The organism is Paenibacillus sp. 01L418, assembly GCF_056400045.1.
On record NZ_JBFTSN010000027.1, the window covers coordinates 1 to 57,671 of the forward strand.

The 57,671-nt window shown below is 43.5% G+C and carries 61 protein-coding genes and 1 tRNA gene (1 of these 62 running past the window's edge); 15 read left to right on the plus strand and 47 right to left on the minus strand.

Translation table 11 applies throughout. The features are described from left to right. The 11 genes from AC1DSE_RS06120 to AC1DSE_RS06170 all read right to left on the minus strand — a co-directional run. A partial coding sequence (locus AC1DSE_RS06120) for a hypothetical protein (RefSeq protein WP_477527498.1) occupies positions 1 to 558 on the minus strand: 558 nt, incomplete at its 3' end. A gap of 277 nt (positions 559 to 835) precedes the next feature. Beyond that, complete coding sequence (locus AC1DSE_RS06125) at positions 836 to 1,369, minus strand: YceI family protein (RefSeq protein ID WP_477511786.1); 534 nt, start codon at positions 1,367 to 1,369, stop codon at positions 836 to 838. A 109-nt stretch (positions 1,370 to 1,478) separates the two neighbouring features. Further along, positions 1,479 to 2,426, minus strand: coding sequence for a helix-turn-helix transcriptional regulator (locus AC1DSE_RS06130; RefSeq protein ID WP_477511787.1), 948 nt, complete (start codon positions 2,424 to 2,426; stop codon positions 1,479 to 1,481). 326 nt (positions 2,427 to 2,752) lie between these two features. Next, positions 2,753 to 3,940, minus strand: a complete 1,188-nt coding sequence (gene deoB, locus AC1DSE_RS06135) for a phosphopentomutase (protein WP_477511788.1) — start codon at positions 3,938 to 3,940, stop codon at positions 2,753 to 2,755. A 32-nt stretch (positions 3,941 to 3,972) separates the two neighbouring features. Then, positions 3,973 to 5,154, minus strand: a complete 1,182-nt coding sequence (locus tag AC1DSE_RS06140) for a NupC/NupG family nucleoside CNT transporter (protein WP_339205764.1) — start codon at positions 5,152 to 5,154, stop codon at positions 3,973 to 3,975. Positions 5,155 to 5,176: 22 nt separating this feature from the next. Next, entirely contained in the window at positions 5,177 to 6,364 is a 1,188-nt protein-coding gene (locus AC1DSE_RS06145; protein WP_477527499.1) for a purine/pyrimidine permease, read from the minus strand. A 33-nt stretch (positions 6,365 to 6,397) separates the two neighbouring features. Further along, positions 6,398 to 7,114 (minus strand): purine-nucleoside phosphorylase, encoded by a 717-nt coding sequence (gene deoD / locus AC1DSE_RS06150; protein WP_477511790.1) that lies wholly within the window; start codon positions 7,112 to 7,114, stop codon positions 6,398 to 6,400. A gap of 212 nt (positions 7,115 to 7,326) precedes the next feature. Continuing rightward, entirely contained in the window at positions 7,327 to 8,763 is a 1,437-nt protein-coding gene (locus AC1DSE_RS06155) for a helix-turn-helix domain-containing protein (RefSeq protein WP_477511791.1), read from the minus strand. 237 nt (positions 8,764 to 9,000) lie between these two features. Continuing rightward, complete coding sequence (rlmH, locus tag AC1DSE_RS06160) at positions 9,001 to 9,480, minus strand: 23S rRNA (pseudouridine(1915)-N(3))-methyltransferase RlmH (protein WP_339205773.1); 480 nt, start codon at positions 9,478 to 9,480, stop codon at positions 9,001 to 9,003. Positions 9,481 to 9,482: 2 nt separating this feature from the next. Continuing rightward, positions 9,483 to 9,650, minus strand: a complete 168-nt coding sequence (locus AC1DSE_RS06165; protein WP_477511815.1) for a CxxH/CxxC protein — start codon at positions 9,648 to 9,650, stop codon at positions 9,483 to 9,485. 268 nt (positions 9,651 to 9,918) lie between these two features. Further along, the gene (locus tag AC1DSE_RS06170) at positions 9,919 to 11,298 is read right to left on the minus strand and encodes a S1C family serine protease (protein ID WP_477511792.1); all 1,380 of its coding nucleotides are present in this window, start codon (positions 11,296 to 11,298) and stop codon (positions 9,919 to 9,921) included. Between the two features lie 159 nt (positions 11,299 to 11,457). Here AC1DSE_RS06170 and AC1DSE_RS06175 point away from each other — a divergent pair, with 159 nt between their 5' ends. Then, positions 11,458 to 11,679 (plus strand): hypothetical protein, encoded by a 222-nt coding sequence (locus AC1DSE_RS06175; RefSeq protein WP_054025729.1) that lies wholly within the window; start codon positions 11,458 to 11,460, stop codon positions 11,677 to 11,679. Here AC1DSE_RS06175 and AC1DSE_RS06180 read toward each other — a convergent pair. From AC1DSE_RS06180 to AC1DSE_RS06245, 14 genes are all read right to left on the minus strand, one after another. Next, entirely contained in the window at positions 11,648 to 12,454 is an 807-nt protein-coding gene (locus tag AC1DSE_RS06180) for an MBL fold metallo-hydrolase (protein ID WP_076266550.1), read from the minus strand. The genes AC1DSE_RS06175 and AC1DSE_RS06180 overlap by 32 nt on opposite strands. Positions 12,455 to 12,487: 33 nt before the next feature. Next, complete coding sequence (gene yycI / locus AC1DSE_RS06185) at positions 12,488 to 13,243, minus strand: two-component system regulatory protein YycI (protein WP_076266551.1); 756 nt, start codon at positions 13,241 to 13,243, stop codon at positions 12,488 to 12,490. Between the two features lie 32 nt (positions 13,244 to 13,275). Continuing rightward, positions 13,276 to 14,733 carry a YycH family regulatory protein gene (locus tag AC1DSE_RS06190; protein ID WP_477511793.1) on the minus strand — a complete coding sequence of 486 codons (1,458 nt, stop codon included), beginning with the start codon at positions 14,731 to 14,733 and terminating at the stop codon, positions 13,276 to 13,278. Then, complete coding sequence (gene walK, locus AC1DSE_RS06195) at positions 14,730 to 16,580, minus strand: cell wall metabolism sensor histidine kinase WalK (protein ID WP_076266553.1); 1,851 nt, start codon at positions 16,578 to 16,580, stop codon at positions 14,730 to 14,732. The genes AC1DSE_RS06190 and walK overlap by 4 nt, the downstream gene beginning before the upstream one ends. Beyond that, positions 16,577 to 17,332 carry a response regulator YycF gene (yycF, locus tag AC1DSE_RS06200; protein WP_441878116.1) on the minus strand — a complete coding sequence of 252 codons (756 nt, stop codon included), beginning with the start codon at positions 17,330 to 17,332 and terminating at the stop codon, positions 16,577 to 16,579. Before yycF ends, walK begins: the two co-directional genes overlap by 4 nt. A gap of 228 nt (positions 17,333 to 17,560) precedes the next feature. Then, positions 17,561 to 19,135: a LysM peptidoglycan-binding domain-containing M23 family metallopeptidase gene (locus AC1DSE_RS06205; RefSeq protein ID WP_477527500.1), complete on the minus strand. Its 1,575-nt coding sequence runs from the start codon at positions 19,133 to 19,135 to the stop codon at positions 17,561 to 17,563. Positions 19,136 to 19,275: 140 nt separating this feature from the next. Then, a complete protein-coding gene (locus AC1DSE_RS06210) occupies positions 19,276 to 19,950 on the minus strand; it encodes a hypothetical protein (RefSeq protein WP_339205786.1) in 675 nt (224 codons plus the stop codon). A gap of 215 nt (positions 19,951 to 20,165) precedes the next feature. Further along, positions 20,166 to 21,452 (minus strand): adenylosuccinate synthase, encoded by a 1,287-nt coding sequence (locus AC1DSE_RS06215; RefSeq protein WP_076266557.1) that lies wholly within the window; start codon positions 21,450 to 21,452, stop codon positions 20,166 to 20,168. A 190-nt stretch (positions 21,453 to 21,642) separates the two neighbouring features. Continuing rightward, positions 21,643 to 23,004, minus strand: coding sequence for a replicative DNA helicase (gene dnaB / locus AC1DSE_RS06220; RefSeq protein ID WP_076266558.1), 1,362 nt, complete (start codon positions 23,002 to 23,004; stop codon positions 21,643 to 21,645). 165 nt (positions 23,005 to 23,169) lie between these two features. Further along, positions 23,170 to 23,613 (minus strand): 50S ribosomal protein L9, encoded by a 444-nt coding sequence (rplI, locus tag AC1DSE_RS06225; RefSeq protein WP_076266559.1) that lies wholly within the window; start codon positions 23,611 to 23,613, stop codon positions 23,170 to 23,172. Beyond that, positions 23,610 to 25,571: a DHH family phosphoesterase gene (locus AC1DSE_RS06230; RefSeq protein WP_076266560.1), complete on the minus strand. Its 1,962-nt coding sequence runs from the start codon at positions 25,569 to 25,571 to the stop codon at positions 23,610 to 23,612. Before AC1DSE_RS06230 ends, rplI begins: the two co-directional genes overlap by 4 nt. A gap of 18 nt (positions 25,572 to 25,589) precedes the next feature. Further along, positions 25,590 to 26,495 (minus strand): DUF2232 domain-containing protein, encoded by a 906-nt coding sequence (locus tag AC1DSE_RS06235; RefSeq protein ID WP_076266561.1) that lies wholly within the window; start codon positions 26,493 to 26,495, stop codon positions 25,590 to 25,592. 242 nt (positions 26,496 to 26,737) lie between these two features. After that, positions 26,738 to 27,166: a CBS domain-containing protein gene (locus tag AC1DSE_RS06240; protein WP_076266562.1), complete on the minus strand. Its 429-nt coding sequence runs from the start codon at positions 27,164 to 27,166 to the stop codon at positions 26,738 to 26,740. 81 nt (positions 27,167 to 27,247) lie between these two features. Then, entirely contained in the window at positions 27,248 to 28,309 is a 1,062-nt protein-coding gene (locus tag AC1DSE_RS06245; protein WP_477511794.1) for an LCP family protein, read from the minus strand. A gap of 206 nt (positions 28,310 to 28,515) precedes the next feature. Between AC1DSE_RS06245 and AC1DSE_RS06250 the strand changes: the two genes are divergently transcribed. The 3 genes from AC1DSE_RS06250 to AC1DSE_RS06260 all read left to right on the plus strand — a co-directional run bounded on the left by AC1DSE_RS06250 (position 28,516) and on the right by AC1DSE_RS06260 (position 31,063). Next, complete coding sequence (locus AC1DSE_RS06250; protein ID WP_339205793.1) at positions 28,516 to 28,872, plus strand: DUF4870 domain-containing protein; 357 nt, start codon at positions 28,516 to 28,518, stop codon at positions 28,870 to 28,872. Between the two features lie 314 nt (positions 28,873 to 29,186). Then, positions 29,187 to 30,506 carry a hemolysin family protein gene (locus tag AC1DSE_RS06255; RefSeq protein WP_076266563.1) on the plus strand — a complete coding sequence of 440 codons (1,320 nt, stop codon included), beginning with the start codon at positions 29,187 to 29,189 and terminating at the stop codon, positions 30,504 to 30,506. A gap of 104 nt (positions 30,507 to 30,610) precedes the next feature. Next, positions 30,611 to 31,063, plus strand: a complete 453-nt coding sequence (locus AC1DSE_RS06260; protein ID WP_477511795.1) for a CBO0543 family protein — start codon at positions 30,611 to 30,613, stop codon at positions 31,061 to 31,063. Here AC1DSE_RS06260 and AC1DSE_RS06265 read toward each other — a convergent pair. Beyond that, complete coding sequence (locus AC1DSE_RS06265; protein ID WP_477511796.1) at positions 31,058 to 32,215, minus strand: AI-2E family transporter; 1,158 nt, start codon at positions 32,213 to 32,215, stop codon at positions 31,058 to 31,060. The genes AC1DSE_RS06260 and AC1DSE_RS06265 overlap by 6 nt on opposite strands. Before the next feature lie 165 nt (positions 32,216 to 32,380). Here AC1DSE_RS06265 and AC1DSE_RS06270 point away from each other — a divergent pair, with 165 nt between their 5' ends. From AC1DSE_RS06270 to AC1DSE_RS06305, 8 genes are all read left to right on the plus strand, one after another. Beyond that, positions 32,381 to 33,049, plus strand: a complete 669-nt coding sequence (locus AC1DSE_RS06270) for a PspA/IM30 family protein (protein ID WP_076266566.1) — start codon at positions 32,381 to 32,383, stop codon at positions 33,047 to 33,049. Between the two features lie 114 nt (positions 33,050 to 33,163). Continuing rightward, entirely contained in the window at positions 33,164 to 33,565 is a 402-nt protein-coding gene (locus tag AC1DSE_RS06275) for a DUF350 domain-containing protein (RefSeq protein WP_441878096.1), read from the plus strand. A gap of 22 nt (positions 33,566 to 33,587) precedes the next feature. Continuing rightward, positions 33,588 to 34,094, plus strand: coding sequence for a DUF4178 domain-containing protein (locus tag AC1DSE_RS06280; protein WP_477511797.1), 507 nt, complete (start codon positions 33,588 to 33,590; stop codon positions 34,092 to 34,094). Positions 34,095 to 34,104: 10 nt separating this feature from the next. Then, positions 34,105 to 34,575, plus strand: a complete 471-nt coding sequence (locus AC1DSE_RS06285; RefSeq protein ID WP_477527501.1) for a DUF4247 domain-containing protein — start codon at positions 34,105 to 34,107, stop codon at positions 34,573 to 34,575. Positions 34,576 to 34,735: 160 nt separating this feature from the next. Then, a complete protein-coding gene (locus AC1DSE_RS06290; RefSeq protein WP_477511799.1) occupies positions 34,736 to 35,365 on the plus strand; it encodes a TetR/AcrR family transcriptional regulator in 630 nt (209 codons plus the stop codon). Then, entirely contained in the window at positions 35,362 to 36,216 is an 855-nt protein-coding gene (locus AC1DSE_RS06295) for an ABC transporter ATP-binding protein (protein ID WP_477511800.1), read from the plus strand. Before AC1DSE_RS06290 ends, AC1DSE_RS06295 begins: the two co-directional genes overlap by 4 nt. Beyond that, on the plus strand, positions 36,213 to 36,920 hold the full coding sequence (locus AC1DSE_RS06300) for a fluoroquinolone export ABC transporter permease subunit (RefSeq protein WP_477511801.1): 708 nt from the start codon (positions 36,213 to 36,215) through the stop codon (positions 36,918 to 36,920). The genes AC1DSE_RS06295 and AC1DSE_RS06300 overlap by 4 nt, the downstream gene beginning before the upstream one ends. Continuing rightward, entirely contained in the window at positions 36,917 to 37,648 is a 732-nt protein-coding gene (locus AC1DSE_RS06305; protein WP_477511802.1) for a hypothetical protein, read from the plus strand. Before AC1DSE_RS06300 ends, AC1DSE_RS06305 begins: the two co-directional genes overlap by 4 nt. A 26-nt stretch (positions 37,649 to 37,674) precedes the next feature. On the opposite strand, the gene mnhG is transcribed toward AC1DSE_RS06305, so the two are convergent. The 6 genes from mnhG to AC1DSE_RS06335 are packed head-to-tail and all read right to left on the minus strand — an operon-like array spanning position 37,675 to position 43,475. Continuing rightward, positions 37,675 to 38,037, minus strand: coding sequence for a monovalent cation/H(+) antiporter subunit G (gene mnhG / locus AC1DSE_RS06310; RefSeq protein WP_076266573.1), 363 nt, complete (start codon positions 38,035 to 38,037; stop codon positions 37,675 to 37,677). Further along, complete coding sequence (locus tag AC1DSE_RS06315; protein ID WP_477511803.1) at positions 38,021 to 38,305, minus strand: Na(+)/H(+) antiporter subunit F1; 285 nt, start codon at positions 38,303 to 38,305, stop codon at positions 38,021 to 38,023. The genes mnhG and AC1DSE_RS06315 overlap by 17 nt, the downstream gene beginning before the upstream one ends. After that, positions 38,305 to 38,781 (minus strand): Na+/H+ antiporter subunit E, encoded by a 477-nt coding sequence (locus tag AC1DSE_RS06320; protein ID WP_477511804.1) that lies wholly within the window; start codon positions 38,779 to 38,781, stop codon positions 38,305 to 38,307. Before AC1DSE_RS06320 ends, AC1DSE_RS06315 begins: the two co-directional genes overlap by 1 nt. 5 nt (positions 38,782 to 38,786) lie before the next feature. After that, complete coding sequence (locus tag AC1DSE_RS06325; RefSeq protein WP_477511805.1) at positions 38,787 to 40,265, minus strand: Na+/H+ antiporter subunit D; 1,479 nt, start codon at positions 40,263 to 40,265, stop codon at positions 38,787 to 38,789. Then, complete coding sequence (locus AC1DSE_RS06330; protein ID WP_054025754.1) at positions 40,258 to 40,596, minus strand: Na(+)/H(+) antiporter subunit C; 339 nt, start codon at positions 40,594 to 40,596, stop codon at positions 40,258 to 40,260. The genes AC1DSE_RS06325 and AC1DSE_RS06330 overlap by 8 nt, the downstream gene beginning before the upstream one ends. 2 nt (positions 40,597 to 40,598) lie before the next feature. Continuing rightward, complete coding sequence (locus tag AC1DSE_RS06335) at positions 40,599 to 43,475, minus strand: Na+/H+ antiporter subunit A (protein WP_477527502.1); 2,877 nt, start codon at positions 43,473 to 43,475, stop codon at positions 40,599 to 40,601. A 260-nt stretch (positions 43,476 to 43,735) separates the two neighbouring features. Between AC1DSE_RS06335 and AC1DSE_RS06340 the strand changes: the two genes are divergently transcribed. Then, positions 43,736 to 43,990, plus strand: coding sequence for a hypothetical protein (locus AC1DSE_RS06340; RefSeq protein ID WP_477511807.1), 255 nt, complete (start codon positions 43,736 to 43,738; stop codon positions 43,988 to 43,990). Between the two features lie 23 nt (positions 43,991 to 44,013). Here the strand turns inward: AC1DSE_RS06340 and rpsR are convergent, their stop codons facing one another. From rpsR to rpsF, 3 genes are all read right to left on the minus strand, one after another. Further along, a complete protein-coding gene (gene rpsR / locus AC1DSE_RS06345; protein WP_054025756.1) occupies positions 44,014 to 44,298 on the minus strand; it encodes a 30S ribosomal protein S18 in 285 nt (94 codons plus the stop codon). A gap of 99 nt (positions 44,299 to 44,397) precedes the next feature. Next, positions 44,398 to 44,919, minus strand: a complete 522-nt coding sequence (ssb, locus tag AC1DSE_RS06350; RefSeq protein WP_054025757.1) for a single-stranded DNA-binding protein — start codon at positions 44,917 to 44,919, stop codon at positions 44,398 to 44,400. A gap of 36 nt (positions 44,920 to 44,955) precedes the next feature. Further along, positions 44,956 to 45,240, minus strand: coding sequence for a 30S ribosomal protein S6 (rpsF, locus tag AC1DSE_RS06355; protein ID WP_054025758.1), 285 nt, complete (start codon positions 45,238 to 45,240; stop codon positions 44,956 to 44,958). A 272-nt stretch (positions 45,241 to 45,512) separates the two neighbouring features. Here rpsF and AC1DSE_RS06360 point away from each other — a divergent pair, with 272 nt between their 5' ends. Beyond that, positions 45,513 to 45,695, plus strand: a complete 183-nt coding sequence (locus AC1DSE_RS06360) for a YjzC family protein (protein ID WP_076266580.1) — start codon at positions 45,513 to 45,515, stop codon at positions 45,693 to 45,695. A 482-nt stretch (positions 45,696 to 46,177) separates the two neighbouring features. Here AC1DSE_RS06360 and AC1DSE_RS06365 read toward each other — a convergent pair. The 4 genes from AC1DSE_RS06365 to AC1DSE_RS06380 all read right to left on the minus strand — a co-directional run bounded on the left by AC1DSE_RS06365 (position 46,178) and on the right by AC1DSE_RS06380 (position 47,712). Continuing rightward, a tRNA-Ser gene (locus AC1DSE_RS06365) sits at positions 46,178 to 46,268 on the minus strand. A gap of 80 nt (positions 46,269 to 46,348) precedes the next feature. Then, entirely contained in the window at positions 46,349 to 46,561 is a 213-nt protein-coding gene (locus AC1DSE_RS06370; protein ID WP_054025760.1) for a DUF951 domain-containing protein, read from the minus strand. Further along, on the minus strand, positions 46,551 to 47,426 hold the full coding sequence (locus tag AC1DSE_RS06375) for a mechanosensitive ion channel family protein (protein ID WP_076266582.1): 876 nt from the start codon (positions 47,424 to 47,426) through the stop codon (positions 46,551 to 46,553). Before AC1DSE_RS06375 ends, AC1DSE_RS06370 begins: the two co-directional genes overlap by 11 nt. 31 nt (positions 47,427 to 47,457) lie before the next feature. Beyond that, positions 47,458 to 47,712 carry a putative Se/S carrier protein gene (locus AC1DSE_RS06380; protein ID WP_076266583.1) on the minus strand — a complete coding sequence of 85 codons (255 nt, stop codon included), beginning with the start codon at positions 47,710 to 47,712 and terminating at the stop codon, positions 47,458 to 47,460. A 112-nt stretch (positions 47,713 to 47,824) separates the two neighbouring features. On the opposite strand from AC1DSE_RS06380, the gene yyaC reads away from it, so the two are divergent. Further along, the gene (gene yyaC / locus AC1DSE_RS06385; RefSeq protein ID WP_339205822.1) at positions 47,825 to 48,433 is read left to right on the plus strand and encodes a spore protease YyaC; all 609 of its coding nucleotides are present in this window, start codon (positions 47,825 to 47,827) and stop codon (positions 48,431 to 48,433) included. Positions 48,434 to 48,448: 15 nt separating this feature from the next. Here the strand turns inward: yyaC and AC1DSE_RS06390 are convergent, their stop codons facing one another. The 8 genes from AC1DSE_RS06390 to mnmE form a co-directional block, all read right to left on the minus strand. Then, complete coding sequence (locus tag AC1DSE_RS06390) at positions 48,449 to 48,931, minus strand: DUF4446 family protein (protein WP_477511808.1); 483 nt, start codon at positions 48,929 to 48,931, stop codon at positions 48,449 to 48,451. A gap of 27 nt (positions 48,932 to 48,958) precedes the next feature. Beyond that, positions 48,959 to 50,131 (minus strand): aminotransferase class V-fold PLP-dependent enzyme, encoded by a 1,173-nt coding sequence (locus AC1DSE_RS06395; protein WP_477511809.1) that lies wholly within the window; start codon positions 50,129 to 50,131, stop codon positions 48,959 to 48,961. A gap of 104 nt (positions 50,132 to 50,235) precedes the next feature. Continuing rightward, entirely contained in the window at positions 50,236 to 51,087 is an 852-nt protein-coding gene (locus tag AC1DSE_RS06400; RefSeq protein WP_441878064.1) for a ParB/RepB/Spo0J family partition protein, read from the minus strand. Further along, positions 51,068 to 51,841, minus strand: a complete 774-nt coding sequence (locus AC1DSE_RS06405) for a ParA family protein (RefSeq protein WP_076266588.1) — start codon at positions 51,839 to 51,841, stop codon at positions 51,068 to 51,070. The genes AC1DSE_RS06400 and AC1DSE_RS06405 overlap by 20 nt, the downstream gene beginning before the upstream one ends. 207 nt (positions 51,842 to 52,048) lie before the next feature. Further along, the gene (gene noc / locus AC1DSE_RS06410; RefSeq protein ID WP_076266589.1) at positions 52,049 to 52,867 is read right to left on the minus strand and encodes a nucleoid occlusion protein; all 819 of its coding nucleotides are present in this window, start codon (positions 52,865 to 52,867) and stop codon (positions 52,049 to 52,051) included. A 585-nt stretch (positions 52,868 to 53,452) separates the two neighbouring features. Continuing rightward, a complete protein-coding gene (gene rsmG, locus AC1DSE_RS06415) occupies positions 53,453 to 54,175 on the minus strand; it encodes a 16S rRNA (guanine(527)-N(7))-methyltransferase RsmG (RefSeq protein WP_477511810.1) in 723 nt (240 codons plus the stop codon). 1 nt (position 54,176) lies between these two features. Beyond that, the gene (gene mnmG / locus AC1DSE_RS06420; RefSeq protein ID WP_076266591.1) at positions 54,177 to 56,066 is read right to left on the minus strand and encodes a tRNA uridine-5-carboxymethylaminomethyl(34) synthesis enzyme MnmG; all 1,890 of its coding nucleotides are present in this window, start codon (positions 56,064 to 56,066) and stop codon (positions 54,177 to 54,179) included. Between the two features lie 417 nt (positions 56,067 to 56,483). Next, a protein-coding gene (mnmE, locus tag AC1DSE_RS06425) for a tRNA uridine-5-carboxymethylaminomethyl(34) synthesis GTPase MnmE (protein ID WP_339205832.1) crosses the window boundary here: on the minus strand, positions 56,484 to 57,671 show its 3' portion. 192 nt of this gene lie beyond the right edge of the window; 1,188 of the gene's 1,380 nt are visible here — the last part of the coding sequence; its start codon lies off the right edge, out of view — the gene reads right to left on this strand; the stop codon is at positions 56,484 to 56,486.

Here is a 57,671-nt window from a genome sequence, read left to right on the forward strand (position 1 = left end):
CCCAAATTGTTTTCTGAGAGATTCTTCGTGCGGTATCCACTCCGAATCACTCCATAAAGACATTTTTACGAGTTCTGACAGCTTATCTACGGCTTGTACTGGACTCGTAATGCTAATGAAGTCGTCAAAATCCTCATTACAGATATCCAACGCTATCCGCAGGTAGTCATCATTAATACGCTCTTCTTTGAGTTGTTCATATTCATCCCTCATCCACTGTTCACAAAAGATTTTTTCGGCCCTAATATCTCCATTCTCGAAAAACGACAACTCAAATAATTCCTCATTCATATATCCGGCGGTCATCACTGGCTCTTCGATAAGCCGGGACAACGTTTTTCCAACCTCCTTCACCGTACCCCATACAAAATAATCGTGCAGTACGCTGATCCAGTTTGCGTTGCTTTTGCTTATGTACATGACGACTTTGATCTCTTGAGCCTCATTATTTGGCTCGCCTAATACTGTGGCATGCCCTTCACTTAGCTCTCTTAATGCATCGACAGTCTTTTCAAGGTTTTTCGACTTAATATGCAAATTCGCAAATGATCTTCCCACGAGATCGCCTCCTCTAATTGCTTTCTTACTCAGTCTGATTCTTGTTTATATCTTATAGATTGGTTCTATATATGTATCTTATTTCCATTATAGTGATCGCATGTCCTGAGTCTACCTACTTTTCACCTGAATTTTGGAAATAAAGTTTCCTACAATACTCTCCAACTTTCCACAACAAAGTTTTTCGCCGTCACATATGGCATGGTTCTCCGCTTTGTCTGTAACGGCCAGCTTTTGAACAAAGACCATCCCGATAAAAGGATGATCTTTTGGATCCCTAATTTACTTTAATTGCCTCAATATAAAGTTCGATTATCACTTCATTTCCGACAATAATTCCACCCGTTTCAAGAGGCGAGTTGAATTTCAAACCAAATTCATTACGATCAATACTGGCTGTTGAATGAAAGCCTACACGTTCCCGGCCGCGAGGGTCTTTGTTTAGTCCTTCAAAAACGGTATGAAAAGTGACAGGTTTGGTTACTCCATGCAGAGTTAGATTGCCCGTAAGTTCATACTGCCTTTCGCCAGCATAGACGCAGTTGGTGCTTTGAAACGCAATAGTTGGATACTTGTCAGCATGAAGAAAATCGTCGCTCCTCAAATGTTCATCTCGTTGTGCTTGACGAGTTGTAATGCTATTTGCTTCTATGGAAGCCTGGATACCCATGGTTGTTAACTCGTTGGGATCAAAACTTATAATCGCTTGGAAACGCTCAAATACTCCTTTAATTTTATTAATCATTAAATGCGTCACCGAAAATTCGACGGAGCTGTGGTCCGGATCCACTTCCCATTTGATATTACTCATGAATAAATTCCACCTCTATAAAAAGATTATGAGAAAGGTCACCCTATCTCCAAAACACTGCGCTATTCTCATACACCTAATATACAAAAACGCTACTGACAACGTAATGTCAGTAGCGTTTAAGCATTTTTTCGGCTTCCTCGTAAATCCGATTTCGGAATGATTCAGGCTCTACTACCCTCACGTTCCCTCCCCAGCTCAGAACCCATTGCATCAAATCGTCCAGATGACGAACGCGTAATACTACATCCAATCCATCTTGATTCTCTTCCATACCCTCAATAAATCGATTATTCGATTCCTTCACTTTATCTACGACATTATGATTAAATCGGAGGTGCACTCGCAGATGTCGATCATCTGTAGGGTGATACTCCCTTAAGTTAAAATGGGCAGGCGGTTCGAATCGATCTTCCAGATCGACAAGTTCGGTTATTCGGGATAAACGGAAATGGCGAATGTCTTGGCGTAAGTCGCAATGCGCCACGAGCATCCATAACCCTTCAACGAGTACGAGGCCATAGGGAGCGACAGTACGATCGCTATGGCGATTCCCCGTGGAATCCGTAGTTCCTTTCGAATAATGAAATCTGATCTTTCGCCCATCTAATATCGCTCGGCGAATCTTATCGAGGTTTTCCTTTTCATTTGACGGAGCTGCCTGTTTGCCTGGAGCGAGCAATCGCAGCGCCCTGCGTATACGGGAGGTCTCATTGCGTACACCGTCTGATAGAATGGCCTCGATTTTCCTCTTAGCGGCTTTAGCTCTGTCACGATAATCATCATCAAATCGTTGCTCGATAAAGTCCGTTCCTATAAGCAAGGTCACGGCTTCCCCTATCGTGAAACTGATCGGCGGTAGAAAATATCCCTCCATTAAGGAATACCCTGTGCCTGTAGTGCCTATAATCGGCACGCCCGCTTCGCTGAGCGCCTGAATATCACGATAGATCGTCCGCACGCTAATTTCAAATAGGGCCGCCAAATCTTCGGCACGTACCACTTGTCTACCTTGCAGCTCCAGCACGATGGCTAATAAACGATCTGTTTTGTTCATTGACTGCCCCCTTGAAACGTAGTGCTGTACAACAGATACTTACCCCTACTTATGGTACGGTTCAGCATATCACAAGTAAGGCGAAAATATTAGGAGTTCATCGCCACTTATAACTCCAAATCTCGAACTTATTACTCATTCAAATTTTATCATTAACGTTACTGTTAAGAGTGATGGGCTATTCCTTATAAATATAATCGCTTAAAAAGCCAAAAGCCTGCCATTTTGGCAGGCTTCTTTCATTATGACGTTACTTTCTCTAGGTTCACAAACATTAATGACCCTCGTTTTCTCAACCAGCCAGTACATTGGCTATTCAATCAAGTTTATTTAAGCTTCTGTAAGAGGCTCTGTCCAAACTGCGGCATTTTCACATCAAAGTTATCTGCAACCGTTGCCCCAATATCCGAAAATGTCTTACTTACGGGTAGCTCACTTTGCTCAGTGAAACTCTTGCTGTAGATGAGTAAAGGAACATATTCACGGGTATGATCTGTACCCACATGAACAGGATCATTGCCATGGTCTGCTGTAATCATGAGAAGATCATCTTCGCTCAGCTCGGCAAGAACTTCATTTAATCGATCATCAAATTGTTCTAGCGCTTTCCCATACCCGATCGGGTCTCTACGATGTCCATAAAGTGCATCAAAGTCAACAAGATTCAGAAAACTAAGTCCTGTAAAATCAGTATGAATGGTCTCCATGAGTTTATCCATGCCATCCATGTTTGATACTGTGCGTAAAGACTTGGTGACACCTTCACCATCATATATATCTGAGATTTTGCCAATCGCTAATACATCGAACCCAGCATCCTTGAGCTCATTCATCACGGTTCTTCCATAAGGCTTCAAGGCATAATCATGACGGTTCGATGTTCTCTTGAATTTTCCAGACTCTCCGAGGAATGGCCTGTCGATCACTCTGCCTAACATGTATTCCTCACGTAGCGTAATCTCTCTGGCTATCTCACAGATTTGATAAAGCTCTTCCAAAGGAACAACTTCTTCATGAGCGGCAATCTGAATCACTGAATCTGCTGAAGTATAGACAATGAGTGCACCAGTGTTCATATGCTCTTGCCCTAGTTCATCGAGAATAGCTGTACCGCTAGCTGGCTTATTCCCAATAACCTTTCGACCCGTTTTTTGCTCTAATTCGTTAATTAATTCATTTGGAAATCCTTCAGGAAACACTTTGAAAGGAACATCGATTTTAATGCCCATAATCTCCCAGTGTCCAGTCATCGTATCCTTCCCATTCGACGCCTCCTGCATTTTGGTGAAATAAGCTAAAGGCTGCTCTACTTTGGGCACTCCGGGTATTTGGTCAATATGGCTTAACCCTAACTTAGATAAAACAGGAACATGCAGCCCATTCATTTTTTCTGCAATATGCCGTAATGTATGTGATCCTGTATCCCCAAACTTTTCAGCATCCGGAGCTTCACCGATGCCTACAGAATCCATAACGATGACGAAAATCCGCTTAAACCGAGGTGTTTGTTTCATGTTAATGCTCCTTCTATTTTAGCTGTACTCAACTAAAATATGATTCCGATAACGATGGCTGATAAAACGCTTACAAGTGTCGCGCCATATAACAACTTTAATCCAAATCGAGCAACCACATTCCCTTGTTTTTCATTCAAACCTTTTACGGCACCCACGATTGTACCAATGGACCCAAAGTTAGCAAATGAGATTAGAAATACAGAGACGATGGCTGTCGTACGATCACTAAAGCCGTCTTGAATTTTTACAAAATCAAGCATAGCCACAAATTCATTCGCCACTAATTTGGTCGCCATGATACTGCCTGCACTAACAGCCTCAGACCATGGCACACCCATAACAAAGGCAACCGGTGCAAAGACATAACCTAATGCTTCTTGGAACGAGATACCGAATATTCCAGCGAAAACGCCGTTAATTAAAGCAATTAACCCAACGAAACCAACCAACATAACCCCAACCACGACGGCTACCTTAAAGCCATCCATGATATACTCGCCCAGCATTTCGAAAAACGTTTGTTTTTCTTGTTCCTGAACTTCAACAATATCCTCTTCAGGTTTAACCTCATATGGGTTGATGATGGATGCAATAATAAAACCGCCAAATAGGTTTAGTATTAATGCAGCTACAACATATCTAGGCTCCAGCATCGTCATATAAGAACCAACGATTGACATGGATACCGTCGACATTGCTGATGCACATAATGTGTACAGACGCTGCTTAGACAATAATCCGAGTTGGTTTTTCACCGAAATAAACACTTCATTTTGTCCGACAATGGCAGCCGCAACCGCATTATAGGATTCCAATTTCCCCATACCATTTATTTTACTTAGGACCAGACCAATATACTTTATAATAAACGGCAGTATTTTATAATGTTGCAGAATCCCGATAATCGCTGACATAAATACGATAGGCATCAATACAAAGAGGAAAAACGTGTGTGCCCCTTCATTTGCCATTCCACCAAAAATAAAGTTAATCCCTTCATTTGCATATCCCAGTAATTTATCAAAACTATTGGCAAAGCCCTTAATTAACAATTCCCCTATACTCGTTTTTAGTAGAAGTATTCCTAAAACAATCTGAACAACAATCATGACAATAATTGGTCGATATTTAATCTTTTTCTTATCATTACTTGCAAGCCATGCCAGTATTAGTACAAGAATTAGACCAGCAACAGAGATGAGATAATGCATCTTTACCCCTCCAAATTTTTGTTTATTGTTTTACTTTACTCCGCTGTTTTTCCCTCCACATGAACCCCTGTTCCAAAATAATCGCTAACAGGCTTCCGCATATTAACCCATTATTTAAAATGGCGATCACGATCGGAGATAAATGGATTGTGGCTGATGAAGGGATAAACATTAAACCCACACCCACTAGCAGGGAAACTCCACTAACAATAAATATGACATTCATAATTGGCGGAAACAAGGATAAAACGATCACTAAGCTGCACCCTATTAAGAACGGCCTACGCTCTCTCATACCTGTCTGTTCAACATATCCCGCTGCTCCCGAAATAGGCACCGAGCCAATCGCTCCTAAAGAGCCGCCAATAAAATGTGTAACCCCGGAAATAATTCCAGCACGCCAATAACGGCGATGATCCGTGGATTGCTTTTGCTCTATCACGGTTTCCATCAACCGGATGGATGCAATCGCATTGGTTATTAACAGCAGTGTTAATAACAACGCTGTAGTGATGGTCCCACCGTCAAATCGCGGCCATCCAAATGGCAACATTTCGGGTAAATTAACTAGGTTTTTTGCTTGTGAAAAAACCGGTATATTACCAAAAACTATAAATAATAGCCAACCTAACAATATACTAATGATCACCGAAAATTGTCGAAGTAACGCGATGCGGCAGCTCCCTAACCAAAAGGTAATGCAAACCACAATCACACTAAGCAAAAACACTTTAACATCTAACGTCGTATGGCTAGATGTAATTCCCATCATCCCTTTCATAAAAGAACCGCTTAATTGAAAGATCAATAACAGTAAATATATAAAAGTGATGGTTGGTGTAAATAATCGGGCTATTTTATCCATTAGCTTAAAGGCTGAAATTAGGATGAATAAGACACCGCTAATGATCATTCCTCCACTTAAAGCTTGCAGAGCATCAATGTTAGAAGAATATAGTACCCCCACTAAACTCGCGTAAATGGTAAAAATGCTCCACCATAACCCTGCCGGACCTTCATGAATAGGAAGTTTATGACCAATCAGGCCTTGTAAAAAGCCCGCTATCCCCAAAGTAATAATTGTACTCTGGATGAGTCCAGCAGTCTCAATGGGTGTTAAGTTATATAAATCTGCGATAGCAATTGGTGCAGCAATTGCGCCTGCGATCATAAAAATCATCCACTGCAATCCGGACAGAATTACTCTCATTTCTTTCTCACTCTCTTTTCCTAACCCTTAAACCTATAAACTAGTGTCATCAATGATTGTATTAAGAGCTATTTCTACCATTTCATAAAAGGACTGTTCACTTTCTTGATGAGTTAAGTGCTCCTGCGTTAATAATTGACTGCCCACGGTCAGAATCGACAGTGCTTTTACACCATATTTAGCAGCCAAAGTATAGAGCGAGGTGCTTTCCATTTCTACTGCTAATACGCCAAAGTCCATAAATTTGTGAAGTCGATCCAACGTTTCACGATAAAATTCATCAGAATTATAAATGTTGCCAACAAAGACTTTCGCTTGCTTACCTTGTGTGTGCTGATATGCTTTCATTAACAATGAGAAATCTGCCGTAGGCGCATAGTTGCAGCCATGGAAAATTTTCTCCGTCAGATTGCTGTCTGAAGACACGGCTTGGGCTAATACAATATCACGGATATTTACTTCTTCTTGCATCGCGCCACATGTGCCAATGCGAATCAATTTCTTCACTTCGTAATCGATGATCAGTTCCGTTGCATATATGCTCATTGATGGGTTACCCATCCCTGTCCCCTGAACCGACACCGGCACACCGTTGTATAACCCAGTGTATCCATACATACCTCTTACTTCGTTATAGCAATAGGCTTCCTCTAAAAAATTCTCTGCTACAAATTTTGCACGCAAAGGATCTCCTGGAAGCAAAACACGTTCTGCTATTTCTCCTTTTTTTGCACCTAAATGCCTGCTCATATGGTTTCCTCCAATAATCTGAATACTGCACTCAGATTTTCCGAAATCGCTTCCATTTACCGACGGGAAAATAGATGCTTTAGTATTTTCCAAACGAATTTCCTTAAGGAAGGTCAGCCTTAATCGTTTAGAACCTGCTTTGAGCATAAGGTTTTTTATCATCGCAAACTAGACCAAAATCTTACGTAGGGTACGGAAAATAATTGGTCAAATTATAAAAGTAATTCTTTACGAATATTGTCCAGATCTCTTTTAGATGGAATCGTAGAAATCGTAACAACAGGTACTGTCTTTAATGCAACCGGGAAATTACTAATGACGAAATCGATTTGATGCTGCTGCACCATTTCGTCGGTTAGTCCTTTCATAATGGAAGTATTAACGATCAACTGATCCCCAATTTCCTTTTTAATCAAATCCGCTATGTAATGGCGAATTGAAAATTCTTCACCGATCACTAAAAAGGCCTTTTTTCTTTTATAACGTAAGCTTGAACGAACAATTAAGGTTAGTTTTGTTAAATGGAAATCATTATACAAGACAGAGGGATAAGCTTCATTCCACGTTTTCATGCAGTCTTGCAATTGTTGATATATCTGCTGGCACTCTTTTTGAACATATGTCGATAAATTGCTTTTTGAAATCATCATCCATTCAGGAATGGCATTATCCATTAAAAGCTTGTCAATGAAGTCATATACCTCCAATGTAAATCGTTCTTCCATATCCATATTCGGATATACCTTTGCCAGTAATGTAAAAAGCAGATTACCCATTTGATACTCTTCTTTATCCTTGTATAATTCGAATTCTTTTATCGGTGTCATTTCCGATCCTTCGTAATAATGGTATTGGCTGAGTCTCACTCTTGATTGCATAAAGAATAGTTCACTTTCAGGAAATTCTATAGAAAGCTGTTCTTCTAGACTCTTCGCAAGAGCTTTCACCGGCAAATAAAACATCCCTTTTTCCCAGGGATATCTGACCTCGTCGACTTTTACACATTTCCCTCTCGTAACTCTATCGACTACAATCGCCAGCAAAAAGGATAATTTCCTTTTGGAATTGATAAAATAAACTATATTTTTCTCATTCTCTATATTTGTGATTAACTCATTAATATAAGCAAAGTTAATATTCTCAAAGGGCCATCCTGTAAAGTCATAGGCATCACAATATAGCTTCAAATAAAAATACCGTATATTCATTTCATTCCCTTTGATCTTAGGGCTGGAATAAGTAATGTGCAGCTTATACGGTTTCAGATCATTATTATTTAAATTTACAATCAACTTCTTCAAAGACGAGGTGCTCATAAACATTTCACCAGCAAGCTCCTCAACTGAGAATCGTCCGTCAGTGGTAAACAATAGATTCATCAGCCGATAAAAGGTGGTTTGTCTGAGCATAAAAGAAACCACTTCACTAATCGTCTTCCCTCGTCCATCACGTCGAAGAAATACTCCCTTTCCTCTAGTCACCTCAATGGTGATATCAGGTGGCAGCTGCTTGCTTATCTCTTCAACCATCTTACGTATGGTTTTATCTGAGATTCCTAAACTCTTCTCAACTTCGGCTAAGGTAAACCACCTTTGTTCCGTATCAAGCAGTGTTAATAATTGGCTAGCTAATTTATATTCCTTATCCATACTCCCACCCTATTTCAATTTAATTTGAATGTTATAGGATAAAACAAGGACAATTTCGCTTGCCCTTTTTGTCGTTCTTTTCCCGTAATTCCAACAAGCCCCTCTAACGAAAAATCGATTCTCCCAGAAGGAAGAATCGGCTTTTTGATCTGTTTAAATAATATCTATGTTAAGTCTCACCCTAACTCAATTGTGCTATTCAGTATCAAATAAGAGTTTTGTTCAAAATAATTCGGTTTACTTATGATACGGTTCTCCCCGATTTATCTTCACTCCGCGATAAATCTGCTCAATCAGCACCAGACGCATCAGCTGGTGCGGCAAGGTCATGCGCCCAAAGCTCAGCTTCTGCTGGGCGCGCTTCATCACAGCGGGAGACAATCCCGTACTCCCGCCAATAACAAAAGCCACGTGGCTGCGCCCATACGTGGCTAATTTATCGAGCTGGCCCGCGAGATCCTCGCTTGACCAGAGCTCGCCATCCAGCGCGAGCGCGACAACATGCGCATCAGGCTTCAGCTGCGCTAGAAGCCTCTCGCCCTCTCGCTCGCGCACAATCGCTTCCTCCGCCGCACTCATCGTCTCCGGCGCCTTCTCATCGGGCACTTCCGTGAGCGTAAGCTTCACGTAAGGCCCTAACCGCTTGGCATATTCCGCTATGCCAAGCACTAAGTACTTTTCCTTCAGCTTACCAACAGCAGCTATCTGTATATGCATTTCTACACCACCAAAAAAGTAGCTGGCTCTTCACAAAAATCACATTTGCGCGGTGGATCCCAATCTGCAAATTGTGTTTCCTTCAGATCTACTACGTCTGGTGCATCCTCATACTCATCTACAAAACGGTCCAATGATTTCTCAATATGCTCTTTACATACACAATACATCGTCTGCACGCTTCCTATCCCTAGTTGATGGTCGTCCTTATTGTCTATACACAGCATATCAGAAAACGCCTCTCCATGTGAAGACGACAATTTCCGTATTATCCCCGCACGATCCCTTTCCCAGTATGCTCCCCGCATTCACGCACAAAAAAACCGCAGCATACAAATGGGCTACCATTTGCATACCGCGGCTTCTTCAAGCTAATCCTAAAATTCCAGCTCAATAAGCTTCAACTAACCAAGCTTAATCCAGCTTTTGCACTCGAACTTATTCCTCATCTGTCTTCTCAGCCAGCTTAAACTTCGTAACCTTCAGCTTCCCATCACGGTAAAAGCTAATCTCAATCTCGTCACCAATTTTCTTCTGTTGGTACAAATATTTGCGAAGATCCATCGTACTGCTGATCGGATGACGATCCAGCTTAACGATCACGTCATTGAACAGCAAACCTGCATCCTTAGCAGGGCCAACCGCTTCAAGCACGATTACACCGTCGTAAACCTCGTCTGGCAGCGTAAGCTTCTGTCCGCCCTCAAGAATCTGATCATCGCCTGGGTCAGCCTCTTCTTCGTCATGAGGAACATCGCCCTCCGGCAAAATCCCGCCTTCGCCAGGATTGCTGTACGCATCCTCAAAGTCCTGCTGCTCCCAATATTGCTCCAAATCCATCGTATATACGCCAAGATATGGACGCGGCACATGGCCCAGCTTAATTAAGCTTTCAACAATCGGCATAGCCAGATTGATTGGGATAGCAAAGCCAATGCCCTCTACGCCAAGATCAGCTATTTTCATACTGTTGATGCCAACTACACGTCCATTCAAATCGATAAGCGGTCCGCCGCTGTTTCCTTGGTTTATGGATGCATCAATTTGAATAACCTCTTGTTCCCAGTCGTATACTCCATCTTGATTAAGTGATACCGGCACAATTTGTCTTGTCTTGCTCACGCTGCCCGTTGTCACAGACTCTCCGAGTCCGAGCGGGTTGCCGATCGCAATAATATATTCAGCAGGGCGAAGCGCAGACGAATCGCCAATTTCTGCAACGACTTCGATTCCTTTTGCGTCAATTTCCAGCACTGCAAGATCCGTAATTTGATCTTTACCGACAATACGTGCCTCACGCGCTTCTCCATTCATCAGTACAACCTTTACCGCTTGTGCCTGATCAATGACGTGGTAATTCGTAATAATAATCGCTTTGCCATCCTTCTTGCTAATGATGACACCTGAGCCCACACCCGCTTCACGAAGTGTACCTTTGCCTTCTTCTTTTTCCGGCTGCGATTTGTCTTTTCCAATTCCAAGAGAGAACATTTGCTGATTAATGACGCTTACGACGGCCGGTCTTACTTTCGCTGAAGCCTGTATAGGACGCTCAAGCGGATCAATCACTTGTATACCACCCGTTACCGGTGCAGCACCGCCGCCGCTGGTCGTACCACTGCCTCCGCCGCCAAACACAGCACCGAACAACAACGTTGCAGCTACCGCGCTCGTGATAGAAGATACAAATGCAATACGAACGTTGGACCACTTGCGTCCACCGCTCTTATATCGAAATGCAAAGTCTCCTTTCTTACTCTCGCGAGCAGCACGCTTGGATACTTTGGTTGAATAAAAATCGTCGTCGAATAAGCTCATTACTATCGCCCCTCTCAATGCCTCGGACATCAAGACTATTTTTTTGAATCTAGGAATGTTTTCGGAAGAAATGACTAAAATAATAATAGAATCATGCGATGCTTATCAGAAGTTTTTTGTTGCGCTTCAAAAGTCGTTCCACTAAAGGAGAAATGATATATGAAAGCCAAAACGCCTGTCGCTTGGGAACATGTTCAGCTTGCTGCAAAGCTAGCAGATTTAAAGGATGATCACTACCGTACCGTTCTCACCTTAAGTGCGATGCTAGAATTGTTTATAGATAAGGGCATACTTACTAGAGAAGAGCTAAGTGCTAAAGCGGATGCGCTTGATGCACAGCTGGAATCCCTTATTTCTGCTTCACTACATCCCATGACGTAGGTCGGTCGTGATAGGTTGCGCGTAGAGGGTGTTCTTCTTTCTTATAAAATATTCCATGGTCCTCTAATATAGTATTCACGGTCAGCATTGCCAAATCCATTAAATTATGGTCAAGGCTCAAATGAGCCAAATAAACGCGTTTTGTTCGATCTGTCATGAGCTCTAGCAGCGCTTCGCCTGCAGCCACATTGGATAAATGGCCAACGTCGCTCAATATCCGGCGCTTCGTATTCCACGGGTAACGCCCCATACGAAGCATTTCCGTATCGTGATTGGCCTCAAGTACAAGCACATCGGAATCAATAATTTGACGTTTGACCTTTTCACTTACATACCCAAGGTCAGTAGCTAGGCTCAGCTTCTCGCCATTCTCTACAAAGCAATAGCCTACAGGCTCTGCCGCATCATGCGAGATCGGATACGATTGAATGGCCATTGAACCGAGGTTCACCTCTTCACCTGTCTCCATAAACACTCGCTTCTCTGGAGCAATCGTGCCAACATGCCTCTCCATTGCAGCCCACGTTGCCTCATTGGCATAAATGGGCAAATCATATTTCCTTGCAAAAGCACCCAATCCCTTAATATGATCGGAATGCTCATGTGTGACGAACAGCCCGTCCAATTGATGACCCATTACTCCGCGCTCGCGCATGAGTTCATCCAGTTTCTTCGCGCTCATACCGGCATCTACAATGACCATCTTGTCATTTCCCTGCACGATGGTTGCATTGCCAGTCGAACCGCTTCCTAGTACTGTAAATCGAAGTCCCATAATTGCTTTTTCCTGTCCCTTCTCCTGCTCCCGTTAACGTAAACCGTTCGCTGCCGCTTCCCCTTGCTCATCATCCGTTGCAACCTCGCCGCTGATGGCATGCACATAAAACTGATGACCGTCCTCCAGCATAACACGCCATGAGGGCACCGATACTTGACGCTCCGAATCAAAGATTTGTCCTTTATAGCCAAGCTGGATATCGGTAATGACCGCACCATCGGGTAAATAAGTTTCAATCAAGCTCGCTACCACCTTGGCAGCTGGCAGCACCTGCTTGGCTTCACCTGATCCGAGCAGCTCTACGCGATCCTGCAAAAAAGAAGTAATCTTCTGATCTTTAATATAAAGCTTCAGCTTCACATCAAACATCGGACGTCCTTCTACTACTCGATAAAAAACAGACTCGCCTACGCTGCTGTTCAGCAAATCAAAAGCATATTGATCAAGCTCAGGAATACGATCTCCCAGTGTCTTTATTAATTCTTTTTTGGAATAGATGATCGTACTATCCACCGGTTCTTTCAATATGACTGGCTCCGCATTTTTGCGGCTGTCAGAGTGGAGCAAATAAGTTAAGTCCTTGAGCTCAGGTGTTTCCAGCGACAGATTGGCTTCTAACGAAATACGCTTCTGCTGCATGAGCAGTAACTTATCCTGCGGCAGCTCCGCCGTATTTACATTAATGTTCAACTGTTCCCTGATATCCAGCCATAGCTGATAACCAAGTAATACATTGAGCAGCAAAAACGAAATAATAAGCACGTTTTTCGCTCGTCCCCAATCCAATCGCTTTCACCTCCTGCTTTCGTATCCTATTTCTATGGTCCATTAAGCGAACGAATCTGGCTCGCACCCACTGATAAGCTTACCGCTCCTGCAGCATTAGCTGCTGTTGCTGTCGTATCATTTGGCTTATCTGAATTGCCATCAGCCTCACCTTGCACAGCGTCCTCATCCTTCTGCTCAGGCGGCGTATATCCGCTTCGATACGCCTCTACCAATATTTCTTCCGTACCGTCTTTCAAGCGAACAGCCCATACCGGTATGAACCGAAGTCTGTTCTCATCGATCGGAGCTGCTTGCAGCGCTGGGAACAATGCTGTCACTTCGCTGCGTCTATCGTAATTACTGAGCGTTTTCTCCAGCTCTTCCCCGCCTGACAACCAGCGAACATTCCTCGATTCCGACTGCGCTCCAAGCGTAATAAGTGTTCTCGAATATTCGGTTACGACACCTTGCTGAAGCCTTAATCTCATGTACCCATAGCGGAACGGCTTCGTATCCATAACAGGATACTGCTCGACATATTGCTTAAATCTAATATCCTTGCCTTCGCTGCCTGGCATAGCATTCACAAAACGATGTGTGCCGTCCCATCCGCCATGCTGATTGACAAAATCTACTGAGGCATACACATTGTCGCTAAGCAAGTTTTCCGTAATTTGCGGAGCGCTTGGATCTGTATAGCTGATCCACTTGCCGTTCTGTTCTACCTGCAATCCCCGCTTGCCGTCTGTATAGATTTGCGAACCGCCTCGGTCTTCAATTGCTCTTGTTGTGCTTTGATCGAAAAATAAGCTTCGTTTCATCAAATCCGGCGAATACGTCTCGTAAGGAAATACGATTTCCGTTGACTGAATCGGTGCAACTGGAATATAAAGGCCGTCTGCTGTCATGGTGTACTTAGGCTGGAACTGCCCGAACCCCACATAGTCCTGCACATCGCGTACTGTCAGATCCGCACGAACGGACTCGTAAACCATCTCGCCATCAGCGCTAAAAAAGAACGTTCGAATTTCCTCGGTGCCCGACGTCTTGAAGATCCAGATGCGGTCAATCGTTTCGTTCAAGAACAGCAAATCACCTTCCAGCTTAAGCAGCTTCTGCAGCAGCTCTACTGGAATGCCGTTATCAAAGCGAAGCTCGATACCGATATCATTTTTGCGAATTTCTTCCCAGTTGAGCACATCCGAAGGGCTTCGCTGGAACCCTTTAAATTCTCTACCCTGAATGCGCTGGTTAAGAATCATCTCGTAGAACTGTGTCCCCGGATAGATGATGGTATGCTTATTGCCGCCTAAGTGGATAACTAACGCTTCTGGAAAAATAACACTCTCTACGCTTGTCGGTTTTCCTATTGGCTCCGAATTAACATAATCCTGATCGCTTCTTACCGTAGCGCCAAGACCAGGCATGCTGTATGCAAGCAAATAGCTTTGAAGGAGACTAAGCACGACTAGCAGGATAAGCGTTGTTGTCTTTATTTTTTCTTTCATGCCAGCTCGCCCCCTTCCTGTAGAAGTGGAAGAGTAAATGTAACCGTAGTTCCTTCATTTAGCTCGGAATCAAGTGAAATCGTACCGCTATGTGCCTTCACAATTTCCCGGGCAATCGAAAGCCCAAGGCCTGTTCCGCCCATATTGCGTGAGCGAGCTTTATCTACACGATAGAAGCGGTCAAAAATACGATTCAAATCCTTTTTCGGAATTCCAATGCCAGTATCCTTCACACTAATTGAAAGTGATGCCGAATCGGCCGGCTTCTTCGCCGTTAATTCAATCGTTCCACCGTCCAGCGTATATTTGATTGCATTGGAGAATAAATTATCAAGCACCTGATCAATCTGATCGCGATCCAGCCAAGCGGACTCCAGCCCTTGATCAACGCTCACTGCGGCTTTAATCGACTTCTGCCTAAGCTGAAATGAGAAACGATCTGCCACTTCATCAAGCATGTCATGAACATTTGTCTGTCTGCGGCGCAGCGGCGCTTGGTTTGAATCGAGCCGCGACAAATGCAGCAGATCTGTGACGAGCCGAATCATCCGCTCCGTTTCATTGCGAATAACGCCAACAAACCGCTCGGATAACTCCCGTTCATCCAGTGCACCGTCATTAAGTGCTTCTGCATAACTCTTAATTGTAGTAAGCGGTGTACGCAGCTCATGCGATACATTCGCGACAAACTGACGCCGCGATTGCTCAAGTTTCTCTTGTTCTGTCACATCCTGCAAGACAGCAATCGTTCCGGTAATGCCCTTATCCCGACGATGAATAGGCGTAAATGTTACTTTAAGCAGCCCCTCATCATTATCGTTCATCTCCTGCCCATCCTCATCACGTTCAATAAGCAGTGTCTGACCGCGCCCTTGCTGCAGCTCTTCGAGCCGTTCCTCGGATAGATCGAACAGCTCGGACAACTCAAGTCCTTCACAGGAGCGTACGTCGAGCAATTCTAGTGCTCTCCTATTCCATACGATGACCTTGCCGTTCTCATCCGCTGCAACAACGCCATCGCTCATGTTGGAGAGAACGGAATTCAGCTTCTCATTTTCCTCTTCATTTACCGATAGAGCTTCTTTAAGCCGAATCGTCATATCGTTGAAGGCAACGCTCAAGCTGCCAATCTCATCATCGCCAAGCACGGGCACCTGCAGATCGAATTTCCCTTGTGAAATCGCCTCTGCTTGCCTCGTCAGACCTTGAATCGGGCTCGTAATGGTATGAGCAAGCAATATGCCAAGCACACCAGTGAGACCAAGCGCAATAAGTGTCCCTGAGAAAAATATCTGATTGACCCTGTTGACGGTCTCATACAGCTCGTTCATCGACGCAACGACATATACAACCCCAACCACCTTGTTGTCATTAATCGTCACTGGCTGGGCAATCATCTTTTTGCGTGTATTATCATCATCTATAATTTCTTGCTCATTGTCTGTAATGTTCTGAAGTGCCCGGCTTACAGCAAGCGACTTGTTCTTCTGGCCAATATAGGTCTCGTTGCTTTGAACGGACGTCGCTACCATCTTCCCGTTCGAATCAAGCACCTGCACCTCGGCGCCGCTAATGCTGAACAGATTGCGAACGACCAAACTAAGATCCTCTGTCGTGCTTTCCGCAGAATCACCCTCAGTATCTGGTTTAGCCGCTAAGCTCGGAGCTGCAAACTTAGATAAGATATCCGCTTGCTCCTTCAAATTTTTCGTGAAGCTGTCAATTAAGGAGTTTTTGACCGTACTTATAAAATAAACACCGATCAACTGCATAGCCACCAATATAAGCAGCAAATAGATGATGACCAGCTTTACTTGGATTGTGCGAAAAAAACTTTTGCCCTTCATCCTGGGCCGAAGCCTCCGGACTTGGAGTTGCGCATCATATAGCCAAGACCGCGCCGTGTCATAATGTACTCAGGGCGACTTGGATCATCCTCTATCTTCTCGCGCAATCTTCTAATCGTAACATCAACCGTTCGCACGTCTCCGAAATACTCAAATCCCCATACTGCTTGAAGCAAATGCTCCCGCGTCATCACCTTGCCGCTGTTGCGGGCCATATAATAAACGAGCTCATACTCACGATGAGTCAGATCAAGCGGTACGCCGTCCTTATAAACGACATACATATCAGTATCCACAAATAGGTTGAACAGCTTAAAGCCCTGCTGCTCCTGCTCGGCGGAATGATCGGCAGTGCCAGCATGATCACCGCTTGCAGCTTCTTCTGTCTTTTGCTGCCTGCGCAGATGCGCCTTCACTCGCGCGAGCAATTCCCTTGTGCTAAATGGTTTTGTCACATAATCATCAGCGCCCAGCTCAAGCCCAAGCACCTTATCAATTTCCGTATCCTTGGCCGTCAGCATTATGATTGGCATTTGCAGCTTGGCGCGAACCTCGCGGCATACATCCATACCGTCCTTTACAGGCAGCATCAGGTCCAGCAAAATAAGATCAGGAAGCTCCTCGAACGCAAGCCGTACCGCCTCACCGCCATCGAAAGCGCAAATAACCTGATGCCCTTCCTTCTCCAAATTAAACTTTATAATATCTGCAATCGGCTGTTCGTCATCGACCACTAATATTTTTCCGTGCATCGCTACACCCGCCCGTCGCTTGTCCTTTTTATTACCTTCTATTTTAACACTGTTATCCCTTGCTTCACAATGAAACTTCCCTCATGTTGAAAGGTTTTTCCTCAGTCCGCCATCACTGCATGAATAAGTTAAATACTCCATGTCCATACACAACATTTATATACGCAAAAAAAAGAAACACTTCGCTTATAGCAAAAGTGTTTCTCTCTAGTAAATTATGGGTATATGTTATAAGTACTTTAATGGATTTTGCAAAACGCCGTCCTTGTGTACTTCAAAATGCAAATGAACGCCAGTAGAGTTTCCTGTACTGCCCATGATAGCAATCTTTTCACCCTTCTCAACAATATCCCCTACTTTGGTATTGTAAGAGCTAAGGTGACCGTATACGGTTTTGTAGCCGTTCTTATGATTGATAATAACCGTTTTGCCTAGACCTGGCTTCGTTCCAACAAACTCAACTTTTCCTGTATCGGATGCAAGAATGTTCTTGTTGCCAGTAAGGTCAATACCGTTATGCATGCGTCCCCAGCGTTTCCCGAACTTACTAGTCATTCTAGATCCGGAGACAGGCATTGCAAAACGTCCTGATCCTTCTCCCAAAACAACCTTCGTTCCTCGTTCAACAATTTTTGGAGTCGCTTCTTTAATTACTTCTTTCGTGAGAAGCTCTTCGGATACGACGTAACCGTTTTGCTTCACGATAMGATAAGTCATACGTTTAGAGCCAGCCGTACCATTTGCTATCGTCTTCGACTCGCCTACACGCATGCTCGCATTTTTCATAATTTCAACGGGTGGTTCAATCGTTTCTACTTCAACTAAATTCTCGGTTGTCTTTACTGTGAGCTCCGGTTGGAGCACCGTTAGATCAAGAACATCACCAATCGTTATCTTATCATCTTTAATCCATGCGTTATTCTTATAAATAACCTCTGGGGAAATATCAAATTTCTGTGCGATACAGCCGACGCAATCGCCTGCTTGTACCGTATATTTAGTTGGTTGAATACTGCCTTGAACGAGCATCTTATAAATAGCTTCTGCTTCCATGATCTGTTCTGGATCGGTATCGATTGATTCCATCATTACCGCTTCAATGAATTCAACTTCTGTCACTTCACGCCCAGGCTGCTTAGAGGCTGCCTTCGAATCAAGCGCTGGCGGCTTTGCATCTTTTGCATTGAACGAAAGCGACTTCACTTCCTTTGCTTCCTTCTTCGCTGCGGCAAGCTTCGGTGCAAACTTGCTTTGCACGCGCAATAAAACTTCATCTGCTGTCTGTTGGTCTTTTACAATGCCGATGACTTTTCCATCAACCTTCACTTCGACACCAACCGCATGAGAGGTAAACAACCCTTCAAGCTTGTCCAGCGTACCAGCAGTTTCTGGAGTTCCTTTGAATGCATGATCAGGCTCATAGGTAATTGTTCCTGTATCAAGCACCATGTTAATGCCCGGGTTAGCTTGCTGAACTTCTTCGGTTTCCAGCAAAACTAGCTGCTCTACTTCTTGTGGATCACTTACGGTTCCAACGGCTGTTCCATTCATATATACGTTATAAAATTCGACTGTGTTTGCTTGAACATATTGGATTCCGCTAAATCCGGCTACTGTGAGGAGTACGAGCGCCCCGCCCGCTAACTGAACCGGCTTTTTTCGCCAAAACGGCTTGTTTGCCTGATCACTTGCGGATTGTTGCTGTGTCTTGCCATCCAGTTGTTGCGATCGGTCATGCCGAAAGTACTGAATCGCTTGATTCCATACTTTCTGAATCCGACCCTTGTCCCTGAAAACGGTCATGATTGTCTCCTTTTCGCGCTAATGCAACTTTTTTTCCGATTTCCGACATAAAAAAAGACGAATTATCCTGTCGGATCGTTCGCCTAATACTGTAACATATGCCCAACAATTGGAGCAACCTTTACACCCTATTCACAATATTAATATTTTTTCAGAATCTCCATCATTTGCCCATATTCGGTCTTGTCGAGGTGCTGTGCCATTATTTGTTGAATCTCTGTCAACTCTTGTTCTGTCAGCCCGTTTTCGATATATTGAGAGATTGTTTGCCACGATTCTTGCGGTAATTTTGTCATAAGCAGACTGAATAATTTTTCCTTATCCTCATCGCTCATTTGATCCTTTACCTCAGTCAAATCATCCGTTGTCATCGCTGTCTCGGTATCATCAACACCAGCTGTTCCCTCTTCAACACTGCCATCTTCAGGTTTTGCGCCACTTCCTGCTTCGGTGCCCCCGCCAATGCCCATATCGGTAAGCGGAGCATCCGTTGCTTGTCCAAAGGCGTCGATGGCTGCCGGTGGATCAGCCTGCTCATTTTCACCTGCATCTGTTGCTGGAGTATCCTCACCATCAACTATAGTCTTCTTCTCTTCTTTATCTGCAATATCCGTCGTTACTAGCGGATCTGCTCCCCATAGTTTGCCCCATACGCCTGACATTGCCATCGGCGGCACTTCAAGCGGTAAATTGAATTGTTTTAATATCGTTTCCACATAGCTGGTTACAATATATCCCGTCGTCCAAATGGATAAGAAACTTACGATTAATCCTGCTGCTACAATTTTCGCCAGCCATTCTACTTTTTTCAACATTGCCGCACCAATCCCTTCGTCCAGCAGCTGACAAATTGTTATTTAGCAGCTGCAATTGCCATAATCTGTTATATACCATTATGGTCAACATTAGGGACAACCATTCTTCTAAACTCTATTAATTTCCTATAAAATGAGTGTTTTAAAGCGAGTATTCATCATTTTTATATACAAAAAAAAGGATGGCCCGCAGGCCACCCTTTGTAAAAAACATTTTATTCGTAAATCGGACGAACCGGATTTGTTTGCTCGCGGTTACGGCCAACGGAGAAGATCGCAATTGGAATACCTGTAAGCTCGGATACACGGTTCAAGTAATTGCGTGTATTCACTGGAAGATCCTCAAGTGTTTTCGCGCCAGAGATATCCTCTGACCAACCTGGGTGCTCCTCGTAAATCGCTTCGCACTCTGATACCATTTTGAGGCTTGCTGGGTAAGTATCAATCACTTCGCCGCGCAATTTGTAGCCTGTGCAAATTTTAACTGTTTCAAGGCCTGTAAGAACGTCTAGCGAGTTCAGAGAAAGACCTGTAATACCGCTAACGCGGCGTGCATGGCGAACAACTACCGTATCGAACCAGCCAACGCGGCGTGGACGACCTGTTACTGTACCGTATTCATGGCCTTTGTCACGAATCATTTGACCGATTTCGTTGTCTTGCTCTGTTGGGAAAGGACCATCGCCTACACGAGTTGTGTATGCTTTTGCAACACCAATAACTTGCTGGATTTTTGACGGACCAACGCCAGAACCGATACAAACTCCGCCAGCTGATGGGTTGGATGATGTTACGTACGGATAAGTTCCTTGGTCAATATCGAGCATAACGCCTTGAGCGCCTTCGAACAAAACCTTCTGACCAGCATCGATAGCATCGTTTAGAATAACAGAAGTATCTGTTACATATTTGCGAAGCACTTCTGCATACCCAAGATAGTCCGCAACGATGGAATCCGCATTAAGATGCGCTCCGCCATATACTTGCTCAATCAATTGGTTTTTCTCGATGATAATACTGCGAACTCTGGATTCAAATTCCTCAGCATCCATCAAATCAGCAATACGAATGCCATTGCGTGCCGCTTTATCCATGTAGCAAGGGCCGATCCCTTTGCGAGTTGTGCCGATTTTATTATCGCCTTTACGATCCTCTTCAAGACCGTCAAGTACAAGGTGATAAGGCATAATGACATGAGCGCGATCGCTAATTTTCAAATTATCAGTAGAGAAGCCATTTTCGTGAATATAGTTAATTTCGTCAATCAGAGCTTCCGGATTAATAACCATTCCGTTACCGATGACGCAAGTTTTATCATGATTGAAAATACCCGATGGAATCATCGTCAATTTATATTTTTTGTTATCAATAAGGATGGTGTGTCCGGCATTGTTTCCTCCTTGGTAACGAGCGACGACGTCGGCTCCCTCTGCCAAGTAATCAGTGATTTTGCCTTTACCTTCGTCTCCCCACTGTGTACCAACTACAACAACCGTAGACATAATTATACCCCCGTCCGGTGTTTATAAGCACCGAAAATTACCGTCCCAATGCTTTATACACCAGCAAACCTTTAATAAAAGGGCCCGTGTCACAAGTCAAAAGACAGCATTAATAGTGTAGCAGTCCAACATCGAGAAGTCAAACGAAAAACGAACAATTGCATAACTACACATGCAATTGTTCGGATATTCACGACGCTTGCATCGGATCTTGATGCGCGCGATCGATACTTACGAATTTATTGTACTTTTTGAGAAACACGAGCTCAACCGTACCTACCGGTCCATTCCGCTGCTTAGCGATAATGATCTCGATAATATCTTTTTTCTCAGACTCTTTGTCGTAATAATCATCCCGGTAAAGGAACGATACGATATCAGCATCTTGCTCGATAGATCCCGATTCCCGAAGGTCGGACATCATCGGACGTTTGTCTTGCCGCTGCTCAACGCCCCGGCTTAGCTGAGAAAGTGCAATAACGGGAACTTCAAGCTCACGCGCAATTTGCTTCAGTGTACGTGAAATTTCGGATACCTCTTGCTGCCTATTCTCGCCCGCTTTGCCGCGGCCGGAGATCAGCTGCAAATAGTCTATCATGATCATGCCTAACCCTTTTTCCTTCTTCAAGCGACGGCATTTGGCGCGAATTTCTGCGACCGTAATGCCCGGTGTATCATCAATAAAGATTTGTGCCTCCGAAAGCGACCCAATCGCCATCGTCAGCTTTTCCCAGTCATCGCCTTCAAGATGCCCTGTCCGCATCCGCTGGGCGTCTACATTTGCTTCTGCGCAAATCATACGCTGTACAAGCTGTGCCGCTGACATCTCCAGACTAAAGATCGCGACGGTCTCGCGTGCGCGAACGCCGACATTTTGTGCAACGTTAAGCGCGAATGCCGTTTTACCTACAGAAGGACGGGCAGCAACGATGATCAAGTCGCTTCGCTGGAAACCGGCCGTCATCCGATCCAGATCGGTAAATCCGGATGGTATGCCTGTTGTGCCGCCTTTATCCTGGTACAGCTGCTCTACCTTCTCGAATACCTCCATCAATACGTCTCTAATGGAGATGAACCCGCTGCCGGAGCGGCGATTCGATATTTCGAGAATCTGTTTCTCTGCATCTCCGAGAAGTACGCCTACATCCTCCGAATTCGCATATCCATCGGATACGATGTTTGTTGCTGTGCGAATAAGGCGCCTCAGCATCGACTTCTCTTCTACAATTTGTGCATAGTAGTCAACGTTTGCTGCGGTTGGCACCGAGTTGGCAAGCTTCGCCAAATAGCTGACTCCGCCAATTTCTTCAAGCAAATGCTGATCCTGCAAATGCGCAGTCAAAGTCACGAGATCAACCGGCTGGTTGTTTTCCGCGATTTCAACCATCGCCTCATATATTTGTCTGTGAGGACCGCTGTAGAAGTCTTCACTGCGCACGCGCTCCATCGCTGTAATCAAGGCTTCTGATTGCAGCAATATCGCTCCGATAACAGCTTGTTCCGCTTCTAAGTTCTGCGGTGGAACACGATCAAACATCAATTCAGTGCTCATGGGCCCCTCCTAAAGGTTTTCGAAGAAAACCTACTTCGTAAGCATACGCTAAGGTTTTCGAAGAAAACTTACTTCGTAAACATACACAAGGTTTGCGCAGCAAACCTACTTCGTAAGCATAAGCCAAGGTTCTGTAACAAACCTTGGCTTATACTTTAGACTGCTCTATTCTTCAGACGCCTGCACGTTCAGCTTTGCTTTCACTTCAGGGTGAAGCTTCACAACGACTTGTGTAACACCCAGCGTACGAATTGGATCATCAAGCTCGATTTTGCGTTTATCTACTTTAATTCCTTTCGCCGCTAAGGCTTCGCCAATTTGTTTGCTCGTAATGGCACCAAATAGTCTGCCGCCCTCGCCTGCTTTTGTCTTAATTACGATGGTCATCTCTTCAAGCTTCTTGCCTAGTTCTTGCGCGTCCTGCTTTTCTTTATCCTTGCGCTTCTGTTCAGAAGCATGCTGTACTTCAAGCGTCTTCAGGTTGCCGTCGGATGCCAGCTTCGCAAGCCCTTGCGGCAATAGAAAATTACGTACATACCCTTCGGACAGATCCTTTACTTGCCCTTTTTTCCCTTGTCCTTTAACATCCTGCAAAAAGATTACTTTCATTCAAATAACCCCTCTTCCTTTTCAATTTCTTCTAACACTTGTTTCAAACGCTCCGCTACTTCCACCACAGAGCCTTCCAGCTGAGCGGCAGCATTCGTCAAATGTCCGCCTCCGCCCATTCTCTCCATGACGACCTGTACATTCATATGGCCTAGTGAACGCGCACTAATGCCAATTAGTCCATCTTGGCGCTCTCCGATAACGAAGGAAGCGAGTATATCCGTCATATTCAGCAGCGTATCCGCTGATTGTGCGATGAGCAGCTGCGAATATTTACGACCGCTTTCGGTTACTGCAATGGCGACATGCTCATAAAGCACCTCAGCATGCTTAATAATTTCGGCCTTGCGCACGTATTCTTCAAGATCCTCTTTCAGCATCCGCTGAATCATCATCGAATCTGCCCCATTGCGGCGCAGGAACGATGCCGCTTCAAACGTTCTCGCACCTGTGCGAAGCGAGAAGCTCTTTGTATCTACCGTAATACCGGCAAGTAAAGCTGTTGATTCCCGTACATCGAGTACAACTCGATCATGGATGTATTGCAGCAGCTCCGTTACGAGCTCACATGTTGATGAAGCGTAAGGCTCCATATAAATTAATATCGCATTCGCGATAAATTCCTCACTGCGGCGGTGATGATCGACAACGACAATGCGGTCGGTCTGTGTAAGCAGCTTAGGCTCCTTAACCATCGATACCTTGTGCGTATCAACAACGACAGCGAGCGTCTGAGGTGTAATTAATGCCGAGGCCTGCTCCGGTGAGACAAAGCGTTTGGACAGCTTCTCGTCTTCGCGGATGAGCTCCATCATTTTCTGAATGGCTGGATTTACGCCTTCTAACACAATATAAGCTTCCTTGCCGAACAGCTGCGCCGCTTTCATAACACCAATAGCTGCTCCAATTGCATCCATATCGGGCATTTTGTGCCCCATAATGACTACGTTATGGCTCTCGCGTATCAGATCACGTAATGCATGTGCGACCACCCGTGCGCGCACGCGTGTCCGTTTCTCCACCGCATTCGACTTGCCGCCATAGAAGGATTGCCGACTGCCAACCTTCACAGCTGCTTGGTCGCCGCCTCGTCCGAGCGCGATATCAAGACTCATATGCGCCCATTGACCGAGCTCGATGATATGCTCAGCCCCTGCCGCAAAACCGATGCTCAGCGTAACCGGAATTTTGTGATCGCCGGTAATATCTCTAACCTCGTCCAGCACGACAAAACGAGACTGCTCAAGCTGCTTTAATGTTTTTTGATCCGTCACCAGTAGAAACCGATCCGACGTGAGCCTCTTCAAATAAATATGATACTTTTGAGCCCACTCGGTAATTTCCGTCGTCACCTTTGAGAGCATAGAGCTGCGCTGGTGATCGTCAAGACCCTGCGTAACTTCTTCAAGATTATCGATCATTACAATGCCGATAACGAGCTTCTCATCATCGTATTTGCGGCCAAGCTGCCACAGATCCGTAATGTTCTTCACATAAAGAATGCGTTCCTTCTGTTTGAAGATCAGCTGGTAAACTTGCGAGCCTACTGTAGCTTCAATCGTTCCTTCGCGTTCCTTCACTTGCTGCAATGATGGGAACAGCTCCGCAAGCGGAACGCCAATGACGGTTTCCCGCTCCACCATATTAGCAATATAAGGATTATGCCATTCCACCATACGATCTTCGTTATATAAAATAATTCCGAAAGGAAGTTCGCTGACGACATCGTTTCCTGCCTTTTTAACCCGGTAGGACAACGTGCCTAGATACGATTTCAAATCTTTGCGGAAAGCACGTTCTGCCATTATGGTATAAAACAATACCAAGGCCGTGAGCAGTAATCCGAGCAGCCCAAGCAGCCACTCGAACCATGCAAGTCCCACTGACATGAGCACCATCAATGCAAAGGCCCACATTTGATGCATTCCGTGCCATCGTGTAACCAAAAACTTCGGCATTTCCTATCCGCTCCTGTGCTATGGTTTCGTAAACGACTTGCGGATTGGAAAAGCAGTATCCAGCACGCCGATCAAGCTAAGCGGCGGGATCAATAGCACCGGAATCGCAATAAGAATCGGTACCGCTTTGTTCCATCCTCGCTGATGAGCAAGGAAAAAGAAAAATCCGACAGCCTGAAACGCAAAAACATAACTAAGCAGAGGTACCAAGTTCATCAAAGCCACTGCAAAAAAAGAATCGCTCGTCGTCGACGAGAACAGCTCGATTACATAAGTAATTAAATAAAGCACAACGAGTATACGAGGCAAACGCCAATCTTTGGCACGCGTAAACCTAGGTACTTCCGGGCCGCCGCTCCACTTTACAGCTCTGCGAGCTATAAATTGCGATATAGCAGTGAGTACGAAAGCGATAATAATAAAGGTTACAGGAATAGAATTGACCATCGTACGAGCAACAACCTCAGTTAGATCCGAATTCCATTCTGTAGGAAGCAGCTGCTTTGTCATCAGTTCATCGACTGTTGACCTTATAAATGTTCTGAGCTCTTTAATGAGCGAAATATTCAAGAACGCCTCGAATATGATCAACTCAAGCATCAACTGAGCAAGAACGACGACGCTGACCGTCCGAAGAACCTTTGAGGCAGGCGCTTGTTTCATATACAAGTGGCCCATCACAATAGACGGTATGAGGAAAAATAATCCGATAATAAGTGTAGCTGGCCCGCCGATAATAAATGCCAGTGCCCATACCGGAAGCAGATGCAGCACAAAAGACTTTGGCGACAGTATCGTATACAGCACGACATACGGCACCATAAGCAGCAGCATGGTAATTACATTAAATAGCGGTACTAGAAGGGACAATAATAAAAGGAGTGCCGCAAAGCTCCACAGCACTGGTTTCAAGCCGGTTCTCAAACCGTTCACCTCTTGCTTATATAATCTGGTTTCTTACGAAACTTTTACAACTCATTATAGCATAAAAGCTAAACATATCACTCACATTCCAGCAGGCTCACTCTTTAGTCGAACTGTCGGCTTAGGCGCTTCCTATAAAAGAAAAAGACGGAACAGCAAGCTTATTCCGTCTTATTGCTTATTATATTGCCCTGCCTAGTTTGAAAATAGTACCTGAAGACGATCCCAATCGCTGCCGTTTCTTATTTATCCTGAAGCACATTATGCTGCTCCATAATAATTTTTTGGCAGTAATCAATGATTTCGCTTCTGCGTACAATGCCAATAAAACGGTTCATATCATCGACAACCGGTACAAAGTTTTGCACCTTCGCCAGCGAGATCAGATCATCCATATTGGCATCAATTCGTACCGTCTTGTTGTTCATTCGAAGCGGTACATCGATTAGCTTCACCTTATTGGTTTGTTCCAGTGATAAGTCAGCATGATTTTTAAAATACCATAACAAATCGCCTTCCGTAACCGTACCTGCATAACCGCCATCATCATTAATAATAGGGACCGCCGTATAGCGATGATACTCCATACGCTCTAGCGTTTGTCTTAACGTTACATCCTGAGTAACACACACAACCTCTTGCTTCGGCAACAAAAAAAACGCGATATTCATTTTTCTTAAACCACTCCGATCCGTTTGCTCTTTCCATTCCCATTGGTCCTAAAGCAGCAAGACGGAGCGGAGCAAGCAGCATTAAGGCTGCTTAGTCGTCGTTTCGCTGCTTGATAATGCACCTACATCTTTGACCTTATCTTCATTGTACTTATCAGGCAATATTAGACTGGAAGCAGGTGTATCTGCATTTAACCAGTTTTTGATCATGGTCTGTACCTTCGACAAATCTTCTTCATCGGCAAAATAATACCAAGCTCCGCCGCTCTTCAAGCGATGTCCGTCACCAAGCAGCGAATGGCTGTAGATTTTGCGATCCTTCGCCATGAGCATGATTTGACCTAAATCGACTAGCTGCTGCGGACGCATATCTGTACTGAAATTATCGCCCATAATATCCATAAGCTCAGGAATTTTGGACCATTGATTCATTTGTTTCGCTTTATCCATAAGAAGATTCAAGAAAATCTGATGACGCTCTGTACGATTGATATCGCCGCCAGCATCCTCACGATAACGAACATAGTTCAGTGTATCCTTACCGTTGTAAGTATCCTGGCCAGCTTTAATGACAAATTTCTCATGATCAGCATCTTTATTCACAATATCCTCTTCGATAGGAAGCGAAATTCCGCCAAGCGTGTCGATCACGTTACGGAATCCTTCAAAGTTAATTGAAGCGTAATATTGAATAGGTGTGTCTAGAAACTTCTCAACCGTGTTCATTGCCATTCCCGCACCGCCAAAAGCGTATGCATGCGTAATCTTGTCCTCTTTATTTTTACCGACGATATCAACATACGTATCACGTGGTATGGAAACCATGAGCATCTCGCCGTCATTTGGACGAACGACTGTATAGATCATCGTATCCGACCGCCCAGTCTCCTTGCCGCGTTGGTCAATACCGAGCAGCAGGATAGAGAATGGATCTTGTTTCTTATTAATTGTACTCACTGGAACGGGTTCCCGTCCATCGATAGGTTTATAAGATTGCTCGAGCTGCTTCTTTACCTGACCTTCCAGAAACCAATCAAACCCTAGCATAGCCAATGTTCCTCTGTTGAAAAAACCAACAACACCAAGAATCACTACTGCGGCTGATGCAGCAATTAACCATCTACGTTTATTCATTTTATTCATAATATGATGACTTCTCCTATCTTATCAATTCTTTTATAAATACGCATTCTTTAGTTTAGACGATAATTTGTCGAAACAGGTTACAAACCTTTTACAAAGTTTTGATACCAATTTTGGATAATATTTTATAAAATAAAGAGGTCTACTGAAAATGTATGACGAATACAATCATTGCAAGTATAGGTAAAATAGAAAGGGTGAATCTCTTGAATCAACCTCCATCCTTACAACCAGACAGCTCATCAACGGGACTTGATCCGAAAGTAGCAGGCTTGCTTTGCTACCTGGCAGGTTTTATAACCGGCATTATATTCCTTGTGCTAGAGAAGAAGAGCCGCTTCGTTAGATTGCATGCTGTACAGTCTATCGTCTTATCGGTCGCTTTCATCGCCGCTAATATTTTGTTAGGCTTTATCCCGATAATTGGTTGGCTGCTAGGGATATTGCTCGGTCTAGCCGCTTTCATTGCATGGATTGGCCTCATGCTGCTCACGCTGCAAGGGAAGCTGAATAAGCTGCCTGTCATCGGTGAGTGGTCAGAGCAGCAGGCAAATAAGTTTTAATATCGCCTAGACTACGAAATATAAGGTAAGTAACAGTAAATCATATTCTTTCTTATATTTCGAAAAATGGACGGCCTGCTGCCGTTCTTTTTTTCATTCATTTCGAGTTCATAAGAACTATTCATTAAACCAGACAAATAATCTCGTAATCGCTAGGTATCGGCTAATATTGTTCTACTGGCTTCTCTAAATCGGTAAAATTGAGCTTTTGCAGCCGTATAACCCTCTTTCAGCGGTTTGATGAATTGGCAGAAAGTTCGTACTATTAAATAACATCAATTAAATACGAATAAGAAGGATTGTGAACATTTATTATGGGTATAGGACTTAATCTGCTCTTAGTTGCTTTACTAATTGTGTTAACCGCTTTTTTCGTAGCTACTGAATTTGCAATCATTAAGCTTCGTTCCAGCCGTGTCGACCAGTTAGTCGTTGAAGGCAAGAAAAACGCAATTGCCGTTCAACGTGTTGTAAGCAATTTGGATGGTTACCTATCTGCCTGTCAGCTTGGCATTACAATTACAGCGCTCGGACTTGGTTGGTTAGGAGAACCTACCGTTGAAAAACTGCTTCTCCCTTTATTCGAGCAATGGAATCTAAACAGTAATTTGAGTCACATTTTGTCATTTCTAATCGCTTTTCTATTCATCACATTTATCCATGTGGTGGTTGGTGAGCTTGCTCCTAAGAGCATTGCCATCCAGAAGGCAGAGCTTGTCAGCTTCACTGTCGTGAAACCGATTATTCTATTCTACAAAGTCATGTACCCCTTCATCTGGGTCTTGAATGGATCTGCCAATGCGTTGGTTCGTTTGTTTGGCTTAAAGCCAGCGAAGGAGCATGAGAACGCCCATTCCGAAGAAGAAATTCAAATTATTTTAACAGACAGCTTAGAAAGCGGTAAAATCAACAATACGGAATATGGTTACGTAAATCGGATCTTTGCTTTTGATGAAATTTTAGCTAAAGAAATTATGGTTCCGCGTACAGACATGACCGTCTTATATAAGAACAATACGCTGCAAGAAAACATGGATATCATTCGCAAGGAACAGTATACCCGCTTCCCTGTTGCCGGCGACAGCAAAGACCATATCGTCGGGATGATCAACACGAAGCAATTGTTTCTTCAATATCAAGTAAACAAAGAAATTGATTTGCAAACACTTATACAGCCTGTCATGTCCGTATCCGAGGTGATGCCTGTCAAGACATTGCTAAAACGGATGCAGCAGGAGCGCGTACATTTTGCGATCGTCGTAGATGAGTATGGCGGCACTTCCGGCCTTGTAACGATTGAGGATATTTTGGAGGAAATTGTCGGCGATATCAGAGATGAATTTGATGCCGATGAACGCAAAGATATCGAGATGCTGTCGGATACATCTTATATGCTGGATGGCAAGGTATCGCTCACTGAGCTGGGCGACCTCATAGGAGCCGAGCTTGAGCATGAAGAAGTCGATACGGTCGGCGGCTGGCTGTACAGTGAAATGGAAGAAGCTAAGCCAGGTAAACAATTTGGCTTTCATAATTTGACCTTTACCGTTCGTGAAGTAAGCAAACATCGCATTAATAAAGTTGAGCTGACGATCGGTCCACCTATTCGACTGCTCAAACCAGAGGTAGGTTAAAACAAAAAGGAAGGCGCACTTGGCGCCTTCCTTTTTTCTTTTTCACGCATGCTGATCTGGATTCAGGACATTCTAATAAAAAATGTTCAAGAAAGGAACTTATAATGCTTATCAATACTATATTTGGGTTCTTTGTTCCTTGGATTGCCGGTATATATTTGGGCATAAAAAGCCCCAAAACCTTGCTTCTTATTTTCCCTATCGGAGCGGTCTCCTCTTTAGTCATCAACTCAATTGGTTTTCAATTAAAGTTTTGGGATTTCACTCCTCTTATCCCCAATGACGAGTCCGTTTCCGCTTTGCCGCTTGATATCGGTCTTTACCCGCTACTAGCATGCTTTATGATCTGGTTGATCAATTCACGCCCCGTATTAACCGTGCTAATCTTGTTCTTGTTCATACTGGGCACTACACTGCTTGAGTTTATGGCTCTAATCTATGGCAAAGTATCCTACGGCAACGGCTGGAATATAGGGTATACCTTTTTATCCTACCTGCTGGCTTTCGGTATTGTATTTATATACTTCAAGCTGCTTAAGCGAAATCGGTTATTATAGCACGTTTTCGCCTTTCTTATCTGCTTCATAAAGAATCGAGCGGCTTCTAAACCATTCGAACAGATGAATTACAACGACCTTGATGACTGCATAACCCGGTACCGCAAGTACAATCCCTGCAAGGCCAAACAAGTTACCCGCTGTCAAAATAACAAAAATAATGGTAATCGGATGGATATGCAGCGTTTTGCCCATGATTTGCGGCGAGATGAATTTGCCTTCGATTAATTGAACAATCGTCCATATAACCACCATCTTCAGGAGCATGACAGGCGAAGTCACCATAGCGACAATTAAAGCTGGTGTAATCGCAATGGCAGGCCCTAGATACGGAATAACGCTTGTGCACGCAGCTACCAGCGCAAGCACAAGTGAGTACTCAAGGCCAATAATTAAGTAACCGATATATAATAGCARCCCAATACAGAAGCTTACTATAATTTGACCTCGGATATAGCTGCTAACTTGTCCGTTCATCTCTGCCATAATTCGTTTCGTATGCGGCTGAAGCTTGTTAGGCAGGACACTAACGATCGTTTCCGGCAGCTTTTTCCCGTCTTTTAGCAAATAGAACAAAATAAACGGGAGCGTCAATATCGCAAGAATAACCTCTTTAAGTGCTCCCACAAAGGAACCCACGCTAGTTAACGTTCCATTCAAAATGGACGTGGCTTGCTCTGTAATATTCGACGTCAGCTTCTCCGGATTTAAATTAAACCACTCTTGTACTTGAATAAATCCAGCGCTATCCATAAACTGCTCAAATTTAACCCGCAATTGCTCGCCGTATTTAGGAAAGCTGTTCACGAAGCTCACGGCTTGCCCATTTAATAATGGAATGACGATGACCAGCAAAATTGTAATCAGTCCTGCGCCAACCAGAAACAGCATAATAATAGAATATATCCGTTTGACTCCCTTTCGTTCTAAGAAGTCGACGACTGGATTAAGTAAGTAATAAGCTATTCCCGCCAATATGACCGGCAGCAGCAAGGTCTTGAGCAGCACGGTTAAAGGCGTGAAAATGTATGAAATTTTCGTCAGCACCATAATATTTAGTCCAACAAGCAACAAAACAAGCAGAAATAATACGAATTTATTGTTCAAAATAAATCGCTTAAACCGCTCCGTTCCAGTTTTGCTATTTTCCATGGTTATGCTCCCTCTTTTCTTCTCATACAGGTGATCATTTTGGTTTATTGTAGCATTTCTTTAAATATAAACGCGAATGGCAGCGATTCTGCATTTACTTGCAACGACTCGCTTGCTCTTCGCGTATTATGACTTATGCGTACTACGATTCTAGGAGGGATTTCATTGTCCATATTTAAACGACTGCGTGATCTTACTTTATCGAATGTATATGCTCTAATTGAGAAAGCGGAAGACCCTGTTAAGTTGACCGATCAATATATTCGCGACATGCAAGAGGATCTAGCCGATGCCGAGAAAGCAGTCGCAGCACAAATTGCCATTGAGAAAAAATTCAAGCAGCTTTATGAAGAGCAAGCACAGCTGGTAGAGAAGCGCAGTGAGCAAGCCCATCTGGCAGCACAAGCGCAAAACATTGAGCTCGCTCGTCGTGCCTTGGAAGAGAAGAAAACAGCCGAACAAAAATCAACGGAGTACAAAACGAGCTTCGATCAGAATAAATTGCTCGCAGACAATCTGCGCGGCAAGCTGGATGAGATGCGCCAGCAGCTCACTGAGCTTAAAAACAAACGTGAGACACTCGTCGCTCGTTATAATGCAGCCAAGGCACAAACGGAAATTAATAAAGCAATGTCTGGCTTCGGTACGGATTCTGCTGCTTCAGGCATGAAGCGTATGGAAGAGAAGATGCTGCAAATGGAAGCGCAAGCTGAAGCCAGTAACGAATTGAGCGCCAAAGGAAAATCACTTGATGCTGAGTTTGAGAAGCTCGGCAAGGATAAAGCGGTCGATGATGAGCTTGCCGCCTTGATGAAGCAATACGAGAAACAGTAATAGCTTAGTCACTTCATAAATATTATCTAGTGTGGCCGCTTATGTTACGAATCGGAGGACCGGTTTTAACGGAAGCGGTCTTTTTTATAAATTGGACCATTGGAGGAACTGACGATGTCTTGGATTGACCTTATTCGAATTCCGATTTGGACAGGTGCTGGAGCAATTTTGTTAATTATCATCATGTTTTTAGACTCGCGTTTTACGAAGTACAATGATTTGCAGGAAATTAAAAAAGGAAATACCGCGGTAACGACTCGCTTCGTACTCAAATTATTTGCTCAAGCGTACATATTATCCCAATCCATCAGTAAATCAAGTGAAATGTGGGAAGCTCTACTCATCTCACTCATCTCTTTCGTGCTGCTGCTCATACTGGAGTGGATCGTAGAGAAAATCGTCATCGCTATCAGCGGTATGAAGCTGGAGCAAGGTATTCATGAGGGTAAAGTCAATTACGCGTTATTCGCAGGCTCTCTGCATGTTGCAGGTGCACTAATTATCGGGTCTATCTAATTATTCAGAAGGAGTATATACGATGAGCTTGTTTAAACGGATCAAAAACCTGATTGCTACTTCTCCGTCGCCCATTGCTGAGAAGAGCATAATGACATTGTCACCTGGCGATGCTTGTGAGGTTTCCTTAATAACTTATAACGTCACAGGCAGAACTCATAATCGTGCACGCAACGCGATTGTCCTAACTCTTCAGGATGGCATAACCATTCGTTATTTAACGATAGAGGAGCGAGAAAGAACCGTATTCGCACTGTATGAACCTATAGACGGGCGCTTGGAATCAATTGACGAGGTGCCTACCATTTTGGAGCTGGACGAACGTACTTATCATATGGAGGAGCAATACTCCGGTTTAATTACGGCGACCGGCAAAACGCCATACATGCAGGGAGGCGAACAGTCTGTCTGGCAATATCAATCGGATGATATGAAGCTGCTTCGTATCGAATGGCAAAACGGGCGCTTTATGCTCTATGAAGGAGAAAGCGTGCTGCCTGCAGATGTTCGCGTGCTGCGCGGCGGCTAGGAGGATAACGATGAACAAATGGTGGCATCAATCTTTGAAATACCTGCTTCTGCTTAGCTTTATCATCCCGCTTCTCACCGCATGCACCATTTCAGATACAGTTAAGGAGCAGTACCCATTAGAATCAGTCAACGGCTCTGGTAATCAAACCTCTTACGTCTATCGTGCCGCAAATCGTTCCGTTCCTGATGTCGCTTCGGATTTTAACGAGCAGCGTAAACCGAAGCAGCAGAGCGAGACAAGTACAGAGCGGATGTTTCTCGTCTATTCCGATGAAGTCATCGATTTGCAGCAGGCTCCTGATGCACCGGAAGATACACTGATCGAAATTAACTCAACGGAATATGTACGTCAGAATTATAGCTCAAGCTTTCTCCAAGCCTATTTAATCGCGAGTGTTCTTGATGATCTGTTTGATAAGGGCAAATACGGCAGCGGCAAATACCGAGGTTATTCGTCAAAGGATACATACAAGCCATAACAGCAGCAAATGATCTGCTTTCTAAAATTTCAAAATAAGGGCAGTATCCTCTACTTGGGTACTGCTCTTTTATTATGCTTGACTGAAATCTCCTTTATCGCTTATTGTGAATATAAAATAAAATTATTCATAAAATCATAAAAAAGAAAAGAGAATCCCTATGCCCAAAAAATTCAGTGAGCAAGAGAAACAATGGATTAGCAAAAAGCTGTTCGAAGAGGGCAAACGCTGCTTCGAAGCTGCTGGTCTTCGCAAAACAAGCATTGAGGATTTAACGAAAGCTTGCGGCATTGCACAAGGCTCCTTCTATATGTTCTTCAATTCGAAGGAGGAGCTCTTTTATCACATTCTGCTTGAAGAGGAGGCTTTAATTCGCAACCGTCTGCTTGCTTCGTTAAATCGGAGTGAACTCGTAACCAAAGACAGTATTCATCAATTTCTTATTGAATCCTTCCGTCTATTAGGCGAAAGCCCTATGGTTCGTCAAATGTATTTGGAAGGTGAATTTGCTCAGCTTGTACGCAAGCTGCCTCCAGAGCTCTTGGAACATAATTTCTCGGATGATGCAGATGCCTTAATGCCAATTATTCATCATTGGCAAGCAGCTGGCATTCTCGCTCATACAAAGCCTGAGCTTATCGTCAGTATGATTAGAGCGCTTGTCCTTCTTACCTTGCATAAGCAGGAAATCGGGCCCGGCATTTATTCCGATACCATTTCATTTATGCTTGATATTGTTGCGGAAGGTATGTATGCAAAGCGTGATTTAGGAGGCGAAATTATCAGATGATCGAAGTGAATCAGCTTGAGTACAGGTATCCCGGTACAACAAATACGATTCTGCACGGCCTTACCTTTTCAATCGCACCGGGAGAAGTATTTGGTTTTCTCGGTCCATCAGGTGCTGGAAAGAGCACTACGCAAAAAATATTAATCGGTGCACTCAAAGGTTACGCAGGCAGTGTGCGCGTTTTGGATCATGAAATCAAGAGCACTGGTCCCGACTATTATGAACAAATCGGCGTTGCTTTTGAATTCCCCAACTTCTACAGCAAGTTTACAGTCCTTGAAAACTTAAAATTGTTTCGTTCTCTTTATGCAGGCGTTACCTTGGACCCTATGCATCTCCTCTCCCAGGTCGGACTGCAGGATGCGGCGAATATGAAGGTTTCACAGCTATCCAAAGGCATGAAGATGAGGTTGAATTTTTGTCGTGCATTGCTGCATCAACCAAATATTTTGTTTCTCGACGAACCGACCTCCGGCCTTGATCCCGTAAATGCAAAGCGGATGAAAGAGTTGATTTTGGAGAGGAAAGCTGCAGGTACTACCATCGTCATCACAACGCATAACATGCAAGCAGCCGAGGAGCTTTGCGACCGTGTTGCTTTTATTGTCGATGGTCAGATTAAGCTTATTGATTCTCCTAGAGAGCTAAGACTGCGACATGGCCAAAACAGTGTTCGAATTGAATATTTAAAGCAGCATGAGCTGATAACCGAACATTTTTCTATGGCTGGGCTTGCGGGGAATCAGCAATTTATGAACCTTATACGTCATGAAAAAATCGAAACGATTCATTCCTTAGAAGCAACTCTTGAACAAATATTTATTGATGTGACAGGCAGGGCTTTAGTATGAGAATGTGGATGACCGTATGTCATGATCTTCGTTTCCAGTGGCGCCATAAATTTTACCTGATCTACATGCTCGTCTGCACAATATATCTCCTATTGCTCCACTCTATTCCCACAGACTACAAAACAACCGTTGCTCTATTGCTTACCTTTTCTGATCCAAGTGCGTTAGGGTTAATTCTAGCAGGCGGCATTGTCTTGCTTGAGAAAGACCAAGGCATTCATGACAGTCTGTTCGTAACACCGCTTCGTGTAACCGAATATTTACTCGCCAAAGCCTCTTCTCTTGCCTTGCTCTCGATTTCATCTGCCTGGGCTATACATCTATTTTCCATTGGTGTACCCGCTTCACCCTTTCATTTCACGATTGGCATCCTGCTTACATCCAGCTTTTTCACCTTGTTATCTATTGGCGTAGTTGTACGCTCGCAATCGGTAAACGGTTTTATTCTACGCTCACAGCTCTATGCTCTGCCGTTTGCGCTTCCTCTACTCGGCTTCTTTCACATTGGCAATCAATATTTGTACATGATCATCCCTACGGAAGGGACCCTCTTGTTGTTAAAATCAATGATCAAACAGCCCACTGTCGCAGAAACGTTGTATGCTATTTTCATTTTATTATTGGGCAACACACTCGTTTTCTTATGGGCTAAACGGTCATTTCAGCAGGTCATTCTTATGAAAATAGGAAAGGGGGATTCATGATGATACTGAAAATTAAAGCTTTTATGAGGAATGACGCGAGGCAAATTAGGATGGATCCTATGCTTATGGCCAGTTTATTTGGTCCCCTAGCCATTATCGTGGTTGCACGATATGTCTTCCCTCCATTATCCGATTGGATACAGGAGCAGTACGGCTTTTTATTGATGGATTATTCCAATTTCGCGGTAACGTTCCTTATGCTTGTCATACCGCTGCTTCCWGGGACAATGGCTGGGCTTCTTATGCTCGATGAACGGGATGAAAACATGATTGCTTATTATGCGATTACCCCTTTCACACGTAAAGGCTATTTTTTGTATCGATTACTGCTGCCATGCGCACTTGCAATAAGCTTAGCCAGTTTATTCATCCTATTATCGGGCATTGCAAAGATTCAAATCGAAAGTTTGTATACCATCGTATTRCTAACCCTAGAGGCTCCATGTTTGGCTTTGTTTCTAGCGACTTTTGCTTCTAATAAGGTCGAAGGCTTAGCCTTGTCCAAAATAAGTGGTCTACTTTTTGCAGGGCCTATTATTGCTGCCTTCACCCCCTTGCCATGGCAGTATTTAGGCGCTTGGATTCCAAGCTACTGGCCTGCCAAAAGCTATTTATTAGGCATAGCAGGCGAGCCTTCAGCTGCTTTAGGGGTATTTGGCATCGGGCTCGCCTATCATCTTATTTTATTAAAAATCATGTTTCATTCCTTTTTGAAGCGGATCGATTAGAAAGGTATGCTAGCCTTTGCTGGAAATTATCCCTGTTCCTCTTTAGAGGCGTCCTTCAAATCATCCTGTATGCTTTTATTCCATAGCGGTACGCCTGAACGATAGGCCGCTCTTCCATTTAAATGCCCGGCTACCGGACCTGTGATGAATACGAACACAATACCTAACAGCAGCTTGGCGCTCGTATGCTCCAAATAAATCATAAAGTATAGGAAAGCGGCTACCAAAATGAACAACACCCCAAGCGTCGCGCTTTTGGTTGCCGCATGTGATCGTAAATAAACGTCAGGAAGCCGAATTAAGCCAAAAGCACTTAGAGCACCAATTAATGCACCAAACAAAACCATCAGACCAATAATCAGCTCTCCTGCTTTACTTATCATCTCCATGTTCAAAGACGACACCCCTTTCAATATATCTTGCAAAAGCGGTTGTCCCGATAAAGGTCAATATGCCGATCAATAATATGATATCGAAATAATTTTGTGTTTTTAGCAGCATGCAAATGACTGCAATCATCGATAATAAAATGACGCCAATCGTATCCAAAGCAGCGATCCGATCCGTTATGGATGGACCTTTGAGCAGCCTGTACATACAGCCCAAAATAGCTAGTGATAGTATAACTAATGATGCAATAAGCAAAGGGGACAGCATTACCGAGTCACCTCCATAATCGCTTTTTCAAAAGAATCCTTGATCTGCTGTGAGAGCAGCTCCGCATCATCCATATCCATCGCATGAATATATAATGTTCGGCCATCCTTGGATACGTCGAGCGTCAGCGTCCCTGGTGTCAAACAGATTAGGCAGGACAGCACTGTGATTTCCCAGTCTGTTTTGAGCTCGGTTTGCAGAGCAAAAATTCCTGGACGTATGGCGAGCTTAGGACGAACGATTAGTCCAATCACAACGAAGCTGGATACAAACAATTCCTTTATAAACAGCACAAGCAGCTTAAAGATTGCCCATACTCTTTTCATATAAAAGTCATGCGGCCAAAACCTGCTGAGCAGCCCTATAAATAAAATACCGATGATATAACCTACGATAAACCGCGGAGCCGACCAGTCATTGTGAAGAAACATCCATACGAACGAAATGATTAAGTTTAATAAGATTTGCAAAGCCATCTCATCTACTCCTTTAATACGGCATCAATATACTGCGCCGGATTGATAAGCGTATGCCCTGCTTCAGAAACATATTGATACACCCATTCCGATCCGATGCCCATCGCAACGACGATCAAGCATAACCCTGCTGCGGAAACGATGAATCCTTTATTAAGGGCAGGCAGCGATTCGGCGTTTTTCATCTCTGCACCCCAGAAAGCCGCCATAAATATTTTGATCAAGGAATAGAGCACGATGAAGCTTGATGCTAGCGACACAGCTGTAAGCCAGAAATATTTTTCCTGAAAGCCGCCCATAATGATCAGCAGTTTTCCTGTGAATCCACTAAGTGGAGGAATGCCTGCAATGGCTAACGCTGTGATAAAAAACATCCAGCCCATAAACGGATAACGCTTGATCAAGCCTCCCATTTCCTTTAAACGCCCCGTACCAGCAATATACATAAGCATTCCTCCAATGATAAAAAGGAGTGCCTTGGCAACCATATCGTGCAGCAAATAGAACACGACTCCATCTAGCGCTTCCTTTGAGCTCACTGCTAACCCAAAAGCTAGAAAACCAACGCTGATGATGACATTGTAGTTCAAAATACGGCCAATATCGGAATAAGCGGCTGCCCCGAAAGCGCCTAAAACCATCGTTGCAGCGGCCATCCAAGCCATCCAATGATGCGTAATCGCAGGTTCGTGATAAAAGATAAGCGTAAATGTCCGTATGAGAGCATATAAGCCTACTTTCGTGAGCAGCGCACCAAACAATGCGGATACCGCTGCCGGAGGCGCACTATAAGAGCCGGGCAGCCAGAAAAATAGGAACAGTCCCGCCTTTAAAGAAAATACGATCATGAACAGTATCGCTATGACGTTCAAGACGCCGCTCTGACCTACTTCAGCTATGCGCTGTGATAGATCCGCCATGTTCAAAGTGCCTACAACTCCGTACAAATAGGCGACTGCTGCAACAAATAGTGTTGAGGATAAAATATTAATTAATATATATTTCAACGTTTCGCGGAGCTGCTTCTTCGTCCCTCCAAGCACGATAAGCGCATAGGAGGAAATGAGCATAACTTCGAAGCACACAAATAAATTAAACAAATCTCCCGTAAGAAACGATCCGCTCACACCGACGAGCAGAAACTGATAAAACGGATAAAAATAATATTTTTCTCTCTCCTTGCCGATCGTTCCGAATGCAAAGAACAAACAGAAGGTGCCGACAATCGAAGTAGCCAAAACAAGCAATGCGGCAAGCATATCCCCAACGAACACAATACCATACGGCGGCAGCCAGCCTCCCATATGCAGCGTTTGAATGCCCTCCGTTTTTACTTGATAGATAAGGACAATAGCTGCAGCCAGATTAAAAAGCATACCAATCGCACTTATCCAGCGCTGCCCGATCACACTATTTTTAAAAAACAAAAGAATAACTGCCGTACACAAAGGAATGAGAAGCGGGAATACAAGCAGATTATTCATCGTCATTCCCCCTTAACTGCTCCATATCGTCAGTACCCAGCTTCTGATAAGCCTTATAAGCGAGTACAAAGAAAAAGGAAGTCACGCCAAAGCTGATGACGATAGAAGTTAGAATCAGAGCCTGCGGCAGTGGATCAACATACGTTTCCGCCTTTTCGCCAAGCAGTGGCGCAGCTCCTGTTTTCAGCTTGGACATCGTAAGCAGCAGCAAATGAACACCATGGGTAAGGATAGAGGTTCCCAAAATGATACGCAGCAGGCTTTTGGACAAGATCAGATACACCCCGACTGTAAAAATAACACCGATTGCGAGTGACATATACAATTCCATAGCTACTTATCCCTCCCTATCGTTAAAATGATGGTCATCGTCACGCCAATAACGGTCAAATATACCCCTAAATCAAACAGCATTGCCGTAGCAAGCTCCGTATCGCCCAATAGCGGCAGCTCGAAGTGACCAAAGGCATGGCTGAGAAATGGTGCGCCAAATATAAAAGATCCTACTCCCGTCAAAATAGCTATCGACAGCCCAATCGCTGTTAATACTCGGAAATCGATAGGAATGACCTCACGCATCGTCTGCAATCCAAAGGCCATCGTAAGCAAAATAAATGCAGCCGACGCCATTAATGCCCCGATAAATCCTCCGCCTGGATGGTTATGCCCTGCGAACATCAAATACACTGAGAACGTCAATATAATGAAGATAACGACTTTCGCTATCGTCTTCAGAATAACATCGTTGCTTCTTACTACGGGAAACGCCAGCTTTCCTCTATTGCTTTGCTTAGGCAGAAACACTCTTTCATCCTCTGTATCCAGCTTCAGCTTAATCATGGCATAAATACCTAATGAAGCGATGRCAAGGACAACAATTTCAAGCATCGTATCAAAGCCGCGGAAATCAACGAGGATGACGTTAACCACATTTTTGCCGCCCGCTAATTCGTAGCTCTCTTTTAAGAAAAAGTCTGATATAGAATCAAACGCGCGATTTCCGCTTGCACCAAGCGCAATTAATGTCATTATAATTCCCACACTAAGCGCAATAACGAAATTAGATAGTCGAAAACGCAGGGCGGCTATTTCCTTGCTCAGCTTCGGCAAATGATAGAAACATAAGAGGAACAGCGTCACCGATACTGTCTCGACGATCATCTGAGTCAAAGCTAGATCAGGCGCCTGTAGGATGACAAAAAACAAGGTGACCATATAACCTGCCGCACCCGTTAAAATGATAGCCATCATTCTCGACTTCGTAAACGGTATAGCAATAACCGATATGACTAAGACGATAATAATAACCGCCTCATATACGGATATTGGAGCATAATCCGAGAACTGAAACACATTCAATTTCTCTTGGATCATCGTTAACCCAAGTGACACAATTAGAAATACAAAAATGTACATCAAGTAGTGGCGAATGGAACCCGTCATATAACGGTTGGTCAACCGATTGGAGCCTCTATCCAATACTCGAAGCCCTCCATCATACATTTGGTTCAATGAGATGTGCTGGAAGAGCGGTTGATTGATCCACTGGATACGTTGATGAAACTTGAACAAAAGTGTCCCTGCAATAACGACGCCCATCGTCATAAATATTTCAGCTGTCCAGCCATGCCAGAATTGAATATGCACGAGGAAACGCTCGCCGGGCAGCAGCACATTCGGATGAATCGCAGCCATGGCAGGTTCAATTAAAGAGTACGCAAGCAGATTTGGGAACAAACCGATAACGACAGCTAAAGAAGCAAGAATGACCGGGGAAATAAGCATGCCRAGCGGCGCTTCATGCGGCTTCTTCGCCAACTTTTCAAACTGTGCTGGTCCCATAAACGTTCTAAATAGCAAAATCATGCTGTATACAAATGTAAATATACTTGCAACCCATGCGATAACGGGAATGATAGCCAGCATAAATGAAACGTTGAAAAAGTCCAGCTGCCTAATATTAAGAGCCGCTGTAAAAAACATTTCCTTGCTCAAAAAGYCATTAAACGGTGGCAGGCCCGCCATCGAGAAGGCTCCAATAAGCGCAATGGAGAAGGTTATTGGCATTAGAGCCATAAGTCCGCCTAGCTTGCGAATGTCTCTCGTCCCTGTTTCATGGTCAACGATCCCAACAACCATGAACAAAGCACCTTTAAACACAGCATGGTTGATCAAGTGAAAGATGGCCGCCATCGTAGCTTTTGCATAAAAGAGTGAATCTGTACCTCCTGTATAGAAAGCCGCCGCCGATCCAAGTCCAAATAAACTCATCAGCAAGCCGAGCTGGCTAATCGTTGAGAACGCGAGTAATGATTTTAAATCCGTCTGCTTCATCGCTCGGAAAGAGCCATAAATCATCGTCACAAGACCAAAGAACGAAACGAGCCAGAACCAAGCCGACTCTCCAGAGAAGATTGGACTGAACCTAGCGACTAAATATAAACCTGCCTTAACCATCGTCGCTGAGTGCAGATACGCACTTACAGGGGTTGGAGCCTCCATCGCATCGGGCAGCCAAATATGGAATGGAAACTGCGCCGATTTCGTAAACGCTCCGACTAGAATAAGCAGCATTGCGGGCAAAAACAATGCATGGCCGCTTAGCGTATCAACGCTGCCGATGATCTCACGAATGCTAAAGGTGCCTGACATCACATATAGCAGTACAAAACCAGCCAGCATAGAAAGGCCGCCGAATACTGTAATAAGCATAGATTTTAATGCGCCATATCTCGATTTCTCTCTATGGTTCCAGAAAGCGATCAGCAAGAACGAGGAAATACTCGTCAGCTCCCAGAAACCATACAGCACAATAAGATTATCTGATAGGACAACCCCGAGCATAGCCCCCATAAATAGAAGCAAATAAACATAAAAGGATGTTATCGCTTCCTTATTTTTATCCAAATAATAAATCGAATAAAGGACGACTAACGCGCCAATTCCCGTAATTAATAAGGCAAATAATAAACCTAAACCATCCAAATAAACGGTGAAATTGACTCCTAATGAAGGTATCCATGGGATGGTTGCTGTTATGGTATCTCCGCTTTGAATCGCTGGTATTTTCCATAGAAAATAACTAAACAGCAAAATTGGCAAAGGAAGAATAATCCAACCCGTATGAAGTCCATGCAGCAGCTTTCGCAGCAAAGGACTAATAGCAGCCATAATAAATGGTAAAATGATGATGACAGATAACAAAAACACTCTCCCCTTCCTCTACAAATGACTTCCATAGCTTTTCCCTATTTCTATAAAAGTACTTCCATTTCTGCCGGAGCCTTAAAAAAACGCAAAAAGAGCCCGCTGTTGGCAGGCTCCTCCGATAAAAAAGTTAATTTAGTTGTTTTTTGACTACACTTTAGTATATCGTTCAAGTCTAAAATTGTCAAAAGAATTGAGATGACAGAGCGGGGAGAATGAAAATAGTTAAAATGGGGATTACTCTTACTAAAGGAGTGATCATCATGCGGCGTACAAAAATAGCGATCAGCTCATTCATTTTCATTCTGATTTTAGCTGGCGCATGGCATTTGGATCAGCAAATGGATCAGCAGCGAAGCAAACAGCTGCTGCAGCCTGCATCCTTACTGCAATACAAAATATATTCTGCGCATGATTCTATCCATCATTTAGAGCCATATTCCCCTTATTTACCTCGTGAATATATGCGTATCATTCGATTAGAAATACAAAAAAAGCCTACTGAGAAACCTCAGTAGGCTTTTTGATTCCAGACATCAACCTATTCAGTCGTGTAAGGAAGCAATGCGATTTGACGTGAACGTTTAATTGCGATTGTAAGCAAGCGTTGGTATTTCGCGCTTGTACCAGTCACACGACGTGGCAAGATTTTGCCGCGCTCGCTAATAAACTTTTTCAACAAATCAACATCTTTATAGTCAATTTTAGAAATTTTGTTTACAGTGAAGAAACAAACTTTACGGCGTTTGTTGCGTCCGCCTTTACGTCCGCTGAACTTACGTTCTGGACGCTCGTCGCCACCGTTATCTCTTTGCTTGAAAGCCATGATAGGTATCCTCCTTATCGTTGAAAATATTACAATTACACAACAGCTAAAGGCTGTGCAACTGCTCCATTGACATGTGCAGCCTGAGCTACACCATTATCAAAATGGCAAATCATCCTCTGATATATCAATCGGGCGTCCGTCATCCTGAAACGGATCACGGCTGTCGTTACGTGAGTTATTACCAGATGGACGGTTACCGCTGCTTTGGGACGCATTGCCGCCGAAATTGCTTCCGCCGGTGCTTGTACCGCCGCTGTAGCTGCTTCCACCCTCTTCACGCGATCCACCGCCATCTTTGTTGGATTCCAAGAACCGAACGTTATCAGCGATAACTTCCGTCACGTAGACGCGTTTGCCTTCGTTGTTCTCGTAATTCCGAACTTGAATGCGACCTTCAACCGCTGTTAAGCGGCCTTTGCGCAAATAGTTGGCGCAAGTCTCGGCCAGTTGACGCCATGTTACAACCGGAATAAAATCCGCTTCACGCTCACCTTGACCACCGCTTGTAAACGGACGATCTACCGCTAACGTAAATTGTGTAACTGCGACACCTGCAGGTGTATAGCGAAGCTCTGGGTCTCTCGTCAATCTACCAATTAGTATAACACGATTCAACATCGTTTCTGACCTCCCAATCGAACAATCCAGCTTGGATTAAGCGGCGTCTCTGACGATCAACGAACGGATAACTTCATCCGTAATCTTCATGATACGGTCAAGTTCATTTACAACTTCAGTAGTTGCATTGAAATGAACGAGTACAAAATAACCATCACGAAGCTTGTTGATTTCATACGCAAGACGACGTTTTCCGCTCACATCTTGCTTTGTGACTTCTCCGCCATTGGAGATAATGCCATGGAATTTGTCAACGATCGCTTGCAAGGCTTCTTGCTCAACGTCTGGACGAACGATGTACATTACTTCATATTTGCGCATATTGTTTCACCTCCTCTTGGACTAACGGCCCCATAAATGGAGCAAGGAACGAGCTTCTGCTCGCATCTCTATACTATATCAAATCTGTACGCCTATGACAAGCGAAAATAGATGATGTTGCTACGCAGGCAACTTCTGGCGATGGTTCATCCATTTTATAGCCGTTATCTGCTACTCATGCAAATCCCATTGCCCGCTAATACTACAACATGAAGGGATAGATCTTGTGTATTTATCTATCCGCTCTAAATATAAGCTGGAGGCTGATCATAATGGGTGAAGGTACAATGTTTTCGCCGGGCGACAAAGCTCCGAATGATGGCACATACATCGAGGACGGTGTGAACTCATTTCATATGGGAATCAATAATCCGAAGAAGGTCAAGCTCAGCAAAGGGCAGCGTTTTCCTGACACCTCTAACCACGAGCGTAAATGGAAACGAATGGGCCATTAATTTTTCTACATGGTTTTGAATAATAAAACATCAGTTTGGCCATTCTAATTTTTGACGGTGCAAGAGAGGTGTGGTTCCATTGAACCATTTCGGCAAACGCGGAGACACTATACCCGTCTAAAAACGGATTAGCTCTCATCGCGTGAGGATTTCGTCCACTCAGGAGAGAAGCGGAGGGTTGTGCCAAAGACACTTGTCTGTAACACACGCGCATTCGAGCATTGATACACGTTACCGTTCAATCGGCCGTGTATGATTGTGCTCAAAAGGATTTAATGAAGCTTTAGCTGAATTGTTCCGATTGACGAATGATGTTTCAACAGCTTGCAGTGAGAATTGATCGACTCAGCCATTATTCACCGTCAGGAAGAGAGCTCGCAAGAGCTCTCTTTTCTATATTATTTATTCCTTTGTATTTCCTAATCTATTAAAAAGACATAAAAAAACGGTTCCTCTGAAGGAACCGTAAATGTTTAATATAATGGCGGAGAAGGTGGGATTCGAACCCACGCACGGTTTGACCCGCCTAGCTGATTTCGAGTCAGCCCCCTTGGGCCTCTTGGGTACCTCTCCGCATGTAAAAATTATTGTATCACAGTGCTTGTCAACGCGCAAGTATTTCCTTAAAACCACTCAGCCGTTCGTACTTTTGCTTACGTTAAGCCTTCTTCAGAGGCTTTGGAGCGTAGCACCTTTTTCATGTTTTTTTCAAATTTAGCTCTAGGGATTAGAACGCTGTGCTTACAACCGACGCATTTAATGCGGATGTCCATCCCCATTCGAATGACTTCCATTTCATTAGAGCCGCATGGATGCTGTTTTTTCATTTGAACAACATCACCTAGCTCAAATTGCTTACGCTCCATCTTTTTCGCCTCCCTTTCCATTGCGATGATAAGTGACCATTCGAGGATACGGAATTTCAATACCGCTCGCATCTAATGCCTTTTTCAGCTCCATATTTAACTTGCGAGATACGATCGGATGCGTATTCGGTCGACACTCAGCAATCACTCGAAGCGTTACCCCTGTTGGAGCAATAGCCTGAATACCAAGCACTTCCGGTGCATTAATTAAATTTTCATCCTTCATCGTGATCATCGTATGTCGAATGACCTCTAGCGCACGATTGACTTCTTCCTCAAAAGCAATCGAAATATCAACAACCGCGATGCTATTATTAATCGAGAAGTTTGTAACCTCATTGATCATGCCATTGGGAACAATATGAACCTCCCCGGTCCAACTCTGAATACGGGTTGTTCTAAGTCCAATGACTTCTACGGTCCCTTTGAATTGCCCTGTCTGAATCACATCGCCTACAGCGAATTGATCTTCGAGTACAATAAAAAATCCCGTAATAATATCCTTCACCAGGCTTTGCGCACCGAACCCGACAGCAAGTCCGAGTACACCTGCTCCTGCGAGCAATGGCCCTAAATTAATCCCGAATTCAGACAATATGAGCATAATGGTTATAAAATAGACGACGTAAGAAGTTACATTTTTCATCAGCTTGCCTACGGTTGTCATTCGCCTAGTGTGGTTGATCAACATCTTGTTCTCACGCTCTAAAATAATTCGATCAATGGTTTTATGGATTACCCATACAACTACACGGCCAATGAATAAGAACATAACGATTCGCAGCGCAGAACTACCAAATGCTTGCCATAATTCATTGTTTGTCAACCAATCAACAAATTCATCATATCGTTCTCTGATTGACATCACAATTCCTCCTTATTAACTTTGAATATATTTACATGTCGATTTGCTCATAACCGGCTTCAATCGGCTTAAATATACCTCTAACTTCCACGTTTTCCTGCACAATAACTTCCTTAACCGTTATCAAATCTTCCTCAGGAAAATGAATAGATAATGCGCAGCCGGCTGTAATTTCCTTCGGCGTGGGACATATGTCAATTTCAATATCTGCGTATTCGAGCAGCATTTCTGCACGCAATGCTTGCTGAGTTGAATCGAAGGCAATTAACACAAGCAAGACCTCCATTAAATTAGCATGACAAACTTTCTTGGCAAACAAAATATCAAAACTATCTGACGTATAAAATGGTTGTCCTATCCATATACTAGTAGCATATCGGTATAATCGGAGGGATTCTATGAAGCTTTCATTTATTAAAGAGACGCCTTTGAAGGTACCCTACACCACCGCAAACGTAATTGGCATGCTAGTAAATCGACTTACAGCCATGCTCGAAGAAATGGCTGCTGCACGCCCCATCGTAGTTGTCTGCGTAGGCACGGACCGTTCAACAGGAGACTCTTTAGGACCGCTGATTGGAACCTCACTATCGAAATACCGCAGCCCTCATTTCTCACTATTTGGCACGCTTGAAAATCCGGTTCATGCTATGAATTTAGATGATACCCTTATCGAGATCAATCGGCGGTTCCACAAACCATTTGTGATTGGCATTGATGCCTGCCTTGGTCAAGTATCCAGCGTAGGCAGCATTCAAGTTGGTGTAGGCCCTGTGCGTCCTGGTGCTGGCGTCAACAAGGACCTTCCTCCTGTTGGCGACATTCATATTACTGGTATCGTTAATGTAGGCGGATTTATGGAGTATTTTGTGCTGCAAAACACTCGTCTGCATCTCGTTATGAAAATGGCCGACATTATTTCGCTCAGTTTATTTACTGCTATTGCGAACAATGCGCATATCACGACCAGCGTTCTTGAACAAACCGCAGCTTCGGATAATATTTAATAACAAATAAATTTCCTATTTTGCTTCCAAAATAGCTTTATGCTCTTCAGGGGTTAAAGGGTATACTGATTGGCCTTTTTCAAGAGGTTTTGCATAGACATAAGTATTCTCCCTGCTATGAATACCTGAAAATACGGCTCCATCTTTCTCATCATTGATAATTGCGATTGAAAAGCTGAGATCACTGCCCTGTTCAGCAAAAGCATTATAACGAATGACGCCTACTTTTCCTTTTTGCTTTGTTACAGTAGATTGCATATCAATTAGCTGAGCCTTCAGCTCCGTATTCGCTTGCTGCTGCTCGGCAAGGCCTTGCTTCAATTCAACAATGACATCTTCCATATTCGTCACACCTGTATTCCCCATAACCGCTGTATATTGCTTTCTTAGCTTTTTCAGCCGCCCGCCTAAAACCGCTATCCAAATGAATAATACGATGGCAAATAACGCAATGCCCACCGTAACTGCATTCATCGGATTTGATGTCCAATCTTCCATCTTAGCTACTCCGCCCCCAGTTCAATGCTAAACGCCATATTGCTGTGCAATCTCTCTGATTGCACCTGTCAACGCATCAATTTCTTCATTCGTTGTAAATACACCGACACTTGCTCGTATAGCTCCTGTTTCCAATGTTCCTGCACAAGCATGTGCGAGTGGAGTGCAATGAAATCCAGCTCGCACAGCAATTCGGTAATGCTGATCCAATATGAATGATAATTCAGAAGGATCAACGCCCTCTAGGTTAAAAGCTACAATACCTGTTCTTTGTTCCCCAAGCTCTGGTCCCAGTATTTTGACTCCCTTTACTGGTTCAAGGCCTTGCATTAATCTCTGAGTAAGCATCCATTCCTTAGTATGGATATTGTGCACCGTCTCATTCAGAACATACTGTACACCGGTTTTGAGCCCTGCCAAGCCCGGTGTATTTTGTGTTCCCGCCTCATAACGATCTGGCCTCACTTGAGGCTGCTCTACTGCCTCAGATTGGCTTCCTGTCCCACCATGCAATAAAGGCACCAAGTCAAGCTCAGGATCGATGTACAGCCCTCCTGTGCCTTGTGGGCCGAGCAACCCTTTGTGTCCCGGGAAAGCCAGCATGTGAATGCCCATTGTTCTTACATCTATAGGTAAAATACCTGCACTTTGCGCGGCATCAACTAACAATTTTATTCCATGCTTCCTTGTTAGTTCAGCTATATCTGCAACAGGCATAATTGTTCCTAACAGGTTGGAACTATGATTAACAATAGCAAGTGTTGTGTTAGAACGAATAGCTGAGGCAACATCATCTATGTTAATCTTTCCACGTTCATCTGATTCTACATATGTCACTTCAATACCGATTGTCTGTTCCAGATAATATAATGGTCTTCTTACTGAATTATGTTCAACTGAGGTTGCGATAACATGATCACCAGGCTTCAACCAACCTTTTATCGCCATGTTTAATGACATCGTCGTATTAGAGGTGAATGCTATGTCATTCGGGTTTTTTATGTTAAATAGTTTAGCCAATTGTTTACGCGTTTCAAATAATATTCGACTTGCTCGCACAGCCATAGCATGACTGCCTCTTCCCGGATTAGCAGCGTCATTTAACATAGCATTAACAACTGCTTCTGTTACTGCAGGCGGCTTAGGCCAAGAGGTTGCCGCATGATCCAAATAAATGAGTGATTGGTTATGATTGCTCACGAATTTCACACCTTTCCTAGCTACCTGCTCACAACAATGGCATACCTTAGTTTAATCTTTCAAAAGCAAGATTACAACTAAGGTATGCCATTGTTTGGTATAGTCTATGCCATGTATTGAAGCAATTCTAGCAAACGTTCCAAATCCTGTTTACTATAGTATTGTAGCTCAATTTTGCCTTTATCTTTTTGCTGTTTAATTTTCACTGTCGTTTTAAATCGTTCACGAAGCGACTCCTCTAAATGGTCAATATACGGATCGCGTTTTTTCTGATTCGGCTTCGCTGTATCTTCCGGCTGCTTAGAATCAAGCTTCTGAATCGCCTCTTCAAGCTCGCGGACACTCCACTCTTGAGAAACGGTAAGATCTGCTAATTCCTTTTGCACCTTATCATCTTTAATGCCGACCAACGCTCTTGCGTGACCCATAGAAATTGTTCCACGTGAAACATTATCTTTTATTTCAGTTGGCAACGAAAGCAACCGAACGAAGTTGGCAATATGAGAACGGGACTTTCCGACCTTCATGGACAACTCTTCTTGCGTAAGCTTGAACTTATCGATAAGCGCCTGATAAGCAATTGCAACTTCAATTGCATTCAAATCCTCGCGCTGTAGGTTCTCAATTAAAGCAATCTCCATAACCTGTTGATCAGTAAACGATCTTACTACAGCAGGTATAGTCGCATTTCCACAATATTGTGAAGCACGGAAACGTCTTTCACCTGCTATGATTTCGTAACCTTTCAATACAGTACGAACAATAATAGGTTGAATGATGCCATGCTGCTTAATGGATTCTGCTAATTCTTTAATCGAATCCTCATCAAATGTTTTCCTAGGTTGATACGGATTAGGCCTTAGTTGGGATAAGGTAATTTCAATCACTTTATCATCGTCATTCACAGAAAGCGATGGGATAAGCGCATCCAGCCCTCTACCTAGCCGCTTGCTCATACATAATCACTTCCTTTGCGAGTTCAAGATAAACTTCTGCACCTTTAGAACGCGGGTCGTATGTGATAATAGCTTGTCCATGTGATGGCGCTTCACTTAAACGTACATTACGTGGAATAATCGTTTGATACACTTTTTGTTGGAAATACTTTTTCACTTCTTCAATAACTTGAATTCCCAAATTCGTTCTCGCATCAAGCATGGTCAGAAGAACACCCTCAATTTGAAGCGATGTATTTAAATGCTTTTGAACGAGTCGAACCGTATTAAGCAGTTGACTCAAACCTTCAAGAGCATAATATTCGCACTGAATAGGAATAAGAACAGAATCAGCTGCGGTTAACGAATTTATCGTTAATATCCCAAGTGACGGAGGACAATCAATAAGCACATAATCGAAATCATCCTTAACCATATGCAAAGACTTTTTCAAACGCAGCTCTCTTGATATCGTCGGCACTAATTCGATTTCGGCACCAGCCAATTGAATCGTTGCTGGAATGATTTTCAGACCTGGAACAGCCGTCTCAAACATTGCATCTTTTGGATGGACTTCATTAATAAGCACATCGTAAATACAATTCGTTACGTCCCCTTTGTTAATACCGAGACCACTTGTTGTATTCCCTTGTGGATCAATATCAACTAGCAGCACTTTTTTACCAAGTGATGCAAGACAGGCAGCTAAATTGACAGACGTTGTCGTTTTTCCGACACCGCCCTTCTGGTTGGCTATTGCAATTATCTTCGACAAAACCGGCTCACCTCTATGTGTACAACTTTTATGTGCTATTTTCTTAAGATCCATTAACGTAAAAATGCTAATAACATAAAACTAGTTAATTATCATGAATCATACATGTACAGCACATTTAATAAAAAACTAGCTACAAATGGCATCGCCGCCCTCAGTGAGGACGGCACAAATAAGCATTAAATTATACTATTTTAAGATATAACTCTATCTTTTAGGGATCTGGATCGTAATTTCATAATGATCTTCATGATCCTTTTCATTCGTCTTAATTTGCAATCCAGATCCAGAAACCATTTCAATGGATTGTCTGATTGTATTAAGGGCCAGACGTACGTCCTTAGTAAAAGAAATACGTTTCGCTTTCTTGAGTTTGGTTGACTCTTTTAGGAAAGCGATTCTAACCTCAGTCTGCTTAACATTCAAATCTTTAGTTATGATTTCATCTAATACTTTAAGCTGCAACTCTTCATTATCGAGCGACAACAAAGCCCTTGCATGTCGTTCCGTAATTTTCCGTTCCATTAAAGCCATCTTAATCGTATCATTCAACATTAACAATCTTAATTTATTGGCAATCGTCGATTGACTTTTCCCTAGACGCTGAGCCAAGCTTTCCTGTGTTAATTGATGAAGCTCGATTAATTTTTGATAAGCTATCGCTTCCTCAATTGCTGATAAACCTTCTCTTTGAAGATTCTCAATTAATGCAATGGAAGCTGTTTGTGAATCGTTGAATTCACGAACAATACCAGGGATCGTATCGTAACCTAGCTTAGTAACAGCACGCCAGCGACGTTCCCCTGCTATGATTTCATATCTTCCATTACGCATACGAACAACGATAGGCTGAATAACACCATGCGTTTTTATCGTTTGACATAATTCTTCAATTCGGTCATCATCAAAAATCGTCCGCGGCTGAAATGGGCTTGCGTCGATTTCTTGAATCGGTATTTGCCGAACTTCTTCTTGCGGTATGCGCTGCTCGGACAGGCCGAACAATCGAGAAAATTGTTCTTTCATATCGATAATTACCACCCGATCATGAGATAAACCTTGTTTTTAATCACTTCAAAAGAAACCATAACCCCCATCATAGTAATGGGAAGCATGCGTTTCACACAAAATGTCAGCATTAACACTAGTAAACTAGGAAAATGTCTCCATTCTATTAAAAAGCAATTACAAGGTTTTTGCAATAAATACGCTTCAGCAGTAAGATTGGTTCATTGCCAATTGGATTATTTCGGTTACTAGAACCTCTCTCAGGTAATAATCGTCAACTGCACGGCGAACATCCATAACAAAATTCATTCGGAAATGATAGGAGAGGCTTCAGTTAAAATATAATCAGGTATGGCTGTAAAGCTTGATACGATGCTTATATTTGCCCGTGATACGAACTTCAATGTGTCTTATGAAGACGTTTATTGGTTCGTCTATGTAACGGTATCGTCCAGTCTCTTCATCTACTATAATAATTCGACTATCACTGGACGATCTCCTGCTTGACATCATTTTAGAACAAATAATTGTTATAAGAAAATGGAAGTTCTTTTCCCCAAGTAACCATTTGCAAAATGTTTCACGTGGAACATTAGATGCCAGCTACATAAGTGGCTGTTTTAGTGGAGTGCCTGCTTTTCTAGGGTATTTACGCGGAGTAGCATCTAGCTTCTCTATTAAAACAATATGTCGCTCTGATTGCTCGTTTGGAAGTGATAACTGATGCTGTGATTTAATTTTTCCTTTGAGCTCTCTTAGGCTTAAAGCTGCCTCCCGAACTTCTTCATCCGATTGCGAGCCTTTCATAGCAGCAAACAATCCACCTTTTTTTACGAAGGGCAAACAAAATTCATTTAATACATTTAATCTCGCAACTGCCCTTGCCGTTACTAAATCATACTTGTCACGGTGGTCTGGCAATTGTGCAATATCTTCAGCCCGGCCATGCAAGCATAAAACCTGATCTAAACCAAGCTGCTCTTTCAGATGCGTTAGGAATTGTATTCTTTTATTCAAAGAATCAACAATCATGATTTGCAAATGAGGAAAACAAATTTTCAAAGGAATACTAGGAAAACCCGCTCCTGAGCCTATATCAGCAAGCTTACGAACACTGTCCATCTTCGTATAAAAAGAAAGCGATACGGAATCATAAAAATGTTTCTCGTATACAGCATCTCGTTCGGTAATGCCGGTCAAATTCATTTTCTCATTCCACTCAACGAGCAGGCGATAATAAGTTTCGAACTGTTTAAGCTGAAAGGGAGAAAGCGGAATGCCGCTCTCCTCCATTCGTTTTGTAAACCATTTTAAAGTTTCGTCCATATTATGATCCTCTCGCTGCAGTAACACGGTTGTAATGTTCCAAGTAAACAAGCAGTATAGAAATATCAGCTGGTGTAACACCGGCAATCCTTGACGCTTGACCAATAGATAGCGGTCTGATAACAGAAAGCTTTTGCTTCGCTTCAGATGCTAAGCTGCGAACATCACTATAATCAATGTCATCAGGAATACGTTTTTTCTCCATTTTGTTCAAACGTGCTACTTGCACAAGCTGCTTCTCAATATAACCTGCATATTTAATTTGAATTTCAACCTGTTCCTTCATTTCCTCTGTCATTTCTGGAACGGAAGGTACAACCGTTTCCAGCATCGCATAAGTAACTTCCGGTCGACGAAGCAACGATAACGCATCAGTGCCATGCTCCATTGGCGCTGTACCCGCTGCTATCAGCATTTCATTTGCTTGATCAGGTTTTACTTTAGTTCCGCGTAGACGTTCAATATCCATTTCAACCAATTCTTTTTTACGCAAAAATTTATTGTAACGTTCTTCCGAAATAAGACCGATTTCGTAGCCAGTTGGCGTTAGACGATAATCTGCATTGTCGTGGCGAAGCAGCAATCGATATTCCGCTCTTGAAGTGAGCAAACGATAAGGATCGTTCGTCCCCTTCGTAACAAGATCGTCGATCATTACACCGATATAGCCATCTGCACGACCGATAATAATCGGTTCTTTCCCTTGTACTTTGCGTGCAGCATTAATGCCAGCCATAACGCCTTGTCCCGCTGCTTCCTCATAACCAGAAGTTCCGTTTATTTGTCCAGCTGTGAATAAACCGTCAATCACCTTTGTCTCCAAAGATGGCCACAGCTGTGTAGGAACTACCGCATCATATTCGATCGCATATCCGTTACGCATCATCTCAACTTTTTCCAAACCTGGTATAGAACGTAAAATACCAAGCTGTACATCTTCCGGCATACTTGTGGAGAGACCTTGTACATAATACTCAGAGGTATTTTTACCTTCTGGCTCTAAGAAGATTTGGTGTTTTGGCTTATCAGCAAAACGGACGATTTTATCTTCAATAGAAGGACAATATCTTGGGCCCGTTCCCTCAATTGCACCTGAGAACATTGGCGCACGATGAAGATTGTCATTGATAATTTTGTGCGTCGCTTCAGATGTATATGTTAACCAGCAAGGCAATTGCTCGTTTGTGGAAGATTCCGTCTCATGCGAGAAAAACTTCGGTTTGTCGTCGCCAGGTTGAATTTCTGTTTTCGAAAAATCAATCGTATCTTTGTGAACACGCGGAGGCGTACCTGTCTTGAAACGTACAAGCTCCAAACCATGCTCCTTCAAGCTTGCCGAAAGTCTGACTGACGGCTGTTGATTATTTGGTCCGCTCTCATACATCAGCTCGCCCATAATAATTTTGCCGCGCAAATAGGTGCCCGTTGTAACAACCGTTGTCTTTGCACGATACTCAGCGCCTGTTTTTGTAACGATTCCTAAGCATTTACCATCCTCAACAATAAGCTCTTCAGCCATACCTTGTCTCAGAGTCAAATGAGGTGTTTCTTCAATTGTCTTTTTCATTAAATGCTGATAATCAAACTTGTCAGCTTGCGCACGCAGTGCATGCACCGCTGGACCTTTACCTGTATTAAGCATCCTCATTTGAATGAACGTTTTATCGATATTACGTCCCATCTCACCGCCGAGCGCATCAATTTCACGCACCACATGGCCTTTTGCCGGTCCGCCGATAGATGGATTACATGGCATAAAAGCAACCATGTCTAGATTTATTGTAAGCAGCAGCGTTTCGCAGCCCATACGTGCGGCCGCAAGTGCAGCTTCACAGCCTGCATGCCCCGCTCCAATGACGATCACGTCATATTCACCAGCTATATATCTCATTGTCCTTTACCCTCCTAAAGGTTTTCGTAGAAAACCACTTCGTAAGCATTATCTTAGGTTTTCGTAGAAAACCACTTCGTAAGCATTATCTTAGGTTTTCGCAGAAAACCACTTCGTAAGCATTATCTTAGGTTTTCGCAGAAAACCACTTCGTAAGCATAACCGAAGGCTTTCATTGAAAACTTTCTTATGCCCCATCATTTCAGTGAAACCTATATGCTGAATAGAATAATGATTTGCTCGATATTCTATTTCCTTAATTAACACTTAGAGCTGCGCTAATCTTAAATCACAGAGACAGCTGGAAACTCTGCCTCATTTGCGAAATCACTTTTTAGCAGCGAACTAACTTTACTTCTTCATTAAAACCACATGTTGTAAGTTTAATTCATATCGGCTGCAAAAGCCTACTTCCATCTATTTCCCTAAGCAGAACTGCGAGAAAATTTGATCGATCAATGAATCTCCAGCCTCATCACCCAAAATTTCACCAAGCGACTCCCACGCGGATCTGGCATCGATTTGAATGAGGTCAATCGGTATTCCTGTATCAGATGCTTCTATTGCATCGACTAGCGATTGCCTTGCCCGCTTCAATAAAGCAATATGTCGAACATTGCTCACATATGTCAGATCACCTGATTCAAGCTGGCCTTCAAAAAACATCTCGCTTATCGTCTTCTCTAAGCGGTCTAACCCATCTTCCTCAAGAACCGACATTTTAACGATGGAATCGACCGGAATCGACTCCTCCACCACCTCAATTTCTAATTGACGCGGCAAGTCAGTCTTATTTATGATCGCAATGACTGGGCGACCCTTCATTTGCAACAATAGCTCCCGATCATCAGCTTGCAACGGCTCATTATAGTTCAGCACTAGCAAAATGAGATCCGCTTCTTCAAGCGCATTGCGAGAGCGCTCCACCCCAATTCGCTCAACAACATCCGTTGTTTCACGAATACCAGCCGTATCGAGCAGTCGAAGTGGAATTCCGTTTAGCGCTACAAATTGTTCAATGACATCACGAGTCGTACCTGGGATATCGGTAACGATAGCCTTATTCTCCTGCGTCAGTACATTCATAAGAGACGATTTACCGACATTGGGACGCCCAACGATTGCTGTTACAATACCTTCTCTTAGTATCTTGCCTTCGTTTGCGGTTTTTAACAGACGATCTATTTCATTAATAGCAGAATCGCATTGGTCACGAATAAACGAGCTCGTCATTTCCTCTACGTCATGCTCCGGATAATCGATGTTCACTTCTATATGGGCAAGCAGCTCAATGACCGTCTGCCGCAAAGCTTTAATCCGCTTCGACAGAACGCCCTCCGCTTGTTTGCGGGCAACGGAAAATGCTCGATCAGATTTGGATCGAATCAAATCGATAACAGCCTCTGCCTGCATAAGATCGATTCGACCATTCAGGAAGGCACGCTTCGTAAACTCGCCTGGCTCCGCTGTGCGATAGCCGTCCAGCTGCAATACGACATCAAGCACCTTTTTAACAGCAATAACGCCGCCATGTGCGTTAATTTCGACAACATCCTCCGCGGTAAACGAACGGGGGCCTCTCATCAGCGTAACAAGTACTTCTTC

Excerpts from the sequence above, each read along its gene's own strand:
- AC1DSE_RS06125 (WP_477511786.1), bottom strand. The coding sequence starts at position 1,369 with ATGAGTAATATCAAATGGGAAGTGGATCCGGACCACAGCTCCGTCGAA.
- AC1DSE_RS06130 (WP_477511787.1), bottom strand. The coding sequence starts at position 2,426 with ATGAACAAAACAGATCGTTTATTAGCCATCGTGCTGGAGCTGCAAGGT.
- deoB (WP_477511788.1), bottom strand. The coding sequence starts at position 3,940 with ATGAAACAAACACCTCGGTTTAAGCGGATTTTCGTCATCGTTATGGAT.
- AC1DSE_RS06140 (WP_339205764.1), bottom strand. The coding sequence starts at position 5,154 with ATGCATTATCTCATCTCTGTTGCTGGTCTAATTCTTGTACTAATACTG.
- AC1DSE_RS06145 (WP_477527499.1), bottom strand. The coding sequence starts at position 6,364 with ATGAGAGTAATTCTGTCCGGATTGCAGTGGATGATTTTTATGATCGCA.
- deoD (WP_477511790.1), bottom strand. The coding sequence starts at position 7,114 with ATGAGCAGGCATTTAGGTGCAAAAAAAGGAGAAATAGCAGAACGTGTT.
- AC1DSE_RS06155 (WP_477511791.1), bottom strand. The coding sequence starts at position 8,763 with ATGGATAAGGAATATAAATTAGCTAGCCAATTATTAACACTGCTTGAT.
- rlmH (WP_339205773.1), bottom strand. The coding sequence starts at position 9,480 with ATGCATATACAGATAGCTGCTGTTGGTAAGCTGAAGGAAAAGTACTTA.
- AC1DSE_RS06165 (WP_477511815.1), bottom strand. The coding sequence starts at position 9,650 with ATGTATTGTGTATGTAAAGAGCATATTGAGAAATCATTGGACCGTTTT.
- AC1DSE_RS06170 (WP_477511792.1), bottom strand. The coding sequence starts at position 11,298 with ATGAGCTTATTCGACGACGATTTTTATTCAACCAAAGTATCCAAGCGT.
- AC1DSE_RS06175 (WP_054025729.1), top strand. The coding sequence starts at position 11,458 with ATGAAAGCCAAAACGCCTGTCGCTTGGGAACATGTTCAGCTTGCTGCA.
- AC1DSE_RS06180 (WP_076266550.1), bottom strand. The coding sequence starts at position 12,454 with ATGGGACTTCGATTTACAGTACTAGGAAGCGGTTCGACTGGCAATGCA.
- AC1DSE_RS06190 (WP_477511793.1), bottom strand. The coding sequence starts at position 14,733 with ATGAAAGAAAAAATAAAGACAACAACGCTTATCCTGCTAGTCGTGCTT.
- walK (WP_076266553.1), bottom strand. The coding sequence starts at position 16,580 with ATGAAGGGCAAAAGTTTTTTTCGCACAATCCAAGTAAAGCTGGTCATC.
- yycF (WP_441878116.1), bottom strand. The coding sequence starts at position 17,332 with ATGCACGGAAAAATATTAGTGGTCGATGACGAACAGCCGATTGCAGAT.
- AC1DSE_RS06210 (WP_339205786.1), bottom strand. The coding sequence starts at position 19,950 with ATGTTGAAAAAAGTAGAATGGCTGGCGAAAATTGTAGCAGCAGGATTA.
- AC1DSE_RS06215 (WP_076266557.1), bottom strand. The coding sequence starts at position 21,452 with ATGTCTACGGTTGTTGTAGTTGGTACACAGTGGGGAGACGAAGGTAAA.
- dnaB (WP_076266558.1), bottom strand. The coding sequence starts at position 23,004 with ATGAGCACTGAATTGATGTTTGATCGTGTTCCACCGCAGAACTTAGAA.
- rplI (WP_076266559.1), bottom strand. The coding sequence starts at position 23,613 with ATGAAAGTAATCTTTTTGCAGGATGTTAAAGGACAAGGGAAAAAAGGG.
- AC1DSE_RS06230 (WP_076266560.1), bottom strand. The coding sequence starts at position 25,571 with ATGCCGAAGTTTTTGGTTACACGATGGCACGGAATGCATCAAATGTGG.
- AC1DSE_RS06240 (WP_076266562.1), bottom strand. The coding sequence starts at position 27,166 with ATGAATATCGCGTTTTTTTTGTTGCCGAAGCAAGAGGTTGTGTGTGTT.
- AC1DSE_RS06245 (WP_477511794.1), bottom strand. The coding sequence starts at position 28,309 with ATGAATAAAATGAATAAACGTAGATGGTTAATTGCTGCATCAGCCGCA.
- AC1DSE_RS06255 (WP_076266563.1), top strand. The coding sequence starts at position 29,187 with ATGGGTATAGGACTTAATCTGCTCTTAGTTGCTTTACTAATTGTGTTA.
- AC1DSE_RS06260 (WP_477511795.1), top strand. The coding sequence starts at position 30,611 with ATGCTTATCAATACTATATTTGGGTTCTTTGTTCCTTGGATTGCCGGT.
- AC1DSE_RS06275 (WP_441878096.1), top strand. The coding sequence starts at position 33,164 with ATGTCTTGGATTGACCTTATTCGAATTCCGATTTGGACAGGTGCTGGA.
- AC1DSE_RS06280 (WP_477511797.1), top strand. The coding sequence starts at position 33,588 with ATGAGCTTGTTTAAACGGATCAAAAACCTGATTGCTACTTCTCCGTCG.
- AC1DSE_RS06285 (WP_477527501.1), top strand. The coding sequence starts at position 34,105 with ATGAACAAATGGTGGCATCAATCTTTGAAATACCTGCTTCTGCTTAGC.
- AC1DSE_RS06290 (WP_477511799.1), top strand. The coding sequence starts at position 34,736 with ATGCCCAAAAAATTCAGTGAGCAAGAGAAACAATGGATTAGCAAAAAG.
- AC1DSE_RS06295 (WP_477511800.1), top strand. The coding sequence starts at position 35,362 with ATGATCGAAGTGAATCAGCTTGAGTACAGGTATCCCGGTACAACAAAT.
- AC1DSE_RS06300 (WP_477511801.1), top strand. The coding sequence starts at position 36,213 with ATGAGAATGTGGATGACCGTATGTCATGATCTTCGTTTCCAGTGGCGC.
- mnhG (WP_076266573.1), bottom strand. The coding sequence starts at position 38,037 with ATGGAGATGATAAGTAAAGCAGGAGAGCTGATTATTGGTCTGATGGTT.
- AC1DSE_RS06315 (WP_477511803.1), bottom strand. The coding sequence starts at position 38,305 with ATGCTGTCCCCTTTGCTTATTGCATCATTAGTTATACTATCACTAGCT.
- AC1DSE_RS06320 (WP_477511804.1), bottom strand. The coding sequence starts at position 38,781 with ATGGCTTTGCAAATCTTATTAAACTTAATCATTTCGTTCGTATGGATG.
- AC1DSE_RS06325 (WP_477511805.1), bottom strand. The coding sequence starts at position 40,265 with ATGAATAATCTGCTTGTATTCCCGCTTCTCATTCCTTTGTGTACGGCA.
- AC1DSE_RS06330 (WP_054025754.1), bottom strand. The coding sequence starts at position 40,596 with ATGGAATTGTATATGTCACTCGCAATCGGTGTTATTTTTACAGTCGGG.
- AC1DSE_RS06340 (WP_477511807.1), top strand. The coding sequence starts at position 43,736 with ATGCGGCGTACAAAAATAGCGATCAGCTCATTCATTTTCATTCTGATT.
- rpsR (WP_054025756.1), bottom strand. The coding sequence starts at position 44,298 with ATGGCTTTCAAGCAAAGAGATAACGGTGGCGACGAGCGTCCAGAACGT.
- ssb (WP_054025757.1), bottom strand. The coding sequence starts at position 44,919 with ATGTTGAATCGTGTTATACTAATTGGTAGATTGACGAGAGACCCAGAG.
- rpsF (WP_054025758.1), bottom strand. The coding sequence starts at position 45,240 with ATGCGCAAATATGAAGTAATGTACATCGTTCGTCCAGACGTTGAGCAA.
- AC1DSE_RS06360 (WP_076266580.1), top strand. The coding sequence starts at position 45,513 with ATGGGTGAAGGTACAATGTTTTCGCCGGGCGACAAAGCTCCGAATGAT.
- AC1DSE_RS06370 (WP_054025760.1), bottom strand. The coding sequence starts at position 46,561 with ATGGAGCGTAAGCAATTTGAGCTAGGTGATGTTGTTCAAATGAAAAAA.
- AC1DSE_RS06375 (WP_076266582.1), bottom strand. The coding sequence starts at position 47,426 with ATGTCAATCAGAGAACGATATGATGAATTTGTTGATTGGTTGACAAAC.
- AC1DSE_RS06380 (WP_076266583.1), bottom strand. The coding sequence starts at position 47,712 with ATGGAGGTCTTGCTTGTGTTAATTGCCTTCGATTCAACTCAGCAAGCA.
- yyaC (WP_339205822.1), top strand. The coding sequence starts at position 47,825 with ATGAAGCTTTCATTTATTAAAGAGACGCCTTTGAAGGTACCCTACACC.
- AC1DSE_RS06390 (WP_477511808.1), bottom strand. The coding sequence starts at position 48,931 with ATGGAAGATTGGACATCAAATCCGATGAATGCAGTTACGGTGGGCATT.
- AC1DSE_RS06400 (WP_441878064.1), bottom strand. The coding sequence starts at position 51,087 with ATGAGCAAGCGGCTAGGTAGAGGGCTGGATGCGCTTATCCCATCGCTT.
- noc (WP_076266589.1), bottom strand. The coding sequence starts at position 52,867 with ATGAAAGAACAATTTTCTCGATTGTTCGGCCTGTCCGAGCAGCGCATA.
- rsmG (WP_477511810.1), bottom strand. The coding sequence starts at position 54,175 with ATGGACGAAACTTTAAAATGGTTTACAAAACGAATGGAGGAGAGCGGC.
- mnmG (WP_076266591.1), bottom strand. The coding sequence starts at position 56,066 with ATGAGATATATAGCTGGTGAATATGACGTGATCGTCATTGGAGCGGGG.